Annotated in this window: 65 protein-coding genes (2 of these 65 cut by a window edge); 24 read left to right on the top strand and 41 right to left on the bottom strand. The window is 60.1% G+C overall.

The genetic code is table 11. The annotated features are described in order from the left end of the window. Positions 1 to 704: the 3' portion of a DEAD/DEAH box helicase gene (locus tag AKV04_RS02445; protein WP_054004884.1), read on the top strand. 952 nt of this gene lie to the left of the window's left edge; the window shows 704 of its 1656 coding nt (coding positions 953–1656); its start codon lies off the left edge, out of view; it ends in the stop codon at positions 702 to 704. Between the two features lie 71 nt (positions 705 to 775). On the opposite strand, the gene AKV04_RS02440 is transcribed toward AKV04_RS02445, so the two are convergent. From AKV04_RS02440 to AKV04_RS02315, 26 genes are all read right to left on the bottom strand, one after another. Then, positions 776 to 2452, bottom strand: coding sequence for a ribonuclease J (locus tag AKV04_RS02440; protein ID WP_054004883.1), 1677 nt, complete (start codon positions 2450 to 2452; stop codon positions 776 to 778). After that, positions 2449 to 3222: a type III pantothenate kinase gene (locus tag AKV04_RS02435; RefSeq protein ID WP_054004882.1), complete on the bottom strand. Its 774-nt coding sequence runs from the start codon at positions 3220 to 3222 to the stop codon at positions 2449 to 2451. Before AKV04_RS02435 ends, AKV04_RS02440 begins: the two co-directional genes overlap by 4 nt. A gap of 10 nt (positions 3223 to 3232) precedes the next feature. Next, entirely contained in the window at positions 3233 to 3991 is a 759-nt protein-coding gene (locus AKV04_RS02430) for a biotin--[acetyl-CoA-carboxylase] ligase (RefSeq protein WP_156317314.1), read from the bottom strand. Further along, positions 3981 to 5417: an NADH-quinone oxidoreductase subunit NuoN gene (nuoN, locus tag AKV04_RS02425; protein ID WP_054004880.1), complete on the bottom strand. Its 1437-nt coding sequence runs from the start codon at positions 5415 to 5417 to the stop codon at positions 3981 to 3983. The genes AKV04_RS02430 and nuoN overlap by 11 nt, the downstream gene beginning before the upstream one ends. 12 nt (positions 5418 to 5429) lie before the next feature. Beyond that, entirely contained in the window at positions 5430 to 6953 is a 1524-nt protein-coding gene (locus tag AKV04_RS02420) for an NADH-quinone oxidoreductase subunit M (protein ID WP_054004879.1), read from the bottom strand. 4 nt (positions 6954 to 6957) lie between these two features. After that, positions 6958 to 9069 (bottom strand): NADH-quinone oxidoreductase subunit L, encoded by a 2112-nt coding sequence (nuoL, locus tag AKV04_RS02415; RefSeq protein WP_235815512.1) that lies wholly within the window; start codon positions 9067 to 9069, stop codon positions 6958 to 6960. Positions 9070 to 9073: 4 nt separating this feature from the next. Continuing rightward, on the bottom strand, positions 9074 to 9379 hold the full coding sequence (nuoK, locus tag AKV04_RS02410; protein ID WP_054004878.1) for an NADH-quinone oxidoreductase subunit NuoK: 306 nt from the start codon (positions 9377 to 9379) through the stop codon (positions 9074 to 9076). Between the two features lie 108 nt (positions 9380 to 9487). Beyond that, on the bottom strand, positions 9488 to 10102 hold the full coding sequence (locus AKV04_RS02405; RefSeq protein WP_054004877.1) for an NADH-quinone oxidoreductase subunit J: 615 nt from the start codon (positions 10100 to 10102) through the stop codon (positions 9488 to 9490). After that, positions 10099 to 10509 (bottom strand): carboxymuconolactone decarboxylase family protein, encoded by a 411-nt coding sequence (locus tag AKV04_RS02400; protein ID WP_054004876.1) that lies wholly within the window; start codon positions 10507 to 10509, stop codon positions 10099 to 10101. The genes AKV04_RS02405 and AKV04_RS02400 overlap by 4 nt, the downstream gene beginning before the upstream one ends. A 5-nt stretch (positions 10510 to 10514) precedes the next feature. After that, the gene (gene nuoI, locus AKV04_RS02395; protein WP_054004936.1) at positions 10515 to 11018 is read right to left on the bottom strand and encodes an NADH-quinone oxidoreductase subunit NuoI; all 504 of its coding nucleotides are present in this window, start codon (positions 11016 to 11018) and stop codon (positions 10515 to 10517) included. A gap of 2 nt (positions 11019 to 11020) precedes the next feature. Beyond that, on the bottom strand, positions 11021 to 12058 hold the full coding sequence (nuoH, locus tag AKV04_RS02390; protein ID WP_054004875.1) for an NADH-quinone oxidoreductase subunit NuoH: 1038 nt from the start codon (positions 12056 to 12058) through the stop codon (positions 11021 to 11023). A gap of 43 nt (positions 12059 to 12101) precedes the next feature. Continuing rightward, entirely contained in the window at positions 12102 to 12503 is a 402-nt protein-coding gene (locus tag AKV04_RS02385; RefSeq protein WP_054004874.1) for a hypothetical protein, read from the bottom strand. Positions 12504 to 12506: 3 nt separating this feature from the next. Then, positions 12507 to 14516, bottom strand: coding sequence for an NADH-quinone oxidoreductase subunit NuoG (gene nuoG, locus AKV04_RS02380; protein WP_054004873.1), 2010 nt, complete (start codon positions 14514 to 14516; stop codon positions 12507 to 12509). 4 nt (positions 14517 to 14520) lie between these two features. Then, the gene (locus AKV04_RS02375) at positions 14521 to 15024 is read right to left on the bottom strand and encodes a DUF3291 domain-containing protein (protein WP_054004872.1); all 504 of its coding nucleotides are present in this window, start codon (positions 15022 to 15024) and stop codon (positions 14521 to 14523) included. Continuing rightward, positions 15021 to 15428, bottom strand: coding sequence for a DUF5333 domain-containing protein (locus tag AKV04_RS02370; protein ID WP_156317313.1), 408 nt, complete (start codon positions 15426 to 15428; stop codon positions 15021 to 15023). The genes AKV04_RS02375 and AKV04_RS02370 overlap by 4 nt, the downstream gene beginning before the upstream one ends. Before the next feature lie 107 nt (positions 15429 to 15535). Further along, positions 15536 to 15850: a hypothetical protein gene (locus AKV04_RS02365; RefSeq protein WP_054004870.1), complete on the bottom strand. Its 315-nt coding sequence runs from the start codon at positions 15848 to 15850 to the stop codon at positions 15536 to 15538. Next, positions 15850 to 16161 carry a hypothetical protein gene (locus AKV04_RS02360; protein ID WP_156317312.1) on the bottom strand — a complete coding sequence of 104 codons (312 nt, stop codon included), beginning with the start codon at positions 16159 to 16161 and terminating at the stop codon, positions 15850 to 15852. Before AKV04_RS02360 ends, AKV04_RS02365 begins: the two co-directional genes overlap by 1 nt. 3 nt (positions 16162 to 16164) lie before the next feature. Beyond that, entirely contained in the window at positions 16165 to 17460 is a 1296-nt protein-coding gene (nuoF, locus tag AKV04_RS02355; RefSeq protein WP_054004868.1) for an NADH-quinone oxidoreductase subunit NuoF, read from the bottom strand. 10 nt (positions 17461 to 17470) lie between these two features. Further along, the gene (locus AKV04_RS02350; protein ID WP_328287134.1) at positions 17471 to 17737 is read right to left on the bottom strand and encodes a DUF5337 domain-containing protein; all 267 of its coding nucleotides are present in this window, start codon (positions 17735 to 17737) and stop codon (positions 17471 to 17473) included. Next, a complete protein-coding gene (locus AKV04_RS02345; RefSeq protein ID WP_054004867.1) occupies positions 17691 to 17948 on the bottom strand; it encodes a hypothetical protein in 258 nt (85 codons plus the stop codon). The genes AKV04_RS02350 and AKV04_RS02345 overlap by 47 nt, the downstream gene beginning before the upstream one ends. A gap of 8 nt (positions 17949 to 17956) precedes the next feature. After that, positions 17957 to 19174, bottom strand: a complete 1218-nt coding sequence (locus AKV04_RS02340; protein ID WP_054004866.1) for an NADH-quinone oxidoreductase subunit E — start codon at positions 19172 to 19174, stop codon at positions 17957 to 17959. Continuing rightward, a complete protein-coding gene (locus AKV04_RS02335) occupies positions 19174 to 20412 on the bottom strand; it encodes an NADH-quinone oxidoreductase subunit D (protein ID WP_054004865.1) in 1239 nt (412 codons plus the stop codon). The genes AKV04_RS02340 and AKV04_RS02335 overlap by 1 nt, the downstream gene beginning before the upstream one ends. After that, positions 20409 to 21302: a sulfotransferase gene (locus tag AKV04_RS02330; protein ID WP_162232818.1), complete on the bottom strand. Its 894-nt coding sequence runs from the start codon at positions 21300 to 21302 to the stop codon at positions 20409 to 20411. The genes AKV04_RS02335 and AKV04_RS02330 overlap by 4 nt, the downstream gene beginning before the upstream one ends. Positions 21303 to 21306: 4 nt before the next feature. Next, a complete protein-coding gene (locus tag AKV04_RS02325) occupies positions 21307 to 21903 on the bottom strand; it encodes an NADH-quinone oxidoreductase subunit C (protein WP_054004863.1) in 597 nt (198 codons plus the stop codon). A 9-nt stretch (positions 21904 to 21912) separates the two neighbouring features. Continuing rightward, positions 21913 to 22446, bottom strand: a complete 534-nt coding sequence (locus AKV04_RS02320; RefSeq protein ID WP_202905545.1) for a NuoB/complex I 20 kDa subunit family protein — start codon at positions 22444 to 22446, stop codon at positions 21913 to 21915. Next, positions 22437 to 22802, bottom strand: a complete 366-nt coding sequence (locus tag AKV04_RS02315; protein ID WP_054004862.1) for an NADH-quinone oxidoreductase subunit A — start codon at positions 22800 to 22802, stop codon at positions 22437 to 22439. The genes AKV04_RS02320 and AKV04_RS02315 overlap by 10 nt, the downstream gene beginning before the upstream one ends. A gap of 258 nt (positions 22803 to 23060) precedes the next feature. Between AKV04_RS02315 and AKV04_RS02310 the strand changes: the two genes are divergently transcribed. After that, positions 23061 to 23516 (top strand): CreA family protein, encoded by a 456-nt coding sequence (locus tag AKV04_RS02310; RefSeq protein ID WP_054004861.1) that lies wholly within the window; start codon positions 23061 to 23063, stop codon positions 23514 to 23516. Here the strand turns inward: AKV04_RS02310 and AKV04_RS02305 are convergent. The 4 genes from AKV04_RS02305 to AKV04_RS02290 all read right to left on the bottom strand — a co-directional run bounded on the left by AKV04_RS02305 (position 23513) and on the right by AKV04_RS02290 (position 27839). Further along, positions 23513 to 24460, bottom strand: coding sequence for a hypothetical protein (locus tag AKV04_RS02305; RefSeq protein ID WP_054004860.1), 948 nt, complete (start codon positions 24458 to 24460; stop codon positions 23513 to 23515). The genes AKV04_RS02310 and AKV04_RS02305 overlap by 4 nt on opposite strands. A gap of 213 nt (positions 24461 to 24673) precedes the next feature. Then, positions 24674 to 25906: a DegT/DnrJ/EryC1/StrS family aminotransferase gene (locus AKV04_RS02300; protein ID WP_054004933.1), complete on the bottom strand. Its 1233-nt coding sequence runs from the start codon at positions 25904 to 25906 to the stop codon at positions 24674 to 24676. Continuing rightward, the gene (locus AKV04_RS02295) at positions 25906 to 27126 is read right to left on the bottom strand and encodes a TCR/Tet family MFS transporter (RefSeq protein ID WP_054004859.1); all 1221 of its coding nucleotides are present in this window, start codon (positions 27124 to 27126) and stop codon (positions 25906 to 25908) included. The genes AKV04_RS02300 and AKV04_RS02295 overlap by 1 nt, the downstream gene beginning before the upstream one ends. A 50-nt stretch (positions 27127 to 27176) precedes the next feature. Next, positions 27177 to 27839, bottom strand: coding sequence for an HAD hydrolase-like protein (locus tag AKV04_RS02290; protein ID WP_054004932.1), 663 nt, complete (start codon positions 27837 to 27839; stop codon positions 27177 to 27179). 82 nt (positions 27840 to 27921) lie between these two features. Between AKV04_RS02290 and glmU the strand changes: the two genes are divergently transcribed. Genes glmU through AKV04_RS02275 form a run of 3 tightly spaced genes read left to right on the top strand, consistent with a single transcriptional unit; the run spans position 27922 to position 31772 of the window. Beyond that, complete coding sequence (gene glmU, locus AKV04_RS02285) at positions 27922 to 29271, top strand: bifunctional UDP-N-acetylglucosamine diphosphorylase/glucosamine-1-phosphate N-acetyltransferase GlmU (RefSeq protein ID WP_054004858.1); 1350 nt, start codon at positions 27922 to 27924, stop codon at positions 29269 to 29271. Continuing rightward, positions 29272 to 31086, top strand: a complete 1815-nt coding sequence (gene glmS / locus AKV04_RS02280; RefSeq protein WP_054004857.1) for a glutamine--fructose-6-phosphate transaminase (isomerizing) — start codon at positions 29272 to 29274, stop codon at positions 31084 to 31086. Then, complete coding sequence (locus AKV04_RS02275) at positions 31083 to 31772, top strand: DNA alkylation repair protein (RefSeq protein ID WP_054004856.1); 690 nt, start codon at positions 31083 to 31085, stop codon at positions 31770 to 31772. The genes glmS and AKV04_RS02275 overlap by 4 nt, the downstream gene beginning before the upstream one ends. Positions 31773 to 31870: 98 nt before the next feature. Here the strand turns inward: AKV04_RS02275 and AKV04_RS02270 are convergent, their stop codons facing one another. Continuing rightward, positions 31871 to 32302, bottom strand: coding sequence for a hypothetical protein (locus AKV04_RS02270; RefSeq protein WP_082351489.1), 432 nt, complete (start codon positions 32300 to 32302; stop codon positions 31871 to 31873). A gap of 97 nt (positions 32303 to 32399) precedes the next feature. On the opposite strand from AKV04_RS02270, the gene moaA reads away from it, so the two are divergent. Next, the gene (gene moaA / locus AKV04_RS02265) at positions 32400 to 33398 is read left to right on the top strand and encodes a GTP 3',8-cyclase MoaA (protein WP_162232817.1); all 999 of its coding nucleotides are present in this window, start codon (positions 32400 to 32402) and stop codon (positions 33396 to 33398) included. A 48-nt stretch (positions 33399 to 33446) separates the two neighbouring features. Here the strand turns inward: moaA and AKV04_RS25975 are convergent, their stop codons facing one another. The 6 genes from AKV04_RS25975 to AKV04_RS02235 form a co-directional block, all read right to left on the bottom strand. After that, a complete protein-coding gene (locus tag AKV04_RS25975; RefSeq protein WP_156317310.1) occupies positions 33447 to 34496 on the bottom strand; it encodes a hypothetical protein in 1050 nt (349 codons plus the stop codon). Between the two features lie 132 nt (positions 34497 to 34628). Continuing rightward, entirely contained in the window at positions 34629 to 34982 is a 354-nt protein-coding gene (locus AKV04_RS02255) for a DUF1304 domain-containing protein (protein ID WP_054004853.1), read from the bottom strand. 161 nt (positions 34983 to 35143) lie between these two features. Further along, entirely contained in the window at positions 35144 to 36310 is a 1167-nt protein-coding gene (locus tag AKV04_RS02250; RefSeq protein ID WP_054004852.1) for a M20 aminoacylase family protein, read from the bottom strand. A gap of 54 nt (positions 36311 to 36364) precedes the next feature. Further along, on the bottom strand, positions 36365 to 37510 hold the full coding sequence (locus tag AKV04_RS02245; protein WP_054004851.1) for an amidohydrolase: 1146 nt from the start codon (positions 37508 to 37510) through the stop codon (positions 36365 to 36367). Between the two features lie 12 nt (positions 37511 to 37522). Then, positions 37523 to 38773: an Hsp70 family protein gene (locus AKV04_RS02240; RefSeq protein ID WP_054004850.1), complete on the bottom strand. Its 1251-nt coding sequence runs from the start codon at positions 38771 to 38773 to the stop codon at positions 37523 to 37525. 158 nt (positions 38774 to 38931) lie between these two features. Continuing rightward, entirely contained in the window at positions 38932 to 39546 is a 615-nt protein-coding gene (locus AKV04_RS02235; RefSeq protein WP_054004930.1) for a lytic transglycosylase domain-containing protein, read from the bottom strand. Between the two features lie 217 nt (positions 39547 to 39763). Between AKV04_RS02235 and ssb the strand changes: the two genes are divergently transcribed. From ssb to AKV04_RS02200, 7 genes are all read left to right on the top strand, one after another. Then, positions 39764 to 40324 carry a single-stranded DNA-binding protein gene (gene ssb, locus AKV04_RS02230; protein WP_054004849.1) on the top strand — a complete coding sequence of 187 codons (561 nt, stop codon included), beginning with the start codon at positions 39764 to 39766 and terminating at the stop codon, positions 40322 to 40324. A 49-nt stretch (positions 40325 to 40373) separates the two neighbouring features. Beyond that, positions 40374 to 41327, top strand: coding sequence for an acyltransferase family protein (locus AKV04_RS02225; protein ID WP_054004848.1), 954 nt, complete (start codon positions 40374 to 40376; stop codon positions 41325 to 41327). Between the two features lie 142 nt (positions 41328 to 41469). Further along, positions 41470 to 41832, top strand: a complete 363-nt coding sequence (locus tag AKV04_RS02220; RefSeq protein ID WP_054004847.1) for an SUF system Fe-S cluster assembly protein — start codon at positions 41470 to 41472, stop codon at positions 41830 to 41832. A 72-nt stretch (positions 41833 to 41904) separates the two neighbouring features. Continuing rightward, positions 41905 to 42255: a HesB/IscA family protein gene (locus AKV04_RS02215; protein ID WP_054004846.1), complete on the top strand. Its 351-nt coding sequence runs from the start codon at positions 41905 to 41907 to the stop codon at positions 42253 to 42255. A 232-nt stretch (positions 42256 to 42487) separates the two neighbouring features. After that, entirely contained in the window at positions 42488 to 43231 is a 744-nt protein-coding gene (tpiA, locus tag AKV04_RS02210; protein WP_054004845.1) for a triose-phosphate isomerase, read from the top strand. Between the two features lie 57 nt (positions 43232 to 43288). Then, the gene (locus tag AKV04_RS02205; RefSeq protein ID WP_054004844.1) at positions 43289 to 44215 is read left to right on the top strand and encodes an EamA family transporter; all 927 of its coding nucleotides are present in this window, start codon (positions 43289 to 43291) and stop codon (positions 44213 to 44215) included. Between the two features lie 11 nt (positions 44216 to 44226). Further along, positions 44227 to 45402, top strand: a complete 1176-nt coding sequence (locus AKV04_RS02200; RefSeq protein ID WP_054004929.1) for a cytochrome P450 — start codon at positions 44227 to 44229, stop codon at positions 45400 to 45402. A 194-nt stretch (positions 45403 to 45596) separates the two neighbouring features. On the opposite strand, the gene AKV04_RS02195 is transcribed toward AKV04_RS02200, so the two are convergent. Beyond that, complete coding sequence (locus AKV04_RS02195) at positions 45597 to 46058, bottom strand: Lrp/AsnC family transcriptional regulator (RefSeq protein ID WP_054004843.1); 462 nt, start codon at positions 46056 to 46058, stop codon at positions 45597 to 45599. A 235-nt stretch (positions 46059 to 46293) separates the two neighbouring features. Here AKV04_RS02195 and AKV04_RS02190 point away from each other — a divergent pair, with 235 nt between their 5' ends. The 7 genes from AKV04_RS02190 to AKV04_RS02160 all read left to right on the top strand — a co-directional run bounded on the left by AKV04_RS02190 (position 46294) and on the right by AKV04_RS02160 (position 51354). Continuing rightward, entirely contained in the window at positions 46294 to 46602 is a 309-nt protein-coding gene (locus AKV04_RS02190) for a DUF2849 domain-containing protein (protein ID WP_054004842.1), read from the top strand. Beyond that, positions 46595 to 48265, top strand: coding sequence for a nitrite/sulfite reductase (locus tag AKV04_RS02185; RefSeq protein WP_054004841.1), 1671 nt, complete (start codon positions 46595 to 46597; stop codon positions 48263 to 48265). The genes AKV04_RS02190 and AKV04_RS02185 overlap by 8 nt, the downstream gene beginning before the upstream one ends. Next, positions 48255 to 49004: a phosphoadenylyl-sulfate reductase gene (locus tag AKV04_RS02180; RefSeq protein ID WP_054004928.1), complete on the top strand. Its 750-nt coding sequence runs from the start codon at positions 48255 to 48257 to the stop codon at positions 49002 to 49004. The genes AKV04_RS02185 and AKV04_RS02180 overlap by 11 nt, the downstream gene beginning before the upstream one ends. Beyond that, complete coding sequence (locus AKV04_RS02175; protein ID WP_054004840.1) at positions 49001 to 49405, top strand: DUF934 domain-containing protein; 405 nt, start codon at positions 49001 to 49003, stop codon at positions 49403 to 49405. Before AKV04_RS02180 ends, AKV04_RS02175 begins: the two co-directional genes overlap by 4 nt. 117 nt (positions 49406 to 49522) lie before the next feature. Continuing rightward, a complete protein-coding gene (locus AKV04_RS02170) occupies positions 49523 to 50344 on the top strand; it encodes a ferredoxin--NADP reductase (RefSeq protein WP_054004839.1) in 822 nt (273 codons plus the stop codon). Positions 50345 to 50513: 169 nt separating this feature from the next. Further along, the gene (locus AKV04_RS02165) at positions 50514 to 50864 is read left to right on the top strand and encodes an MbcA/ParS/Xre antitoxin family protein (protein WP_054004927.1); all 351 of its coding nucleotides are present in this window, start codon (positions 50514 to 50516) and stop codon (positions 50862 to 50864) included. Next, a complete protein-coding gene (locus AKV04_RS02160) occupies positions 50857 to 51354 on the top strand; it encodes an RES family NAD+ phosphorylase (RefSeq protein ID WP_235815511.1) in 498 nt (165 codons plus the stop codon). The genes AKV04_RS02165 and AKV04_RS02160 overlap by 8 nt, the downstream gene beginning before the upstream one ends. Before the next feature lie 54 nt (positions 51355 to 51408). Here AKV04_RS02160 and AKV04_RS02155 read toward each other — a convergent pair whose 3' ends face one another. Then, the gene (locus AKV04_RS02155; protein WP_054004837.1) at positions 51409 to 51870 is read right to left on the bottom strand and encodes a hypothetical protein; all 462 of its coding nucleotides are present in this window, start codon (positions 51868 to 51870) and stop codon (positions 51409 to 51411) included. A gap of 158 nt (positions 51871 to 52028) precedes the next feature. Between AKV04_RS02155 and infC the strand changes: the two genes are divergently transcribed. The 4 genes from infC (at position 52029) to AKV04_RS02135 (ending at position 54137) form a co-directional block, all read left to right on the top strand. Next, positions 52029 to 52604 (top strand): translation initiation factor IF-3, encoded by a 576-nt coding sequence (infC, locus tag AKV04_RS02150; RefSeq protein ID WP_235815510.1) that lies wholly within the window; start codon positions 52029 to 52031, stop codon positions 52602 to 52604. 114 nt (positions 52605 to 52718) lie between these two features. Continuing rightward, positions 52719 to 53069: an ArsR/SmtB family transcription factor gene (locus AKV04_RS02145; RefSeq protein ID WP_054004836.1), complete on the top strand. Its 351-nt coding sequence runs from the start codon at positions 52719 to 52721 to the stop codon at positions 53067 to 53069. Then, on the top strand, positions 53062 to 53484 hold the full coding sequence (locus AKV04_RS02140; protein WP_054004835.1) for an SRPBCC family protein: 423 nt from the start codon (positions 53062 to 53064) through the stop codon (positions 53482 to 53484). The genes AKV04_RS02145 and AKV04_RS02140 overlap by 8 nt, the downstream gene beginning before the upstream one ends. Before the next feature lie 65 nt (positions 53485 to 53549). After that, positions 53550 to 54137, top strand: a complete 588-nt coding sequence (locus tag AKV04_RS02135; RefSeq protein ID WP_054004834.1) for a YdeI/OmpD-associated family protein — start codon at positions 53550 to 53552, stop codon at positions 54135 to 54137. A gap of 89 nt (positions 54138 to 54226) precedes the next feature. Here AKV04_RS02135 and AKV04_RS02130 read toward each other — a convergent pair whose 3' ends face one another. Both AKV04_RS02130 and AKV04_RS02125 read right to left on the bottom strand, forming a co-directional pair. Beyond that, positions 54227 to 54580: a cupredoxin domain-containing protein gene (locus AKV04_RS02130; protein ID WP_054004833.1), complete on the bottom strand. Its 354-nt coding sequence runs from the start codon at positions 54578 to 54580 to the stop codon at positions 54227 to 54229. Next, positions 54580 to 55037: the 3' portion of a DUF4142 domain-containing protein gene (locus AKV04_RS02125; protein WP_054004832.1), read on the bottom strand. The gene runs 70 nt beyond the window's last position; 458 of the gene's 528 nt are visible here — the last part of the coding sequence; the start codon falls outside the window, past its right edge; its stop codon occupies positions 54580 to 54582. The genes AKV04_RS02130 and AKV04_RS02125 overlap by 1 nt, the downstream gene beginning before the upstream one ends.

Genomic DNA, 55037 nt, shown 5'->3' with positions numbered 1-55037 from the left:
TCCCCGCCGTCAGCCATGTGTTCAACTTTGACGTGCCGTCGCATCCGGAAGATTACGTCCACCGCATTGGCCGCACCGGTCGGGCTGGGCGTTTGGGCAAAGCCTATTCGATCGCGGTGCCATCGGATGACAAATATATCAACGCGATTGAAGCGCTGGTGAAACAGCCGATTCCGCGTGGCGAAGTGCCAGAAGGTGCGCTGGAAGGCGCGTCGGATGCGCCTGAGCGCGCCCGCGAAGACCGGTCTTCCGCATCGCCACGCAGCCGCAGCGGTCGTGGTCCGCGCGAGCGTGGCTCGCGTGAGGACAAGCCAGTGGAAGCCGTTTCTGTTGCGGCACCGGTTGTGGAAGCGGCGGCTGAGCAACCTGTCCGCGTTGAACAAACCGCCCGCCCCGAGCGCACAGAGCGCCCGCGTCGCGAAGATGATCGCCGTTCCGAGCCGCGTGGCGAGCAACGCGCAGAAGGTCGCCCGGACAGCCGATTTTCCGAGGGCCGTTCTGAACAGCGCCACGAACCCCGCGCCGATACCCGCAATGAACCCCGCCGCGATGATCGTCGCGACTATCGTGGTGGCCGCGACAATGGCGAGCGTGTGGTGGGCATGGGTGATCATATGCCCGATTTCCTGCTGCGCAGCTTTGCGATCACCACCAGCACGGCGGATGAACCCGAAGACGCTCCGGCGACCGGCACCGAAGGCTAAGGCTTTCCCCACAATAAAAAAAAGGGCCTCGCAATCTGCGAGGCCCTTTGCATTTCAGCGCCTTACTGGCTTTATTCAGCGGCGAGACGGCTGACTACCACGATCACCTCGGGCTTTTTACCAATCTCTTCCATCGAGACTTGACGGACGATCTTGCGCAAAGCCTCGTCCATCTTGTCATCGTTCGACAGTAGCTTGCGGCCGGCGCCATCAAGGAATTCGGTCAGCTCGGTTTCCAGCACCTCCGCCAAGTTCCGCCCGCCTTTGCCAGTTTCCGGCAGGCCCATCAACTCGACCCAAGCCTCGCCCAAGGGTTGATCCTGCTCGTCCATGATCACCGTCACCATCGCGAGACCATTCAACGCCATGCGAATACGGTTGCGCACCACGCCGTCCAGCGCGCCGATCAACACGGAACCGTCTAGGTAGGTGCGGCCAGCCTCGATATGCTCGGCCAGTTTCGGCACATCGCCAGTAATGTCCATCATCATGCCGTTGGTGACGACCGCCGAGGCGATGCCAGCCTCAAGCCCAATGCGGGCATGTTCGCGCAGGTGGCGGTGCTCGCCATGCATCGGGATCAGCATATCGGGCAGGAACAAGCGATGCACATGCTCTAGGTCCGGGCGGTTGGCGTGGCCGGACACATGATAAAGACCGTTGTTATCATCAACGATATCTACGCCTTTTTCAGAAAGCGCGTTCACAATCGCATAGACGCCGCGTTCATTGCCGGGGATGATTTTGGAGGAGAACAGGAACGTATCTCCCTCTTTCAGCTCGATCCCCAGATACTTGCCACGGCTTAGCTGTGCCGAGGCCGCGCGGCGTTCGCCCTGTGATCCCGTCACGATCAGCATCAGGTTCTTGCGCGGCACTTCCAGCGCTTGTTCTGGCGTGATCACTGGCGGGAAGTCTTTCAGCACGCCAGATTCTTCCGCCGCCGACACCATCCGTTTCATCGCCCGGCCCAAAAGGCAGACCGAGCGATCCGCCATCCGGCCCGCTTCGGCCAAGGTTTTCAGGCGGGCGACGTTAGATGCAAACGTGGTCGCCACAACCATGCCGCCCGCCGATTTGATCAGCTCGGCAATCGGGGCTTTCAGCGTGCTTTCCGAGCGACCTTCATGCAGCGAAAATACGTTGGTGCTGTCGCACATCAGCGCCTTGATCGGGCGCTCGGCAGCAATCGCCTCCATCACCGCATCATCCCAGCCTTCGCCGACAATCGGCGTGGCATCGCGCTTGAAATCGCCGGAGTGGAAAATCCGACCCGCAGGCGTGTCGATCACAAGGCCACCGGATTCCGGGATCGAGTGTGCCACAGGCACGAACTGCACCTTGAACGGCCCAGCCTCAACCGTGTGTGGGCGCGATTCAACCGTGGTGATGGCATCTTTCGGCAGGCCATATTCTTCAAACTTCAGCCGCCCGATGGTGGCGGTAAATTTGCGCGCATAGATCGGTTTGCGCAATGACGGCCATAGATGCGCCAAAGCGCCGATATGGTCTTCATGCGCATGGGTGATGAAAATCGCCTCTAGCCGATCGAGTTTATCGGCCAGCCACGAGATATCCGGCATGATCAGATCGACGCCCGGCGAGGTATCCATATCCGAGAACGCCACGCCGAGATCGACCAAGATCAGCCGCTCGCGCCCCTTCGGGCCATAGCCGTAAACATAAGCGTTCATGCCGATTTCGCCGGCCCCGCCCAATGGTAGATAGATCAGCCGCTCACCGCTCATGCCGTTTCCTTGTTGTGGTTGTTGATGAGGACAAGGCCATGCATGGTCAGATCGTCCTCAACCTTGTGAAATAGCTCAGTTCCCTGAGCAAACAATGATGCCAGGCCGCCGGTGGCAATTACTTTCATCCCAAGATCACGCTCGCGGCGCACTTCCCGGACGATGCCTTCGATCAAGCCAATGTAGCCCCAATACACGCCCGACTGCATACAAGCCACCGTATTCGTGCCGATCACCCTTGCAGGCTTGGCGATGTCGATATGCGGCAGGGCGGCGGCGGCCATATGCAGCGCCTCAAGACTGAGGTTAACGCCGGGGGCGATGACGCCGCCGACGTAAGCGCCGTCGTGATCCACCACGTCGAAGGTGGTGGCGGTGCCGAAATCGACCACGATCAGATTGCCGCCGTGGCGATCAAAACCTGCCACCGTATTGACCAAACGGTCGGGGCCAACGGTCGTTCCCTGATCCACCCGAGGCGGCACCGGCAGGTTACATTCCGGCTTGCCCACCACCAGCGGGCGACAGTCGAAATAACGGCTGCACAGCACGCGCAGGTTAAACACCACGCGCGGCACCGTGCTGCTGATGATGGCCTCGGTGATCTGCGCTTCGGTTTTGGTCAGCATCAGCAGGCTGGAGAGCCAGACGAAATACTCATCCGCCGTGCGCTTGTGATCGGTGGCGATGCGCCAGGTGGTGATGAACTTTTCGCCGTTCCAGATGGAAAACACGGTGTTGGTGTTGCCGCAGTCGATAGCCAGAAGCATGGCGCGCCCCTTAGAAGAACACCTCTGCCGCAGGGATTGCGACAGGGCCGGAGGACATCCGCAGGATCAGATTTCCCGCAGGATCAATGGTCTCAAACACGCCCTCGCGGGTTTGGGTGCCGGTGCGGGCGCGGATGGTGTCACCAAGCCGCGCGGCATGGCTTAACCATTCCTGACGCAAGGCGGTGAAACCTTGGTTAACAAAAGCCGCCTCCCACGCCGCATAGGCCGGGGCGAGGGCATCAAGGAACGCCTCGGGCGTAATGCGCAGTCCGGTCTCATTCAGCAGGCTGACCGGGATCACCGCCCCCGGCTCCACCGCCGACACATCCGGCGCGCCAATCAGATTAACGCCGATGCCGATGGCGAGATCGAAGCCGCCGTGTTTGTTGGCAGAGCTTTCCAGCAAAATCCCCGCCACTTTGCCGCCGTTCAGCAGCACGTCATTCGGCCATTTCAGCGCGAAAGCGCCGGGCAGTCCAGTTATGGATACAAAGGCATCGCGCAGCGCGAGGCTGGCGGCAAAGCTGCGCAGGGCGATTCGCTCGGGCGGCTCACTCGGGTGCAGCAGGAGCGTTCCGTAGAAATTACCCCGTGGAGAGGCCCAAGGCCGCGCCCGCCTGCCCCGGCCAGCGGTTTGCTCCAGCCCCAAAAACCACGCAGGCCCCGGTATCTCCGGGGCCATGCGCAAGGCAAAAGCATTGGTGCTATCGACCGTTTGCAGGACGTGGCGCGCCACACTTGCGGGCCATGTCGGTTTAGCCGACAAGCGCTTGCGCCGCAGTCTGCGCCACCGCTTCAATGCCGAACAGGTTGACGACACCCAGCAGCATCACCGCCGCCACCGCCACCAGCATTAGCCATTGCACCGGGACCATCCGGCTGGAAGCACCCTCGGTGTCACGACCGAAATACATGAAGAACACGATCCGCAGGTAGTAGAACGCGCCGATCACTGAGGCCACCGCCCCCGCCAGCGCCAGCCATGTCATGCCCGCATCGACGGCAGCTTTCAGCACATAGAACTTCCCGAAAAAGCCCAGCATCGGCGGCACGCCCGCCAAACTGAACATCAGGATCAGCACGGCAAGCGCCTTCAAAGGCTCACGTTTTGAGAACATGTTCAGGCTGTCGATATCGCTGATCGACTTGCCGTCCTTCTCCAGCGACATGATGAAGGCGAAGGTACCGAGGTTCATGGTGACGTAAATCGCCATATAGATCAGCATGGCTTGGACGCCCTCAACGGTGCCAGCGGCCAGACCGACCAAGGCATAGCCCATATGCGCGATCGAAGAATAGGCCATCAGCCGCTTGATATCGCGCTGCCCGATGGCGGCAACAGCCCCAAGGAACATCGACAGCACGGCGAGCGCCGCCAGAACCTGCCCCCACTGCGCCGGGATGGCACCGAAAGCATCGAACACCACGCGGGCGATCATCGCCATCGCGGCGGCTTTCGGGGCGGTGGCGAAGAAGGCCGTCACGGGTGTGGGCGCACCTTCATAGACGTCCGGCGTCCACATATGGAACGGAGCCGCAGACACCTTGAACGCCATACCCGCAATCAGGAACACCAGACCGATCACCAGACCAAGTTGCACCTCTCCGCCCAAGGTGGAGAGAATGCCGCTGAACAAGGTGGTGCCTGCAAAGCCGTAGACCAGCGACGCCCCGTAGAGCAGCAAGCCCGAGGACAGCGAGCCGAGGACGAAATACTTCAACCCGGCTTCGGTCGATTTCGCATCATCGCGACGCATCGCAGCCACGACGTAAAGCGCCAAGGATTGCAGTTCCAGCCCCAGATACAGCAGCATCAGATCGCCCGCCGACACCATGAACATCATGCCGATCACCGCCAGCGCCACAAGGATCGGATATTCAAACCGCCCCATGTCGTTGCGCGCAAGGTAGTCTTGCGACATCAGCAGCACACCCGCCGCCGACAGCAGGATCACCACTTTGGCAAAGCGCGCGAAGGCGTCGTCAATGAACATGCCACCGAAGGCCACATTCGCGCCATCACCCGCAAAGCCGATATAGGCGGCCAGCGCCACGAACACCCCTGCGGTGGCCCAAGTCACAGCGCCTGTCAGCGCATCTTTGCTCGCGTAAACACAACCCAGCAGCGCTGCCATCGCGTAAAGCGCCAGCAAAACCTCGGGCAGGACGATATGAAAGTCTAAAGCGTTCATCTGGTCTGTCCCTTAGTTCGCAGCAAAGGCCGTCACGGCCGTTTGGTAGTTATCAACAAGCGCCTTCACCGATGGCCCGATGATATCGGTCACCAGCGCCGGATAGACGCCAAGCAGCAAGGTCATCACGATCAGCGGCGCGAAGATCGCGCGCTCACGGCGGCTCATGTCTTGGATGGTCGCGAGGGCTTCTTTCACCAGAGCACCGAAGGCGACGCGGCGATACAGGTAAAGCCCGTAAGCTGCCGAGAAGATCACGCCCGAAGTGGCGACGGCTGCAACCCAAGTGTTGACTTGGAAGATCCCGGCCAGCACGAGGAATTCGCCGACGAAACCGGAAGTGCCCGGAAGGCCGACATTGGCCATGGTGAAGAACATGAACACCAAAGCATAGGCGGGCATCCGGTTCACCAAGCCACCATAGGCGTCAATCTCGCGGGTGTGCATCCGGTCATAAATCACGCCAACACACAGGAACATCGCGCCCGAGATAAAGCCGTGGCTGATCATCTGGAAAATCGCGCCATCCACGCCTTGTTGGTTGGCCGTGAAAATCCCCATCGTCACATAGCCCATGTGCGCCACCGAGGAATAGGCGATCAGCTTTTTCATATCCGACTGCGCCAGCGCCACCAGCGAGGTATAGACGATGGCCGCCGCCGACATCCAGAACACCAGCCCCGACAGCACCTCTGACCCCACCGGGAACATCGGCAAGCTGAAGCGCAAAAAGCCGTAGCCGCCCATTTTCAACAGGATCGCCGCCAGCACCACAGAACCCGCCGTCGGGGCCTGAACGTGGGCATCGGGAAGCCAAGTATGCACCGGCCACATCGGCATTTTCACCGCAAAACTGGCGAAGAACGCAAGGAACAGCAGGGTTTGCAATCCGCCGGTAATACTCATCCCCAGCACCACCATCGGCGCAGAGTCGAACTTAAACGCCATCAGCGTCGGAATATCGGTGGTCTTCGCCGCCCAATACATCGCGATCATCGCAACCAGCATCAGCACCGAGCCGAGGAAGGTATAAAGGAAGAACTTGAACGCCGCATAAATGCGGTCCTTGCCGCCCCAGATGCCGATGATCAGGAACATCGGGATCAGACCGGCCTCGAAGAACAGATAGAACAGCACCAGATCGAGCGCCAAGAACACGCCGAGCATCAGCGTTTCCAAGAGCAGGAAGGCAATCATGTATTCCTTCACGCGGTCGGTCACCGACCAGCACGACAGAATGGTGATCGGCATCAGGAAGGTGGTCAGCATCACGAACAGGATCGAGATGCCATCGACGCCCAGCTTGTATTTCAGCCCGACGATCCAACTGGCCTCTTCGACAAACTGAAAGCCGGCGTTGCTGGCATCGAAGCCTTTCAGCACGAACAACGACACAATGAACGTCGCCGTAGTGGCGATCAATGCCAGCCATTTCGCGTTATTGGCGGTGGCCTCATTCGAGCCACGCAGGAACAGCGCCATGATGGCAGCGGCCACTGCGGGCAGGAAGATGATGATGGAAAGAAGGTAAGTCATGCTCTTAGTGCCCCACCGTAAGCGTCATCCAGGTCAACAGGGCAGCAATCCCCAGCACCATCGCGAAGGCATATGTAAAGACGTAGCCCGATTGCCAGCGCCCGGCGAGTTTGGTGAAGAACGGAATGATCCCCATCGCCACACCATTCAGCGCACCGTCAATCACCACACCGTCGCCCTTCTTCCACAGAAAATTGCCGAGCCAGAACGCGGGCTTCACGAAGATCACATTGTACAGCTCGTCAAAGTACCACTTGTTCAGCAGGAACAGATACAGAGGGCGCTGTTGTGCCGCGAGTTTGCCGGGCAATTCCGGGCTGCGGATGTAGAATTTCCACGCCAGCAGGAAGCCCAACACCATAGCGATGAAAGGCGAAACCTTGACCCAGTTCGGGGCCTCATGCGCGTGGTGCAGAACGTGGTTATCCGCGCCAAGATAGATCGCGCCTTTCGGAGCAATGCCCGGTTCCAGAGAAACGGAGGCAGCAGGCTCCGTGGTCGAAGCCACCTCGGCTGTCGCAGTCGCGTCAGCCACGGCTGCCGGGGCCTCTGCCGCCTCGGCCATCTCCTCATGCGCTGGTTCCATGTTGAACCACGCCCGCATCTTGGCCTCATCGCCGAAGAAGCTGTTGTACCAGACCATGCCAGCGAACACGGCACCCAAAGCCAGCAACCCCAACGGGATCAGCATCGTCGCCGGGCTTTCATGCGCATGATCATGGGCATGCGTGTCGCCCTTTGGCTTGCCGTAGAAGGTCATGAACATCAGCCGCCACGAGTAGAACGAGGTCATGAACGCCGCAATCACCAACAAAGTGAAGGCATAGTTCGAGCCAACCCAAGCGCTTTCAATCACTGCATCTTTCGACAGGAAACCAGCAAAACCGTAATGCGTCAGCGGAATCCCGACGCCAGTGATCGCCAAAGTGCCGATCATCATCGCCCAGAACGTCAGCGGGATCTTCTTCCTGAGGCCACCGTAATTGCGCATATCCTGCTCATGATGCATCGCGGTGATCACCGAGCCTGCGCCGAGGAACAGCATCGCTTTGAAGAACGCATGGGTGAACAGGTGGAACATCGCCACCGGATACATGCCAACGCCTGCGGCCACGAACATATAGCCCAGCTGCGAACAGGTCGAATAGGCGATCACCCGTTTGATGTCGTTCTGCACCAGACCCACCGTCGCCGCAAAGAACGCCGTGGTCGCCCCGATCACCACGATCATCGTCTTGGCATCCGGCGCGTATTCATACAAAGGCGACATCCGGCAGACCAGAAACACCCCCGCCGTCACCATGGTTGCTGCATGGATTAGCGCGGAAACCGGCGTCGGGCCTTCCATCGCGTCGGGCAACCAAGTGTGCAGGAACAGCTGCGCCGACTTACCACAAGCGCCGATGAACAAGAGCACACCGATCAGGTTGGCAGCATTCCAGTCGGTCCAGAGGAAATGCAGCTGCGTTTGTGCCAGTTGTGGCGCGGCTGCGAAAATCTCATCGAACTTGATGCTGTCGGTCAGGTAATACAGCGCGAAAATCCCCAGCGCGAAGCCGAAGTCGCCGACGCGGTTGACCACAAATGCCTTTATCGCGGCGGCATTGGCGCTTGGCTTGCGGTAGTAGAAACCGATCAAGAGGTACGAGGCAACGCCAACGCCCTCCCAGCCAAAGAACATCTGCACAAGGTTGTCCGAGGTGATCAGCGCCAGCATGGAAAAGGTAAAGAACGAGAGATAGGCAAAGAAGCGCGGGCGGTAGCTTTCACCCGGCGCCCAATTCTCATCATGCGCCATGTAGCCTTGCGAATAGAGATGCACGAGCGCGGACACCGAGTTCACCACCACCAGCATGATCGCCGACATCCGGTCCAGCCGGATGCCCCATTCGGTGGAAAGCGTGCCGCTTTCGATGAAGCGCAGCACGGTGATGTGCTGGGTATCACCCTGAAAGGTCAGGAAAATATACCACGACAGGATAGCGCCGACGAACAGCAGCAGTGTCGTCAGCCACGTCGCCGCCTTCTCGCCGATCAGCCGCCAGCCGAAACCGCAAAGGATTGCGCCCACCAAAGGTGCAAACAGAATAATCTGCGCGCTGAGTTGCATATCCATGATCTCAGCCCTTCATCACGTTAACATCTTCGACATCAATGGTGCCGCGGTTGCGGAAGAACACCACCAAGATCGCAAGGCCAATCGCAGCCTCTGCCGCCGCCACCGTCAGGATGAACATGGTGAACACCTGCCCGACCAGATCGCCAAGCTGCGACGAGAAGGCGACGAAGTTGATGTTGACCGCCAGCAGCATCAACTCGATCGACATCAGAATGACGATGACGTTCTTCCGGTTCAGAAAGATGCCAAAGATCCCGATGACGAACAAAGCCGCCGCCACAATCAGGTAATGTTCCAGTCCTACCATTTTCGTCCCTCCGGGTCGTTGCCCGTTACTCTCTTGGTGCAGGTTGCCCTGCGATAACTTCTCGAAATTCGCGCGAATTTCGTGCACGATTTCCGCGCAGAAATCGCTTTACAGCCCCTGCCCCGGTTTCGGGTCCATCAACTCCATCGCTTTCGCCGGGTCGCGCCACATCTGGTGCAGCACGTTCTGGCGTTTCACGTCCTTGCGGTGGCGCAGAGTCAAAAGGATCGCGCCGATCATCGCGACCAGCAAAACCAAAGCCGACAGTTGGAACAGAACCAAATATTTGTCATAGATCAGCAGGCCCAACGCGCGGGTGTTCTCCATCTGCGCAAGGTCCGGCGTGACCGCCGCGCGCAGACCCATCGCGCCATCGGCCTGCACCCAAGCGCCAACGCCCAGCACCAGTTGCATGATGATGATGACGCCGACCAGCAGGCCGAGAGGCATGTAGCGCGACATCTCGCCCTTCAACCCGGCAAAGTCGATGTCCAGCATCATCACCACGAACAGGAACAGCACCGCGACCGCGCCGACATAGACGATGATCAGCAGCATGGCGACGAATTCCGCGCCCAGCAGCACGAACAGCCCCGCCGAGGACAGGAAGGCCAAGATCAACCACAGCACCGAATGCACCGGATTTTTGCTGAGCGTCACCAGCAAACCCGCTGCAATGGTGACGGTGGAAAACGCGTAAAAGGCCAGATCTGCAACGCTCATGGCGCTTTCTCCTCGGTTTCAGCAAAGACCGCCTGAGCGGTTTCCAGTGCTTTTTGCATGGCGGGCACGCCGCCGAACATCGACATTTGCCAGATCACTTCGGCGATCTCGCGTTTGGTGGCCCCGGCGGCCAAAGCGTTCTTCACCGTCACCCGCATTTGCGGCTCACCGATTGGCCCCTGCACCGTCAAAGCGCCGATGGTGACCAGAAACCGGGTGCGGGCATCCAGACCCTCAGGGTTGAAGGTCTTGCCAAAGAACGCCTCCAGCATTTCCTTCGGCATCGCCGGGAACAGCTTTTCGAACGCCTTCACATCGACGCCCTCCAAACCCGGTGTGAAAGCCTGCGCCATCTTCTGGCCCTGCTCCATCATCTGCTTGAAGATCTGGTTGAATGCGTCTGTCATGCCATTCACCGGTACGGCGCGTCGAGTTCAAGATTGCGGGCAATCTCGGCTTCCCAACGTTCGCCATTCGCGAGCAGCTTATCTTTGTTGTAGAAAAGCTCCTCGCGGGTTTCGGTGGAAAATTCGAAATTCGGGCCTTCGACAATCGCATCCACCGGGCAGGCTTCCTGACAGAAACCGCAATAGATGCATTTGGTCATGTCGATGTCATAGCGCGTGGTGCGGCGCGAGCCATCTTCGCGCGGTTCCGCATCAATTGTGATCGCCTGCGCCGGGCAAATCGCCTCGCATAGCTTGCAGGCAATGCAACGTTCCTCGCCATTCGGATAGCGGCGCAACGCATGCTCACCGCGGAACCGGGGCGACAGCGGCCCCTTTTCATGCGGGTAATTCAGCGTGCTTTTCGGCGCGAAGAAATATTTGAAGCCAAGGCCAAAGCCCTTAATGAAGTCAAACAGCAGGAAATACTTCGCTGCGCGGCGGTAATCGGTTGTGCGTGCCGGACCCATGATCAGCCTCCCATCGTCCAGCGTGCCCAAAAGCCGCCGAACACTTCATATTTTGCCAAGAACGACACGATCACCACCCAGCCGAGCGACAGCGGCAGGAACACTTTCCAGCCAATCCGCATCAGCTGGTCATAGCGGTAGCGCGGCACGATCGCCTTCACCATGGCGAACATGAAGAAGAACACCCACATTTTGGCGACCATCCACCACCAGCCATCGGCGAGGCCGGGGATCGGCGACAGCCAGCCGCCGAAGAACAGCAAGGAGATCAGCGCGCACATCAGGAAGATCGCGATATATTCGCCGGCCATGAACAACAGATACGGGGTCGAGGAATATTCCACCATGAAGCCTGCAACGAGTTCGGATTCAGCCTCAGGCAAGTCGAACGGTGGGCGGTTGGTTTCGGCTAAGGCAGAGATGAAGAACAGCACCACCATTGGCAGATGCGGCAACCAATACCAGTTGAACAGGCCGAGATTGCCGGATTGGGCATGAACAATCGCCGAGAAGCTCATCGAACCGGTCGAAATGATGATGCCGATGATGATCAGGCCCAGCGAGACTTCATAAGAAATCATCTGTGCAGCCGAGCGCAAAGACCCTAGGAACGGATATTTCGAGTTCGACGCCCACCCGCCCATGATCACGCCGTAAACTTCCAGCGAGGACGCCGCGAACACGAACAGGATGGCCACGTTGATATCGGCCAGCACCCAGCCGCTATCAAACGGGATCACCGCCCACGCGAGGATCGCCAACACGAAACTCAGGATCGGGGCGAGGAAGAACACCGCGCGGTCAGCCCCTGCGGGGACCACGATTTCCTTCACCACATATTTCAGCGCATCCGCCACCGATTGCAGCAGGCCAAACGGCCCAACCACGTTCGGCCCCTTGCGCATCTGCACCGCCGCCCAGATTTTGCGGTCGCCGTAGACAAGGAACAGCAAGCTCAGCATCACAAAAGCAACGATGGCAAGGCTTTGCAGCGCGATCAACAGCGCGATTCCCAGCCCGGTTTGCAGAAAGTCAGCCATGATCCCTCACGTTCCCTTAACTTAAGCGGCCTTATCTTAGGCCTTAAACCGTCGGTATTCCCTGCGCACCACAATCGCGCACGGTCACTTCGGCATCTATCGTTTTCACACCGCGCGGCAGCGACGCCGAGATGGTGTAAACTGCATCCCCCCGCCAAACGCCAGCCTTTATCGCCACGTTCGTGCGCACATGACGCGCAAATCCAAAGCCCCGGATCAGCGCATATTGCGCCGCCGCACAGGCCGCATAAGCCGCCACATCTTTGTCATCCCGCGCGCCCGTCATCGCCACCCGGAAATTCACCAGATCGCCGTCGAGCAGGATCGTCTCAATCCCCTTATAGGCCGGGTTGAACGCGACATCGGCCTTAGGTTTCTCGCCTGCGCAAGCGAACAGACCGCCAAAGGCAGCCAATCCGATCAGAAGGGGGGCGAGAAGCCGCATGTCTTACTCCGCCGCCATCGGGGCTTTGGCGCGATCCGCTTCCATCGCCGCGAGTTCGCCCATCACTTTACTGGCGCGGGCAATCGGGTTGGTCAGATAGAAACCCTTGAACGCATTGCGGAACGTGGCCTTGCCCATATCGCGCAAAGCCACCGGCTGCCAGTCATTGCTAGGCACATGATCGACCATGCCGAGATGCGGATGCTGCGCGATAAGCGCGCGACGCAAAGCCGCAAGACTATCCCACGGCAGGGTCTTGCCGACTTCCGCCGAGAACGCCCGCAAGATCGCCCAGCCTTCTTTCGCCTCACCCGGAGCAAACCCCGCACGCTGCGCCAGTTGTGGCCGGCCTTCGGTGTTGACGAACAGCCCACTCTCTTCGGTGTAAGCCGCCGCCGGGAAGATAATATCGGCGCGGTTCGCACCCCGGTCGCCATGGCTGCCCTGATAGATCACGAACGGACCCGCCGCGATCTCAACTTCATCCGCGCCGAGGTTATAGATCACCTCAGCCCCATCCGTCGCAGCAGCCAGACCGCCCTCTGTCACGGCGCCGACATCCATCGCGCCGACGCGAGCCGCCGCGGTGTGCAAGACCAGCAACTTACCACCAGCGCCCTGCGCATAGGCCATCGCATGGGCCAGAACTGCTTCACCATCTGCCTCGTTCAGCGCCCCTTGGCCAACGATCACAATGGTATTCGGCTTCTCGGTCACTTTGCCAACCAGATCAGCCAAAGCGGCGCGATCCGTGCCCATATGCTTGTAATCATAGGTCAAATCGACCGCTTCGCCGATCAGCCCAACATTCGCGCCCGCCGACCACGCCTTGCGGATACGCGCGTTCAGAACCGGGGATTCAACGCGCGGATTGGTGCCAATCAGCAGGATCGACTTCGCGCTGTCGATATCCCCAATCGCTGCCGTGCCGACATAAGCCGAGCGATTGCCCATCGGCAACCGCGCGCCATCTGTGCGGGACTCGACCTTGCCACCCAGCGACTCGATCAAAGCCTTCAACGAATACGCCGCCTCAACCGAAGCCAGATCACCGACCAGACCAGCCACTTTTTTGCCCTTCACCGCTGCGGCGGCGAAAGCCAAAGCCTCACCCCAGCCCGCTTTGCGCAGACGACCGTTTTCACGGATGTAAGGCGTGTCCAGACGCTGACGGCGCAAGCCATCCCAGATGAAACGGGTCTTGTCCGATATCCATTCTTCATTCACGCCATCATGGTTGCGCGGCAGGATCCGCATCACTTCGCGGCCCTTGGTATCAACGCGGATGTTGCTGCCCAAAGCATCCATCACGTCGATGCTTTCGGTCTTGGTCAACTCCCACGGACGCGCGGTAAAGGCGTAAGGCTTTGATGTCAAAGCCCCCACCGGGCAAAGATCAATGATATTGCCTTGCAGGTTCGAATCCAGTGTGGCGTTCAGATACGAGGTGATCTCGGCATCCTCACCGCGCCCAGTCTGACCCATCTGCAAGATGCCCGCCACCTCCGAGGTAAACCGCACACAACGGGTGCAGGAAATGCACCGCGTCATCTTGGTTTCCACCAGCGGCCCAAGGTTCAAATCCTCAGACGCCCGTTTCGGCTCGCGGTAGCGGCTGAAATCGACGCCAAACGCCATCGCCTGATCTTGCAGATCACACTCGCCGCCCTGATCGCAGATCGGGCAATCGAGCGGGTGGTTGATCAGCAGAAATTCCATCACGCCCTCACGGGCTTTCTTCACCATCGGCGAAGTCGTCTTCACCAACGGGGCCTCACCATTCGGGCCGGGCCGCAGGTCGCGCACCTGCATCGCACAAGACGCCGCAGGTTTCGGCGGACCGCCGACGACCTCAACCAGACACATCCGGCAGTTGCCCGCAATCGTCAGCCGCTCGTGATAGCAGAACCGCGGAATGGCCACCCCTGCGACTTCCGCCGCCTGAATGATCGTCATCGCGCCATCGACTTCAACTTCGATCCCGTCGATGCTGATTTTCTTGAGGTTCGACATCCGCTTACTCCGCCGCCATTGGGGCACAGGACCGGATTTGCATCCCCTGCGCTTCTTTCAAATAAGACCAACCAAACGCCTGGTCCGTATCGCCGTTTGCTTGCACATCTGCAAGCCGCGCAAGGGCTTCTTCCAGCGAGGGTTTGTGCCCAACCGGCACCCACCACATCACGAAATGCATCTTGCCCAAAACCTCAAACCACTCGGCCCGGCGCTCGTAGAACACCCGATGCACGGTGCCAAACACGAAATTCTCCAGCGTTTCCGCCGTTTCCCAAACCGTCAGGTTTGAGACAAACTGCGGATCGCCGCCGATCTTGGCTTCGGTATTGCCGGTTCCCGGCTCGCCCGAACCTTCCATCATCCAAACGAACCCCGGCATGCGCTTGCCAAGCCCGTTCACCCGGTCCAAAGCGCCCATGAACTCCGCCACGCGCGGATCGTCGGTGGGGGCCAACAGGCGCCCCACGTTCAATTCGGCGAGATGATATCCGGGCATGTTGGTCATTTGTACGACCTCAGCAAACTGCCCGCGAGCGTGCCCTTGGCGATCTCATCGCGGCCAACTTTGCAGTAGCTTTCGACATCGCCATCAACCACGCCGGCCTGCTTAAGATAATCCGCCGCCAAGCCTTTGATGCGGGCCTTTTCGGTCTTATCCTTGCGGAAAGCTTCCACCTCGTCCTCGGTGTAGCCTTTGCCGCGCAGATAGGTCTTCAGCTCGTTCCACTTTGCCAGAACCGTGAACATTTTGGCGCTGATCGAGGGGCAGGTGTTGCGAATGGTGTCGCCAACCCGGACCGCCACCAAAGATTCGGTCACATGCGCATCTTTATTCAACGGCTCCAGCGCCAGCGCGGGGCTTGCCGCCATCACAGCAACCAGCGTCAAACTGCGGAAAATCTTCGTCATTTTGGCCTCCTTGGCATCAACTGCCCGGACCATATCCCGCGAAGCCCCTGATATCCCATGACAACACCGTGTCTTGTGCATGTTATCGCCCATCAAAGCCGCCCAGATCATGCGCAGCTCCCTTTGAACAGCCAAGCGCCGCCGGCGTAATGGCCGTAAGCCGCACGGTTCACCGATGCCCCACGCGAGGCACAAAACGCCTCTGCCGCGCGTTTCGCCTCAGCCCCTTCAAAATTGCCAAACCCGGCGCCATCCCGCGTCATCGCCAAAACCGCACCGCTTTCACTGGGCTGCAGATCAGCAATGTAAGACCGCCCCGCCAATTCCACCGCAACCGGGCCGCTTTCCGCCAAAGCCATCGGGCGCGCACCACTGACGCAAGCGCTCAGCCCCGCCATGCTGATCATCGCAAAGGCCCGCATCACTGGCAGCCCCCCGTAAAGATCAACTGGCCGTTGACCAGCTTGGATTTGGTGTTGCCCACCGCATAACCCTCGGAGGCACAAGCTTCCTTCACCAAGTCCCGGCCAATCTTGCGCTCATAAGACATCGAGCTGCCGTCGATCCGCCACACCCGCGCGTCGAACGGTCCAGCTTTACTCTCAGCCGTGATTTCTACCATATATTTGATGCCCTTATGCTCGGCAGGCACGTTCAACCCCGGATAAGCCTCGGCACCCGCATGAAGCGGAGCCAGAACCATCCCGAGTGCCAATGCCAAACCGAAACGCATCATCTACTCCGCCGCCATCGCGCCCATACGGCCAGTTTTTTTCGCTTTGATCCGGTCCTCGATTTCCTCGCGGAAGTGCCGCACCAGACCTTGGATCGGCCAAGCCGCCGCATCGCCCAAAGCGCAAATCGTGTGGCCTTCGACCTGTTTGGTCACCGACAACAGCATGTCGATTTCCTCAACCTCAGCCTCGCCGCGCACCAGACGGTCCATCACCCGCATCATCCAGCCAGTGCCTTCGCGGCAAGGCGTGCATTGGCCACAGCTCTCGTGCTTGTAGAACTTTGACAGCCGCCAGATCGCCTTGATCACGTCCGTCGATTGATCCATCACGATCACCGCCGCCGTGCCCAGACCGGACCTTTGCTCACGCAGCCAGTCGAAATCCATGATCGCATCTTCGCATTGCGCCGCATTCAGCATCGGCACCGAAGACCCGCCGGGGATCACCGCCTTGATGTTCTTCCAGCCGCCCCGAACGCCACCGCAATGCACATCCAACAACTCGCGCAGAGTGATCGACATCGCTTCTTCAACCACACAAGGGTTGTTCACATGGCCGGAAATCCCGAACAGCTTGGTCCCCGCATTATTAGGCCGACCAAAACCCGCAAACCAAGCCGCCCCGCGCCGCAAAATCGTCGGCACCACCGCGATGCTCTCCACGTTGTTCACCGTGGTCGGGCAGCCATACAGCCCCGAGCCTGCCGGGAACGGCGGCTTCATCCGCGGCATCCCCTTTTTGCCCTCAAGGCTTTCCAACAGAGCGGTTTCTTCACCGCAGATATAAGCGCCCGCGCCATGATGCAGGTAGCAATCAAAATCCCAACCGGATTTCGCGGCATTCTTGCCGAGCAGCCCAGCGTCATAGCATTCGTCCAAAGCCGCCTGCAAAGCCTCACGCTCGCGGATATATTCGCCGCGAATATAGATATAGCAGGCATTCGCCCCCATGGCGAACGAGGCAATCAAAGCGCCCTCAATCAGCGTATGCGGGTCATGCCGCATGATCTCGCGGTCTTTACAGGTGCCCGGCTCGGACTCATCGGCGTTGATCACCAGATAAGACGGCCGGCCATCCGATTGCTTCGGCATGAACGACCATTTCAGCCCGGTCGGAAAGCCTGCCCCACCGCGCCCGCGCAACCCCGAGGCCTTCATCTGCTCGACAATCGTATCCTTGCCGCGCGCAATAATCTCGGCCGTTCCATCCCAATGGCCGCGCGCCCGTGCGCCCGCTAAAGAACGGTCGTGCATCCCGTAAAGGTTGGTAAAGATGCGGTCCTTATCGTCGAGCATAGCTGCTTCCTTACGTGCGGCGCGCGCGCCAAATTTGATACGTCACGATCATCGCCCAGATGAACCCGGCCAAAGCCGCGAGATCGAGCAGAAACGTGTATTTCAGCGGCAAGCCCAGCTCCGCGCCAATCTGTTGACCCGCCATCCACAAGATCATCGTGCCCGCAATCACCAAAGCCACAACTCTGGTCTGCCGCGCCGATTTATCCTGAGGCCCCGGAGCCGCCATCTCAGTGCTGCCCATGCCCGTGATCGTGGCCGTGATCATCGCCGTCATGGCCATGCGCCTCGGTCAATTCCACACCGCCATTGCCCAGAAGCACGGCGTAAACCCCGAACACCACAAGGCCCACGATCACCGCCGCAAAGCCGCCAACCTCACCCAGCCAGCGCGCCAGCCCAACCGCCATCAAAGCGGCCAGAACAGCAACAAGCCAGCCGCCAGCCCAAGGCCCATCAACTGCATCGTGATCATGTGCGTGGTCCATTATAACCCTCAATACTCATTGGTCTTGGCGCGGATCAGGAAGGCTTCCAGCCCAATCTCACCGATCAACTTGGCCTGCGCCACCCATTTGTCGCGCGTCACACGGCCCCGAAAACCTTTGAGATTGCCATCCATCCACGCAATTTCCGCAGGCCCAAAGCTGGCGATCTGGTCAAAGTGGAAGATCCCCAAGCCATGGCACAGCTTTTCGATCACCGGGCCGATACCTTCGATTTTTTGCAGATTATCACCCAAACCGTTGCGCGGCGCCGCAAGCGCTACGGGCTGGCTTTGCGGCCCCGCTGCCGACACTTTCGCCTCTGGCGTCGCAAGCGGGGTGGCCTCTGGCGCGTTGCCCTCTGCCACCGGCTTTCCCTTCGCCATCGCTGGCGCTTCCTGCACAGTCACGCCGGTCTTATCCGCAACGGCTGCCGCACCGGGTTTCGGTTCAACGGCCACGCCAACCGCTGGCGTCACGGCCTCCGGCATCGCCGCCAGTTTTGGGTCAGCCGACACCGATTTTGCAATCCACGGTGTCAGCAACGGCACTTCGGTGCCATCAATCCGCTTCACCGTATCGCCAATATCCACCGCCGCCTGCACGCTTGCATTATAAGGCTTCCGCCCCGCTTCATGTGATTTCAACGAGGTCAGCCCCGACAAAGGCTCCGCCGCATAACGGCCATTCTGCGGCCCCGGCACCGGAACCTCACCTTTCGAGAACCGCCCGATCAACGCGCGCAGCTTGTCCGCCGTCAGATCCTCATAATAGTCCTTGCCGATCTGCGCCATCGGCGCATTGGTGCAAGCGCCCAGACATTCGACTTCTTCCCAGCTGAATTTGCCATCCGCCGACAAAGCATGCGCCTTATCCGCGACCAGTTCCTTACAAACCGCGATCAACTCCTCAGCCCCGCAAATCATACAGGACGTGGTGCCGCAAATCTGGATATGTGCAACGCTTCCAACAGGTTGCAGCTGGAACATGAAGTAAAACGTCGCCACTTCCAGCGCCCGGATATAAGCCATCCCCAGCTTATCCGCGACATGCTCAATCGCCGGACGGGTCAACCATCCCTCCTGTTCCTGAGCCCGCCACAACAGCGGAATGATCGCCGAGGCCTGACGCCCCTCAGGGTATTTCGCAATCTGCCCCTCGGCCCAAGCCAAATTGGCCGGGGTAAAAGCAAACGAAGCGGGTTGTTCTTTGTGCAGACGGCGAAGCATTAGCGGTCGACCTCCCCGAACACGATATCCATCGTGCCGATGATTGCAGAAACGTCGGCCAGTTGGTGGCCTTTGCAGATATAATCCATCGCCTGCAAATGCAGGAACCCCGGAGCGCGGATTTTGGCGCGGTAGGGTTTGTTCGACCCATCCGCCTTCAGATAAACGCCAAACTCACCCTTCGGCGCTTCAACCGCCGCGTAAACCTCTCCGGCGGGCACATGGAAGCCCTCGGTGTAAAGTTTAAAGTGGTGAATCAAAGCCTCCATCGAGGTTTTCATCTCACCGCGTTTCGGTGGCGACAGCTTGCCACGCGTCAGAACTTCGCCCGGCTCGGCCCGCAGCTTCACAATGCACTGCCGCATGATGTGCAGCGACTGAGTCATCTCCTCCATCCGGCACAGATAGCGATCATAGCAATCGCCGTTCTTGCCGACCGGGATTTTGAACTCAAACTCGTCATAACATTCATAGGGTTGCGAGCGCCGCAAATCCCACGCCAGACCCGATCCGCGCACCATCACGCCCGAGAATCCGTATTTCAGAATGTCGTCTTCCGTCACCACGCCAATATCGGCATTGCGTTGTTTGAAGATGCGGTTTTCGGTCAGAAGCCCGTGCAGGTCTTCCAGCACCTGCGGGAAGGTCTCGGTCCAAGCCTCAATATCATTGATCAGATCGGGCGTCAGATCCTGATGCACGCCACCGGGCCGGAAATAGGCCGCGTGCAGACGCGCGCCAGAAGCACGCTCGTAAAACACCATCAGTTTTTCGCGTTCTTCAAAGCCCCACAGCGGCGGCGTCAAAGCCCCCACGTCCATGGCTTGCGTCGTGGTGTTCAGCAAATGGTTCAGAATCCGGCCAATTTCCGAATACAAAACCCGGATCAGCGAGGCGCGGCGCGGCACGGCGGTGCCCGTCAGACGCTCAATCGCCAGACACCAGGCATGTTCCTGATTCATCGGCGCCACATAGTCGAGGCGGTCGAAATACGGCAGGTTTTGCAGATAGGTCCGGCTTTCCATCAGCTTTTCAGTGCCACGGTGCAGCAGACCAATATGCGGATCGCAGCGCTCGACAATCTCGCCGTCCAACTCCAGCACCAAACGCAAAACCCCATGCGCCGCAGGGTGTTGTGGGCCGAAGTTGATGTTGAAGTTGCGGATGCGCTGCTCACCGGGCAGGGTGTCAGTCGTGCCATCGTCATAGGTGTTCACGCGGATATCGCCGTCCATCATGCGAAGCCCTTTTCCATATTCTTAAGCCATGCCTGCGGCAAAGCCGGAAACATCGTAGCGACATATTCATATTGCGGTCTAAGCCACAGCAAAGCCCGCGTCCGCAAAGCCTCGGGCAGGGCCAGAGATTTGCCCTCATGCACCCAGCGACCCAGATCAGCCGCCACAGGCGTCAGCCCCAGATGCGCCGACAGCTTTGCGATCCCCGGCAGCGTCATCAACTCTTCCTGGAACAGCACCAGCAAAGATTTCACTGGCACCGCCCGCGTCAGCTTTTCCAAAATCGCGGCATAATCACCGCGCACCACAATGCCCTTGCCCTCGCCCGACAGATCGCCATCCAGAATTGCCGCCATCTGCGCTTCGGCGACCTGCGCAAAGCGGTCGGGTGCCGCGCGCGCAGCAATCATCCGGACGTGGCTCCAAAGTCGCGCCAACGGATCGCGGATCAGATAGACAAAACGCGTGTCCGCCGCCACCTGCGAAAGCCGCGTCAAATCCGCCTGCGACATCAGCCCATAGGCCGGGGTCACATCGCCCACCAGCCGCGCCTGCCCCGCATTTGCGGTCAGATACGCGCGATAAGCCGGCAGATCAATCGCCCGATGGGCCAAAACAGCCCGCCATTCGATCAGATCAGCCAAACGCTGCGCCACGATGGGCTTGCGCTCATCCGGCACCACGCCCAAACGTGCCTGCATTTCGGCAATCTTGCGATCCACCCCACGCAAAGCGCCGTCAAACTGTGCTGCACTCTTCAACGAGAAATAATGCAACTCTTTGATGCTGCGGAAATGACATTGCGGATGCTTAGACAGGTGATCGTAAAGCCAGGATGTCCCCGCTTTCGTCGCCCCCACGCAAAACAGCAATGTCGGATCTTTGCTCACCAGATCAGGCCTTTTTCTCATCACCCGGCAGGATGTACTTGGCACCCTCCCACGGCGACATGAAATCAAATTGACGGTATTCCTGCACCAGATTGACAGGCTCATAGACCACCCGCTTTTGCACCTCGTCGTAGCGCACTTCGGTATAGCCCGTGGTCGGGAAATCCTTACGCAAAGGATGACCGCGAAAGCCGTAATCGGTCAAAATACGCCGCAGATCGGGATGACCCGAGAACAAAATCCCGAACATATCGAACACTTCACGCTCAAACCAATTCGCAGACGGATGCACCAGATGGATCGACGGCACCATATCATCCTCGCTGACAGCCACCTTCAGCCGGATGCGGGCGTTGGTGTACATCGACAGGAAGTGATAGATCACGTCAAAGCGCTCCACCCGCTCGGGGTGATCCACCGCAGTGATATCGACAAGCGAGGAAAACTTGCAGGCCGGATCGACCGTCAGAAAGCCAATGAACGACACCAGCGCAGGCAGCGCCACTGTCACATTCAATTCACCAAACGCCAGTTCCGTGCCCAGCACCGCATCCGGGCGCTTTTCCGTCAGATAGGCGGCGAGTTCAACAAAATCAGCCATATCGCCCCCTTAACGCACAAGCGTGCCAGTGCGGCGGATTTTCCGCTGCAACTGCAAAATACCGTAAAGCAAAGCTTCCGCTGTCGGCGGGCAACCCGGCACATAGATATCGACCGGCACGATCCGATCACAGCCGCGCACCACCGAATAGGAATAGTGGTAATAGCCGCCGCCATTCGCACATGACCCCATCGAGATCACATAGCGCGGCTCTGGCATCTGATCGTAAACCTTGCGCAACGCCGGAGCCATCTTGTTGGTCAAGGTGCCTGCCACGATCATCAGATCAGACTGCCGCGGCGACGCGCGCGGCGCCGTGCCAAACCGCTCCAGATCATAGCGCGGCATCGAGGTGTGCATCATCTCCACAGCACAGCAGGCCAGACCAAAGGTCATCCAGTGCAGCGAGCCATTGCGCGCCCAGTTGATGATATCTTCCGTCGTGGTCAGCAGAAACCCCTTGTCCTGCAACTCGCGGTTCAGCGCTTGCGTGGCAACCTCCCGGTCCGGCCCCGCCGTATTCGCCCCGGTCATCACGCCCATTCCAGTGCCCCTTTTTTCCACTCATAGGCAAAGCCCACGGTCAGCACGCCCAGAAACACCATCATCGACCAGAACCCGACCATGCTGATCTGCCCAAACGCCACCGCCCATGGGAACAGGAACGCCACCTCAAGATCGAAGATGATGAACAGGATCGACACCAGATAGAACCGCACGTCAAACTTCATCCGCGCATCGTCAAAGGCGTTGAACCCGCATTCATAGGCCGAGACCTTTTCCGGGTCGGGATTGCGCACCGCGATCAAAGCGGCGGCGAGGATCAGCACAAGGCCAAGCCCGACAGCAATCGCAAGAAGAATAAGGATGGGCAGATACTCACGAAGAAGATGATCCACGCGAAGCGCTCCTTCAGCTGGCAAACCGCGTCGCAAGCGCTTTGGCTCCCGTCGCTCTTGCTGATCCGTTTACTCCGGCCCCTCGGCGGGGTCAACCAAAGCCCGCAGGAAAAGATGCCGCTTCGACCCGCTAACTCATTGGTTTTTGCGGTCTAATTCATGAGTATTTCACTAAGGAATTAGCGCTGCCACCCCCCTCTTGTGCAAGCGCAGCAAACTGCCCATCTAACAGGCAGAAATCGCTCGAAAGCCCTCCTCATGCGCCTGTTCGCCCTCCTCGCCCTCAGCCTGTTGCCGCTCACCGCCCACGCCGAAGAAATCGGCCGAGTCGGTGTCGATTGGGTTGGCAATGACATCATCATTGAGGCGATCCCCGACCCGAAAGTCCAAGGCGTCACCTGCCACATCAGCTATTTCGAACGCTCGATGTGGGACCGGCTTTCCAAAGGCAACTGGTTCGAAGACCCGTCGAACGCCTCCATCGCCTGTCGTCAAACCGGCCCGATCACCATTGGCGACATAGACACCTCCGAGTCTGGCGAGACCGTGTTCAGCGAAAGCCGCTCGTTGGTGTTCAAATCGCTGAACGTCACCCGCATCTTCGATCAGAAAAACCAAGTGCTGGTCTATCTGACCCATGCCACCGAACTCAGCGATGGTTCAGCGAAAATGTCGATCTCGACGGTGCCGCTGTATAACCCGGCGAAACCCTAAGCCAACGCCGCCGCCATCGTCAGCCCCGGCAGGGTGCCCGCATAGACCGATCCAGCCACCGGATTGCCCGGCGTACCGCCACCCGACAGCTGAAAAATCGCGCCATTCAGATAGCCCGTGGCCGTACCGTGTTGGGTCATCTTCTTGCGCAGATACATCTCATAGCCATTGTCGGTCGGATTGGCCTCTTCGGCAGCATAGGCGGCCCAGTCAGACTTGCTGTCCTTCGCCGCCCGGAACTTCTCAATCGGCAGAAAATCCCCGCCGCCCGCCGTCAAGGTCACCCGCGCATTGCATTGCGGCCCCTTGGAATCGTCATGATCCTTCATGCTCGACGCTTGGCAAATGTCGATCACCAACTGGCGTTCTGATCGCTCCCAGATCCAATCGACGATCTGAATATGCATGCCATTGGTCAGCATCAGCACCGATCCCACATCGACATCGGCCAGTTTGCCCACCGGCTTGAACTTGGCGGCATAATCCAGCGGCCTGCGCCCGACATAACCCGCCTCGATCCCCGCCGTCGCGAGATAAGTGCCGACAAAGCCAATACAATCCTGCCCCAGAACCGAGGCATCCAGCATCGCCTGCAAGTAGTCGGTCTGTTTGAAGAACGGCGCCAGCGTCGCATTCTTCGCCAATGGTGCCGCCAAGCGGTCGACCATGCTCAGCACGGTGACAAAATCATCCGGCATACCCTGCCCGGTGAACACCCGGCCGACGCCCTCGCCCGCCAAAGTGCTGCGATCCGCCGCCGTCCCCGCCGTGGCCAAAGCCTGCCGCAGCACCGAGGCCAAATTCGCCCCGCCAAACAACGTATTCGCCGAGACATAGCGGGTGATCGCCACCACCCCGCCGGGATAGCCAGTGTAGCCCGGCACCACCAAAGACCGCAGCCGATTGACATAATGAAACGGATAAAGCTGTGCCTGCAAGCCCATGACTGTCTCCAAAATTGGTTGGTCGTCTTAAATGCCAGCAGCCTACCACAGCCCCGCGGATTCCTCAAAGTCCGCGTCAAACGACCTGCGTAATCCCGCCAAGAGCGGCCAAACCCGCTAAATTGTACCTAAAATTATCATCCTCTGTGCTCAAATATCCCACAGGGGTCTGGGGATGTGAAACCCCCAGCGATCGGCACAGAAAACCACCCGTTACTGAATAATTGGCAGCACCACCGCCTCAGGCTCCGGCCCCTGCCCCACCACCAAGGCCTCTCCCTTGATGATCCGTGCAATCTGCGCACAATCCGCGACCGAAAACGTCAAAGGCACCCGCATATCCACCAGCCCCGCCAAAATCCGGTCGGTCTGCGGCAGGTTCTGCACCTCGGCATAGCCCCAATGCTGATAACGCGAGGTAAACGCCACCGGATCGGCGGCACCGAACCACTTCAACTCGACCCCACGCGCCAACACCCGGCCCAGAAGCGCACCCACCCGCGCTGCAGACCAATCCGGCAGCAGGAACTGGAACGACGACCCGACATAGGTTTCCTCCGCCGGACGCTCCACCAACCGTAACCCCGGCACCCCGCGCAACCCCGCCTCCAACGCCTGATAGCGCTCGCCCCACCGCGCCACACGGTCCGCCAGCAACCCCAACTGAGGCCGCAAAATCGCCGCCCGCAGATTGTCCATCCGGCCCGAGATGTTTGGGGTTTCCATCCGCACCGCCTCAAACGCCGCCGCACTCGGGGCCGCCCGATGCCGCCCATACAGCATATACGACCCCGACAGCAGCACCGCCCGCGCCATCACCGCCTCGTCATCCGAGATCAGAAAGCCGCCCTCGCCGGAATTGATATGCTTATAGGTCTGCATCGAATAGCAGCCGATCAACCCCGACCGCCCCGAGGCCACGCCGTTCCAAGCCGCCCCCATCGTATGCGCGCAATCCTCAATGATCAGCACACCCAGCCGCGCACATAACGCCACCAAAGCCTCCATATCGCACAGATGCCCGCGCATATGGCTCAGCATCAGCACCTTAGCCCCTGTAGCGCGCGCCTTCGCCTCCAGATCGCCAAAATCCAGCACCAGCTGTTCCGTCACCTCAACAAACACCGGACGCGCCCCGACACTCGCAATCGCCCCCGGCACCGGGGCCAAAGTAAACGCATTGGTCAACACAGGCTCGCCCGCCTGCACCCCCACCGCCCGCAAGGCACAGCCCAACGCATAACCGCCCGAAGCCACCGCAAGGCAGTATTTCGCCCCCATCAGGCCCGCGAATTCCTCCTCCAACAAAGCCGCCTCGGCGACCTCGCCCGCAGCCGTGTTATACCGATGCAACCGCCCATGCCGCAGCACCGCCACAGCCGCCTCGATCCCGGCTTCAGGAATAGGTTCCTGCTGCGTGAAACTGCCCTCAAACCGTTCCTCAATCACAAGCGTTTCTCCTCACCCGGCACGATCAGCACAAACATAACCAGCGTCAAAGCCATCCCCGCACCTGCGACAAAGAACGCCACATCCGGCGATTGCCAGCCGCCCGGAGCCATAAAATACCCGAAAATCTGGCTGAAAAACACCGTCCCCGCCAACATCGCCACGTTCATGATCGCCGAAATCCCGCCCTGCAACTCGCCCTGCGCATCATCCGGCACCCGATGCGTCATCATCGCCGTCAGCATCGGATGAATAAACCCCTCCGGCCCATGCACGATCATCAACAGCACCACCACCGTCAACGACCCCGCCAGCCCATAGCCCGAGGCCGCGATCAGCGCCGAGACCAACCCAATCAACGCCATATTGCGCTCGCCAAACCGCTTCACCCCCGGCCCGGTCAAGCCGCCCTGAAACCCCGCCATCACAATACCAAACACAGCGAGGCTCACCCCGACCATCGCCGAAGACCAGCCAAACTTTGCCATCCCCCAATAGGGCCAGATCGCCGGATAGACGCTGGTGAAAAAGAAGAACGAGAACATCACCGCGCACATCGGAATGACGCCGTGATAGCTGCGAAACACCTTGAATGCACCCAATGGGTTCGACCGCGCCAAACTAAAAGCGCGACGGTTCTGCGGGGCCAGAGTTTCCGGCAAAACGAACCAGCCGTAAATGAAATTCAACCCCGAAATCCCCGCCGCCACAAAGAATGGCACCCGCGGACCGAACTCGCCCAACACCCCGCCCAAAGCTGGCCCCAGCACAAAGCCCAACCCAAACGCCCCGCCCATCATGCCGAAATACTTCGCCCGCTCGGCAGGCTCGGTCACATCGGTGATAAACGCATTGGCAATCACCCAGCTTGAGCCACATACCCCCGCAATAACGCGCCCCACGAACAGCCAGATCAGCGTTGGCGCAAGCCCCTGCAACAGATTGTCCAGCCCAAGACCCGCAATCGCCAGCAACAACAGCGGGCGGCGCCCAAACCGATCCGACAGGTTACCCATCAGCGGGCTGAACGCGAACTGCGCCATCGAGAACGCGAAAAACATCCAGCCGCCAATGATCGAGGCCTCAGACAGACTGACCTGCCCGACCTGCTCGATCAGTTGCGGCAGCACCGGGATGATCAAGCCAAAGCCGATCATGTCCAACAGAACACACAGCAACACAAAGATTATCGCGTGGCGGGACGGTGCTTTTGTCATTGCCGCAACCTAAGTCGCCGCCTGAAAACTGTCAAACCACCCATAAACGGTCAAACCAGCACCCTTGCCACCAACTCCGGCAAATCTTCAAACCGATGCAGCAGCGCCTCTGGCTGCAGCCGAGACACCCCCGCCCCCTCCGGCCCAAACGTCACCAGCGCCACCGGCACCCCTGCCGCCAACCCAGTCAGCCGATCCGTCTCGGTATCGCCAATCAGCATCGAGTGCCCAATAGCCCCGCCAACCCGCCGCACCACCTCAACATAAGGCGCCGGATCAGGCTTGCGCACTGGCAGCGTATCCGCCCCGACCAGCGCCCCAAACAAATGCGAAACCCCCAAGCGCCGCACCAATTCCACCGCCAGCCCCTCGGGCTTATTGGTGCAAATCGCCGTGCGATACCCGGCACTCAACAAAGCCTCCACCGCCGCCACAGCCCCCGGATACATCCGTGTATGCACATCAATCCCATCGGCATAAGCTGCCAGCAGCACAGGATATTGCGCTGAGATATCCGTCTCAGAATACCGCAGCCCCAACCGCTCAAACCCCAACCGCAGCATCGCCCGCCCGCCATGAAACGCCACCAACACGTCGCGCTGATCCAGCACCAGACCATGCCCCAGCCGATCAAAGCAAACATTGGCGGCAGCCAGCAAATCCGCACTGGTATCCGCCAGCGTGCCATCGAGATCAAACACCACCGTTTTCATTCTGTAACCTTGCGTGAAGAACCACCCCTTGCGGCCCCGCCGATCCGGGGTAAAACGGGTGTAAAAGAAAAGGAAGTGGAAGATGTCGGTTTCATTCATCATATTGGCGGCAGGCATGGGAAGCCGGATGAACTCCGACACCCCGAAAGTGCTGCACCACATAGCCGCCGCCCCGCTATTGCACCACGCCCTGACCGCCGCCCGCAACCTAGAGCCATCGCGCATCGTCGTCGTCACCGGACATGAAGCCGCCCTCGTCACCAAATCCGCCGAAGCCTTCGATGTCTCGGTCCAATGCGTCGTGCAAGACCCGCAACTTGGCACCGCCCATGCCGTTGCCCAAGCAGCCCCCCTGCTGGCCGAGATGGGCGGCGAAGCTATCGTGCTTTACGGCGACACCCCGTTCATCCGCCCCGAAACCCTAGAGGCCATGCTGCACGCCCGCGCCCGCCATTCGGTGGTGGTTCTGGGCTTTGAAGCCAAAGACCCCGGCCTCTACGGTCGGCTGGTGACCTCTGGCGAGACCTTGGAAAAGATCGTCGAATACCAAGAGGCCACGGATGAAGAACGCAGCATAACCCTTTGTAACTCCGGTGTGATCTGCGCCTCTGCCAAAACCATGTTTGATCTGATCGCTCGCGTCGGCAACGGCAACGCTGCCGCCGAATACTACCTGACCGATATTGTCGAAATCGCCCACGCCGATGGCCTCTCCGCAGGCGTCGTCATCTGCGACGAATCCGAAACCTTGGGTGTGAACACCCGTGCGCAGCTGGCCGAGGCCGAAGCCGCCTTCCAATCCCGCGCCCGCAGCGATGCCTTGGAAAACGGCGTCACCCTCACCGCCCCCGAAACCGTGTTTTTTGCACTCGACACCCATATCGGCCGCGACGCCATCATCGGCCCCAACGTGATCTTTGGTCCTGCTGTCACCATCGAATCCGGCGCCGAGATCAAAGGCTTCTGCCACCTCGAAGGCTGCCACGTCAGCCGCGGTGCAACTGTCGGCCCGTTCGCAAGGCTCCGCCCTGGTGCCGAACTCGCCGAAGATGTCCATGTCGGCAACTTTGTTGAGATAAAAAACGCCATCCTCGACGAAGGCGTCAAAGTCGGCCACCTGACCTATATCGGTGACGCTGACATCGGCGAATTCACCAATATCGGCGCCGGCACCGTCACCTGCAATTACGACGGCGTGATGAAACACCGCACCAAAATCGGCAAACGCGCCTTCATCGGATCGGACACCATGCTGGTCGCCCCCGTCAGCATCGGCAACGACGCCCTCACCGCCTCAGGCTCGGTGATCACCGAAAACGTCCCCGATGCAGCCCTCGCCTTGGGTCGTGCCAAGCAGGTCAACAAACCGGGCCTCGCCATCAAACTGATGGCCCGCCTCAAATCCATCAAAGCCGCGAAAGGAAGCTCATAAATGTGTGGTATCGTTGGCGTTCTTGGCAATAACGAGGTTGCCCCCCTGCTGGTCGAATCCCTCAAACGCCTCGAATATCGCGGCTACGATTCTGCAGGCATCGCCACCGTCAACAATGGCAAGCTCGACCGCCGCCGCGCCGTCGGCAAGCTGGTCAACCTCTCCGACCTGCTGGTGCATGAACCCCTCGCGGGCAAGGCTGGCATCGGCCACACCCGTTGGGCGACGCATGGTGCGGCCACCACCACCAACGCCCATCCCCACCGCTCCGGCCCGGTCGCCGTGGTCCACAACGGCATTATCGAAAACTTCCGCGAACTGCGCACCGAACTGGCCGCCGCAGGCCTGACGCAAGAATCCGAGACCGACACCGAGACCGTCGCCCTTCTCGCACATCTGTACATCAGCCGTGGCGCCACCCCCGTAGAGGCCGCCCGCCAAACCCTGAAACGCCTGCACGGTGCCTTCGCTTTGTGCTTCCTGTTTGACGGCGAAGAAGACCTGATCATCGCCGCCCGCAAAGGCTCGCCGCTCGCCATCGGCCACGGTGATGGTGAGATGTTTGTCGGCTCCGACGCCATCGCTTTGGCTCCGATGACCGACCGCATCACCTATCTCGAAGAAGGCGACTGGGCGGTGATCACCCGCCAAGGTGCTGTGATCTATGACGAAATGGATCGCCTCGCCAACCGCGCTGAATCCCGCATCCAAGTCGACGCCACCCGCATCGAAAAGGCTGGCTACAAGCATTTCATGGCGAAGGAAATCGCCGAGCAACCCGTGGTGATCGCCGACGCCCTGCGCCGTTACGTTCAAAACGGCGCATTACAACTGCCCGCCGAGGTTGATTTCACCGCCGTGGACCGCATCACCATGGTCGCCTGCGGCACCGCCAGCTATGCCTGCCACGTCGCAAAATACTGGTTCGAGCAAATCGCAGACCTGCCTTGCGAGATCGACGTCGCCTCCGAATTCCGCTACCGCGAACCGCCGTTGTCGCCAACCTCATGGGCGCTGTTCGTCAGCCAATCCGGTGAGACCGCCGACACCCTCGCCGCCCTGCGCTATACCCGCGAGAAAGTCGCGAAAATCGTCGCCGTGGTCAACGTCCCCACCTCCTCGATCGCCCGCGAAGCTGATCTGGCTCTGCCGATCATGGCGGGGATCGAGATTGGCGTCGCCTCGACCAAAGCCTTCACCTGCCAGCTCACCACCCTCGCCCTGCTGGCGCTGAAAGCAGCCCAAGACCGGGGTCGCCTGACGCCCGAAGCCCTCAGTGCCCATCTAAATGATCTGGCAGCCCTCCCCGGCCTGATGAACCACGCCCTTGCCCTCAGCACCACAATCGCCGCCATCGCTGAAGAACTCTCCGAAGCCCAAGACGTGCTGTTCCTCGGCCGGGGTGCGATGTTCCCCCTCGCCCTCGAGGGCGCGCTAAAACTGAAAGAAATCAGCTATATCCACGCCGAAGGTTATGCATCAGGTGAACTAAAACACGGCCCGATCGCGCTGATCTCGCCGCAAGTTCCGGCGATCGTGCTCGCCCCCCGCGATCACCTGTTCGAGAAAACCGTCTCGAACATGCAAGAGGTCATGGCCCGCCACGGCAAAGTGCTGCTGATCTCTGACGCCCAAGGCATCACCGAGGCCGGTATGGATTGCTGGAAAACCATCACCATGCCCGAGGTGTCCGACGCCTTCGCCCCAATTCTCTACGCGATCCCAGCGCAACTTCTGGCCTACCACACCGCCATCGCCAAAGGCACCGATGTCGACCAACCCCGCAACCTCGCAAAATCGGTAACCGTCGAATGATCGCCTCCAGCTATATTGACCGGGCCCTCGCCCAACTCAACGCCCTCGCTGACCCACAAAAAGCCATTGAGGCGCAAGCCTATCACAAAGCCGACCGCCCCTATCTCGGCCTGAAAGTGCCGCAGATTGAGGAACTCACCACCGTCTGGCGCGCTGAATCCAGCCTTGAAGACCGCATCCAACTGGCGAGCGATCTGTGGGACAGCAACATCCACGAGGCTCGCGTCGCTGCCGCCAAACTGCTGACCCAAGCCCGTATCAAACCCGATGAAGCCGCGTGGGATCTGATCTGCCAATGGGTGCCGCAGTTTGACGCTTGGGCCATCGCCGATCACGTCTGTATCGCCGCCCAAAAGCGCATCACCGCCGACCCATCCCGCATCGACACGGTCGAGACTTGGACCACCTCCGAGAACATGTGGACCCGCCGCGCCGCTTTGGTCGCCACCCTGCCGTTTACCAAGCAAAACTTCCCGAAAGAGTTTGAGCTGGACATCCGCGACCGCGTGCTCGGCTGGGCCGCCGTCTACATCGACGACAAAGACTGGTTTATCCAGAAAGCCGTCGCTTGGTGGTTGCGCGATCTGTCAAAACATGACCCCGCCCGCACCGCCGCGTTCCTCGATCAGCACGGCGAACGCATGAAAAGCTTCGCCCGCAAAGAAGCTGCGCAATATCTGGGCTGACCGCTTCAGGTCGCCCTCTCTGCGCAAATATCCTCAGGGGTGAGCCGCGCCGAGGGGCAGAGTGCCCCTGCCTTCGCCTCACTCTGCGCACCTTCGCCTCACTCCGCGTAGATCGTAACCTCAGGCAGATCGGTCAACCCCAGCCCCAAAGCCCGGAACGCCGCCAGCGACAACGATGCAGCCCCGCTTCCCGGCAACAAATCCACCGCCACCGAAGCGCCGCTTTCCGTCACCACCCGCCCCTTGCCCTTGGCCACCACCAGCGGTGATTTCACCCAAAGCCCCTGCTCAGCCGGGCTGCCCAAAGCCACCACGGCGGACCCCAAAGCCCGCGCGCCGCCCGCAGGCTTCGCCGCAACCGCCGCCGCCCGCTCGGCCGCCGTGGTCTGATCCAGCGCCGCCGCCGCAACACCCGCGCCAATGACCGGGCGCTGCATCGGTGCCACCGCCGCATCCGGCTTGGATGGTTTCATCATCGCGCAGCCGGAAAGCCCCAGCGCCACGCTCATCAGGATCAAGCTCTTATACATCATAGCTTCAGGATACCGTGGCGGCTCCCGGCGCGCAACTGTCGCATTCCACCTTGCCGCCCGCCGCCCGCGCGCCTATTTTAGCAACATGTCAGAGATGCCCCTCATCGACCCCTTCGCCCGCGCAATCTCCTACCTGCGCGTTTCGGTCACCGACCGCTGCGATTTCCGCTGCGCCTATTGCATGACCGAGCATATGACCTTCCTGCCGAAAGCCGAGCTGCTGACGCTGGAAGAACTCGACCGTCTCTGCTCCAACTTCATCGCCCTTGGCGTCGAAAAACTCCGCATCACCGGCGGCGAACCCTTGGTGCGCAAAGGCATCATGACGTTTTTTGAGGCGATGTCGCGCCACCTGCAAACTGGCGCGCTGAAAGAACTCACCCTCACCACCAACGGCTCGCAACTGCGCAAATATGCCCAAGACCTCGCCGCCTGCGGTGTCAAACGCATCAACGTCTCGCTCGACACCCTTGATGAGAAAAAATTTGCCGAAATCACCCGCTGGGGCCGCTTGGCCCAAGTGCTGGATGGTATCGAGGCCGCGAAAGACGCAGGCCTGCAAGTCAAGATCAACGCCGTCGCCCTGAAGGGCTTCAACGAGGATGAACTGTTCCGCCTAACCACTTGGTGCGCCGCTGAAAATCACGATCTCACCTTCATCGAAGTCATGCCAATGGGCGACATGGGCGAGGCCCAACGCATCGACCAATACTGGCCGCTGAAAGATCTGCGCGCAGAACTCGCCACCCGCTACACCCTGCAAGACCTCCCCGACCGCACCGGCGGGCCCGCCCGCTACGTCCGCCTGATGGAAACCGGCCAACGCGTAGGCTTCATCACGCCACTGACGCATAACTTCTGCGAAAGCTGCAACCGCGTCCGCCTGACCTGCACCGGCGAGCTTTACATGTGCCTCGGCCAAGAAGACATGGCCGACCTCCGCGCGCCCCTCCGCGCCAGCCCCGAGGATGCCCCCCTGCGCGCAGCCATCCGCAGCGCGATCAGCCACAAGCCGAAAGGTCATGATTTCGACTACACGCGGCAAGGGGTCAAAGGCCAGATGACCCGGCATATGAGCCATACGGGGGGGTAGGCGCGCACCGTTACGCGTCGAGCCCGCTCAATCCGCAGAAACAAACCGTCACTTTGCACGGCAGTTCTTAGTGTCAAAAACCGATGCCGCATCGAATTTGATCAACCGCGAATTTTCGGGGATGCCGTCCACATAATCCGTGATTAAGGCACTCTTATCAATGTCTGGAACATCTTCATTCACTGTGATCATGGCAACGCGGATTTTTTGGTTGGCATCTTTCGACAAATACAATCCGCTCGCGCGCAATTCCTTTGGAAGCAGAAAACTTTCGGCTGATCCGATTTGAGAATTTTGAACAATCGTAAACCTTGTATGGCTTCCATTTTTAGAAAAATCCGCTGATCTGATAATAACCGTGTCAATATCAGGATTGGAACTCACTCCGGAAACATTTTCGAGTTTCAATCGACCAATCGCGGCTGGCTTTACTTCCAGTGATTGATCCCGAATATGCCCCTCAGCCAGCATAGAGTTATTTTGTAGATCTCTATAGGGCGAGGAACCCGCCTCACTTGCTGTCAGCGTGTCATACGAAAAGGACACGCCAAGAAAGCGATCCTCGTCAATTTGCGCCAAACGGCTAATGGTTGAGAATGCAGAACCATAAAAAACTGAAACCATTCCATCGCGGTAGGATGACAAACGCCGCGTAGGGACAGGATTTCCAGACGCACCTGCAAAGACTTGCCCAGAAAAGAACAAAATTTCGGACGCATGTTTACCCGACATAATCGCTGGAACACCGATGTATTGATCGCTTGAGAACAATCTGCTGCAAGAAATCTCGGACCCCGTCATGTTCAATTCTAAAAGGCTGAATCTACGAATCGGAGACAATACGTCCTCAACAAACAGCAATCTTGAACTATTCACAATAACGGGACCAGAAAGCCTTTGTGTGCTTTTAACCTTTACGAGGGCTTGTCCGTCCGCTGTGCCAAAAAACAGATTGGCACCCTTTGATAGATCTTCGACAATAGCGAAATGATCGCTTGTCAGGTAGCTGTTATACACATCCAGTTTATGCTTTGATCTCCCATGCCCCGACAAAACCTGAAAGCCGAGCAGTAGCAAAATCAGCCAGAACAAAACCATCACGCCCGATCTGACGTATCTCCCTAAAAAAGATTGCGTAGAATCGTACATACTCGCCCTATTCCCGATCTATAAAGCTATCTTATTCCACGCCAAATTGCTCTTTTCAAAATACTCCCGCCGGAGGCCCCCTCAAGCCCCCAGCAAAACCGCGCCAATCGCCAGCGCACTCGGCAATGCCTGCACAAACAAAATCCGCCGCGACACCGTCGCAGCACCATAAATCCCGGCGATCAAAACGCAGCCCAAGAAAAACAACGCCACCCCGCGCCCTTCCGCCCCAAGCCACAAAGCCCAAACCAACCCCGCCGCCAGAAACCCGTTATATAAACCCTGATTGCCCGCCAAAACCTTGGTCGCCGCCGCAAACTCCGCCGAAGTGCCAAACACCGTCCGCGTTCGTGGTGCTTGCCACAGGAACATCTCCAGCACCAAAATATAGCCATGCAGCGCTGCAATCAGCCCCACCAACACCGAAGCAATCATCCCAAGACCCTTTCACATTGGCGATAAATATCCCCGCCGGAGGCTCCCCCGACGCAACCTTCGCCCAGATGTCAGAACCGCCGCCAGCCCACCCGCCGCCCCAAACTGCCCCCCGATGGCGGTGGGGTGGGCGAGTGGGTGCCGCCTGGGGGGGCAGTCCCTTACGCCGCTGGCATCCGTGCTTCCACCATCCCGGCGTACCAGCTTGACCCAAACGGGATCGCATTATCATCAAAATTATACGCCGGATGATGCACCATCGCGGTGTCACCATTGCCGAGGAAAATATAAGCCCCCGGCCGCTCCAGCAGCATGAAGCTGAAATCCTCGGCCCCCATCAAGGGTGCCGTGTCGGTATCGACCTGCCCCGACACCGCCCGCGCCACCTCCGCTGCAAACCCCGTATTCTCGATCGCATTCACCGTCACCGGATAGCCACGCGTATACTCGACAACAGCCACCGCCCCCAAGGCCTGCGCTGTGCCCTCCGCAATCGCCTTCACCCGGCCTTCAACATAATCCTGCACGCCGAAATCCATCGTCCGCACCGTGCCCTTCATCTTCACCACCTGAGGGATCACATTATGCGCCGTCGAATCCGTCGCCACCGTGCAAACCGACACCACCACCTGCTTCAACGGGTCCACCCCGCGCGAGGCTATCGTCTGCAAAGCCACGATGATATGTGCGGCGACCACCGTGGTATCAATGCAGTCGTGCGGCTTCGCGGCATGACCACCCTTGCCCGTCACCGTGATTTCAAACTGATCCGCCGCCGCCATCATCGCCCCCGGCCGGATCGCAAAATGCCCGACCGGAATCCCCGGCATATTGTGCATGCCGTAAACCTCTTGGATGCCCCAACGGTCCATCATGCCCTCGGCACACATCTCACGCCCACCGCCGCCGCCTTCTTCCGCCGGCTGAAAAATCAACACCGCCGTGCCGTCAAAATTCCGCGTCTCCGCCAGATATTTTGCCGCCCCCAGCAGCATCGAGGTATGGCCGTCATGCCCGCAAGCATGCATCTTCCCCGGCACTTTTGAGGCATAAGCCACCCCGGTCTGCTCAATGATCGGCAAAGCGTCCATATCCGCCCGCAAGCCAATCACCCGCCCCGCAGTATCAGTTTTGCCTTTGATAACAACCACAACGCCCGTGCGCCCAATGCCCTCGGTCACCTCATCGCAGCCAAATTCGCGGCACAACTCCGCCACTCGGCCCGCCGTCCGATGCACCTCAAAAAGCAACTCGGGGTTCTCATGGAAATCCTGCCGCCATCCGGCGATCTCGGGCAGCATCTCGGCAAATCGGTTCTTCACGGGCATAATGGCTCTCCTTTTGCGTGCAGCCTGAGCCAATCCCGCCCGCGCCGCAACCCCTCAGCCGCGCGCTTCGACCATCCCCGCAAGCCACGCCGTCCCATAAGGCAGGCCCGCATCGTTGAACGCATAACCCGGATGATGCAGCAAAGGCCCCGCGCCATTGCCGACAAACATGAACGCCCCCGGCACAAGGTTGAGAAACTCCGAGAAATCCTCCGACACCATCATCGGCGCAACATCCGCCTCCACCGTGTCCGAAATCCCCCGCGCCACCGCCAAAGCATATTTCGCACAAGCCGCATCATTCACCGTCGCAGGCGCATCGCGCAGATACTCGACCGAGGCCACCCCGCCATGCGCGAGCGCAATCCCCGTCACCACCGCGCGCAACCGATCCTCCAGCAGATCCTGCACCGCCACTTCAAAGCTGCGCACCGTCCCGGTCAGCACCACCCGCCCCGGCACAACACAAGCCCCCGCCCCCTCACTCGCCACCGTGGAGACCGACAACACCGCAGGCTTCAACGGATCGACATTGCGCGAAACCACCGTCTGCAGCGCCACCAGCACGTGCCCCGCAATCATCACCGGATCCAAAGCCAAATGAGGTTGCGCCGCATGGCCACCCCGCCCCGAAATCACAATCTCAAACATATCCGCCGCCGCCATAATCGGCCCCGAGCGGCTGGCATAGGCTCCCAAAGCCAGCCCCGGCATATTGTGCAAAGCGTAAATCTCATCAATGGGATAACGCTCCAGCAAGCCATCGGCAATCATCGCTTTAGCCCCGCCGCCTGCTTCCTCACCCGGTTGAAAAATCAACACCGCTTGCCCCGAGAAATCCCGCGACGCTGCCAGATATTTCGCCGCCGCCAGCAGCATCGCCGTATGCCCATCGTGGCCACACGCGTGCATCACCCCCGGCACAGTGCTGGCAAATGCCACCCCCGAGGCTTCCAAAATCGGCAAAGCATCCATATCCGCCCGCAGCCCAATCCGCCGCCCCGAAGCCCGCCCGTTGATCACCGCCACAACCCCAGTGCCGCCAACGCCCGCCTCAACCACATCGCAACCAAAGCCGCGCAGTAACTCCGCCACCCGCGCCGCCGTGCGATGTTCGGCAAAACTCAACTCAGGATGCGCATGAAAATCGCGCCGCCACGCCACCGCTTCCGGCAAAAACGCTTCAATCGCCGCGATCATGCTTCACCCCATTTAGGAAAACTTCCGCCGCGCATCCAGCGCCAGCCCCGTCCCGACCGAACCAAGCATATCCCCGGTAGCAATCGCAACCCCCGGCAGCGCCGCCTGCACGCAAGCCCGCAAAATCGGCAAACCAGACGATCCCCCGGTCATAAACACCGTGCCAATATCGCCGACGCCAACACCGGCCTGCGCCAGCACCGCCCCCAACCGCTCGGAAATCCGCTCCACCAGCGGCAAAACCGCCGCCTCAAAGCCCTCACGCCGCAGCATCGGGTTCGGCCCCCCGGTCAGCGCAGAAATCTGCAACCGCACAACCTCTTGATCCGACAGCGCGATTTTCGCCGCCTCCACCGCCATCGCCACCGCATGGCCTTGGCGTTCTGCGATCACCTTCATCAACCGATCCAGCAATTCCGGCCGATCAATCTCGCGCCGAAACGCCTTCAAATCCGCCAGACAGCGCTGCGTATACAGCATGTTGATGCGGTGCCACGTCGCCAGATCGAGGAAATAATGGTTCGGCATCAACCCCTTGCCGTGCTTGGTCGTGGCCTTATAGCCCAAGTGCGGCATCACTTCGGCAAGGCTGAGAAAGCGGTCAAAATCGGTTCCGCCGACGCGAATACCGTCATTGGCAAGAATGTCCCCAGCCCGATCCGCCGCCCGCGCCCGCTCCGGCGATACCCGCACGATGGAAAAGTCCGACGTACCGCCGCCTATATCGACGATCAGCACAAGTTCTTCGCGCGCAATGCCCTGCTCATACTGCAACGCCGCCGCAATCGGCTCATATTGAAACGACACTTCCCGAAAGCCCAAGCCCCGCGCGATTTCCTCCAGCGCAGTCTGCGCCTTGGCATCGCCCGCGGTATCACCATCGACAAAATGCACCGGACGCCCCAGCACCACCCGGTCCGCGCCCGGCGCATGGACCCGAAGAACCTCGACCATATGCCGCATAAACCGCGTCAGAACTTCACGGAACGACACCGCGCGCGACCCAACTGCCGTGCGCTCGTCAATCATCCCCGAGCCGAGCGTGCTTTTCAGCCCCCGCATCAGCCGCCCCTCATCACCGCGAAGGTAAGCCGCAATCGCCGCGCGGCCAAATTCGGGCGCACCGCCATCCTGCTCCCAAAACACCGCCGAGGGCAAAGTCACCGCCTGATCTTCCAAAGCGATCAGCCAAGCCCGGTCAGTATCCGCCAGCGATACCGTCGAGTTCGAGGTGCCAAAGTCGATCCCACAAAACAGCGTCATAGCAGCCCCCGCGTTTCAGCAAAACGCGCGGTGTAACGATGCAGGCAGCCGATGTAAAGCCGCGCTAAAATGTTAATGAAACATGAACGGGGCAGGTATAACCCATTGATTTTATATAAATCAAAGCCCTGTCCACGCGTGGACGACCTGTAAAACCCTTAGCCCAAAATCGCCAAAACGTAATTCTGGGTCTCATCATACGGCGGCACCCCGCCGTGCTTTTCTACCGCCATCGGCCCGGCATTATAAGCGGCCAAAGCCAGCTTCCAGGTCCCGAAGCGATCATACATCATCCGCAGATACCGTGCGCCGCCCTCAAGGTTCTCACCCGGATCGTTGATATCCACCCCCAACCGATCCGCCGTCCCCGGCATCAGCTGCGCGAGGCCAGTGGCGCCCTTGATCGAAACAGCCCCGGTGTTCCAGCCGCTTTCCTGCTGCACCAGCCGCAAGAACACATCCTCCGGCACGCCATGCTTGCGGGCGGCGGCCTTGGCGACCTCCAGATACTCACCCTTATACTTGCCAGCAAAGCGTCGCACCGGCGCATCCGAGCCGCCCGCATCCGCCTTGTTATAATTCGGCTTCAGCCGGTCCGAGCCCTCATATTCGACAGCCAACCGCCCATCCAGTAGCGCCATCTGCGATTTCAGCATCGAAGCGCGGTTTTTCTTGCCGCCCAGCTTCAACGCCTCCGCCTGCGCCATCATAGGGGCAGTCAGTGCCAGCCCTGCGGCCATCATGATCGTCAACACCATCGGCGAAAATCGCATGGAGACCCTGTCTTCAACCCAGACCAAAACTGGCGGCACTATACCAAAGTTTGCACCAAGTTCCAGCGCCGTGATCAGACCCAGCCGGACCACTTCGGCAAAACCTTGCCATCCGCGCCGCCGCTGCCCGGTTGCGGGGCCAGATGGGGCAGTCTATAGAAATTATTAACCACCTGTCGCGATGCTGGCGGGGATGTACGGAATCAGGGAGACTAAGATGGCAGGCTCGGTCAACAAGGTGATCATCGTCGGAAATCTGGGCCGCGACCCGGAAGTGCGCAACTTCCCGAACGGCGGCAAAGTGGTGAACCTGCGCATCGCCACCTCGGAGACTTGGCGCGACAAGCAAAGCGGCGAGCGTAAAGAGCGCACCGAATGGCATTCGGTCGCGATTTTCAATGAGAATCTCGGCAAAATTGCCGAACAATATCTCAAAAAAGGCTCGACGGTTTACATCGAAGGCCAGTTGGAGACCCGCAAATGGCAGGACCAATCCGGCGCAGACCGATATACCACCGAAATCGTGCTGCGGCAGTTCCGGGGCGAGTTGACCCTGCTTGGCGGTCGTGATGGCGGCGGTTCGGGCGGTGGCGGCGACGATGATCGCGGCCGCTATGAAGATCAGGGCGGCGGCTCGGGTGGTGGTGCTTCTGGCGGCGGTTACAGCCGGGGTGGATCGAGCGGCGGCGGCTATGGCGGCGGCTCGTCCTCGGGCGGTGGTTCTGGCAGTGGTTCGGGTGGTGGGCGCTCGGATATTGACGACGAAATCCCGTTCTAAACATAACGCCACGTTCTCAGTTTAACTCTCAGTAAGGCCAGATCCCCTGATGTCCAGCGCGGACCGCAGTCGCGCCATTGATGCGTTGAAGCTTGCTCTGGCTTTCATGGTCGTCGGCATTCACGCCAACCCGTTCGCCCCGCTGGGACGAACGGCGATTCTTTTGACCGGAGACGGGTTGTTCCGGCTGGGCGTGCCGATCTTTCTGCTGTTCAACGGCTATTTCCTGCAAGCTGCGGTCGAGCGGGCGCGCGGCTGGGCCTATGTCCGGCGCGCGGGCCAGCTTTATGCGTTGTGGATGCTGCTGTATCTGCCGATCTATTGGCCGATGCTTCTGGCCCATTCGCCACTGCAAAACCTGCGCAGCGCGCTGTTTGGCTATTGGCATCTGTGGTATCTGGCCGGAATGGTGATGGCGGCGGCGCTGATCGTGGGGGTTGCGGCATGGTCAAGTCGGGTGCTGGCTTGGTTGGCCGCCCTGACTTTCTTTGCCGGCATTGCCGTCACCTATGGCATCGCTTGGAATCTGATCGCGCCCAACAAGCTGATCTTTTCTGATCCGCTGCTGGCCAATCGCAATCCTTTGCTGCTGTGTTTGCCCTTCATGCTGGTGGGGTTCTTGATCCGGCGCGAGGGCATCGCGGCCCGCCTGCGCGTCGGTTGGCTGCAACTGGCTGCGGGCATCGGCGTGGCGCTGGTGCTGGTCGAATCGCTGGCTCTGGCGCGGTTTGCCCCAAAGGGCGTCGGGCATGATACGCTGCTCGCACTTGGCCTTGCGGCCCCGGCGCTGATGTTGCTGGCGCTGAAAGGCTCCACCCTGGTGGCCGACCGCCGCTTGGGGGATTATGCCTCGGGGATTTACTTCATCCACGTCGCGTTTTGCGCGGTGCTGTTTCGCTACAGCGCGCTGCCCCGGCCTGCGATCTATCTGCTGGCGGTTGCGGGCTCGATCCTGCTGACATGGGCGATCCGGCGCGCCGGGTTGGCGCGCCGGCTACTTTAGGTCTCGGTTGAGCCTAGGATTTGACGCAAGATCTGGCGCAAGATTTGACACGCAAACCCGCAAGTTCGAAAACCGCTTCGCCGCACTGGACCTTTGCTGCTCATTCCCTATATAATTACTCAACTAACCGCGTGAGAATGTGATGACCCAGCTGCAAGACCAGATCGAGGGTGCCCCCCTGATCCGCCCCTCCTCGACCGAACACGCGCTCTATGAGCAGATCGTAGAGGCTTGCCGCACGGTCTATGACCCGGAAATTCCGGTGAATATCTATGATCTGGGTCTGGTCTATACCATTGAAATCAGCCCGGAAAACGCGGTTGAAATCCTGATGACTCTGACCGCACCCGGCTGCCCGGTGGCGGGCGAGATGCCGGGTTGGGTGCAAGATGCAGTCGAACCCGTCGCCGGGGTGAAAGAGGTCAAGGTTGGCATGACCTTTGATCCGCCTTGGGGGATGGAGATGATGTCAGACGAGGCGCGACTGGAATTAGGCTTCATGTAACGCCACGCTATGGCCTTGTCGGATGACCCCGGCGATCTTATCTTTGGCGCTAGAGCGTAAAGGACCACCCCCATGTTTGGCATCCCCGGCAAAGCCGCCGTCACCCTGACCCCGATCGCCGCCAAGCAAATTGCGCGGCTGATGGCAAAGCAAGGCTCGCAAGGCCTGCGCATCGGCATCAAGAAGGGGGGCTGCGCGGGCATGGAATACACTATGGATTATGTGGCGGAAGCCAATCCGATGGACGAAGTGGTCGAGCAAGACGGAGCTAGGGTACTGATCGCGCCGATGGCGCAGATGTTCCTGTTCGGCACCGAGATTGATTACGAGATGGATCTGCTGCAAGCGGGCTTCAAGTTCAACAATCCCAACGTGGCTGAAGCTTGTGGCTGCGGCGAAAGTATCAAGTTCAAAGACGCCTGATCCGTTGCGGTTGTTCTGCTGACAGCACTCGGCCTGATCCCCGTGATCTGATCGCGCGGCTGCCGCCGCAAGACCCTTGAGCGCTTACGCGCGGTGGGCGCGGGATACAGGGTTCGGGCTGGCTTTGGCCGCTGGGTTGCGATCAGAATGAGTATTTTCAAAAGAGCAAATGCAAGGGCTTTCCCTTGGCGCTGCGCTTCGCTAACCCTTTGGCGAACATTGGGGGGATGCGATGAAGAAGCTGGCCGCAGGCAATTGGAAAATGAATGGCAACCGGGCGGCTTTGGCCGAGGTCGCTGCCCTTCTGGCCGCACATCCCGCGCCCGCCTGTGAGATGCTGCTTTGCCCGCCCACGACGCTGCTTTCTCAGATGGCGGCTTTGGCTGCTGGATCGGCGCTGCAGGTCGGTGGTCAGGATTGCCATCCGAAAGCCTCGGGAGCCCATACCGGCGATATTTCTGCCGTGATGCTGGCCGATGCGGGCGCAAGTCATGTGATCTTGGGCCATTCCGAGCGCCGCGCAGATCATGGCGAAAGCGATGCTTTGGTGTTGGCGAAAACTGAGGCCGCCATCGCGGCAGGTCTGATCGCTGTGGTGTGTCTGGGCGAGACCGAAGCGCAGCGGGATGCGGGCGACACCCTTGCGGTGATCGGCGCGCAACTGGATGGTTCGGTGCCGGCAACCGCCACCTCCGCAAACCTCGTGCTGGCTTACGAGCCCGTTTGGGCCATCGGCACCGGCCGCACCCCCACTTTAGCACAAATCGCCGAGGTTCACGCCTTCCTGCGCGCGCGCCTGACCGCGCATATCGGTGCAGAGGCCGCGAAAACTCGCTTGCTCTACGGCGGCTCGGTCAAGCCCTCCAATGCAGCCGAAATCTTCGCGGTGCCGGATGTCGATGGCGCTTTGGTTGGCGGGGCCAGTCTGAAAGCCGCTGATTTCGGCGCGATTGTCGCCGCCCTCGCCGCAGCTTGACCTGCGCGCGTCGCGGACGGATCAGCCCGGACGGGCGCGCCCTGTTAGACCCATGCTATGAGCGCACAAGCCAACATCCCCGCCACCCCTGTCCCCAGCCTGCTGGGCGCAAACCTGATCTGCATGGCTTCGATGCTGATCTGGGCCGCAGGCCTGCCTGCCGCCGATTTCATCATCCCGCTGCTGCCTGCTGATCAGTTGAGCGCATTGCGGATGGCGCTCGCTGCCCTGGCCCTTTTACCGGTCTGGGCGCTGATGGAGGGGCCGGGGGCATTCCGGCGCGCCAACTGGCTGAAAGGCATCGCCGTCGGCAGCCTGATCGGGCTTGGCGCATGGTTATTGATCCAGGGCCAAGCCCGTGGTGGCGCTGTCACAGCGGCCGTGATCTCGGCCACCCTGCCGATGGTCGGCATCGCGCTGGAGGTTGTGCTGGATGGCCGCAAACTGAGCTTCGCGCTGGTGCTGGGTCTGTTGCTGTCGCTGGCTGGGGGGATGATGGCGCTGGATTTCAAAGCGGGTGGCATGTCCATGGGTTTGGGCGCGCTTTTGTGCTTCTGCTCGGTGCTGTCTTTCACCTTGGGCTCCCGCCTGACCGTCACCGCCTTCCCCGGCCTCTCGCCGATCGGCCGCACCGCGCTGACGATTTCCGGTGCAGCCATCGCGGTGTCCACTGTCGCGGCTTTGGGCGTCGCCTTTGGCACCCCGCCGCCCGATTTCAGCGCTTGGGGCTGGAAAGAAACACTTGCGCTGCTGGCCTTTTCGGTCGGATCACTTGGGATCAGCCAGCTGATGTGGATTATGTCGGTGGAGAAACTCGGCATCGGCCTGTCCGGTCTGCATATCAACGCGGCCCCGTTCTACGTCATGATCATCCTGTTCCTCTTGGGCGGGCGCTGGGATTGGGGCCAAGCCGCCGCCGCTTGCCTTGTCGCCATCGGCGTGCTGATCGCCCAAGGTATCATTCCGCTGGGACGGAGGGTTTGAAAATGGCTGGCATAAAAACCCTACACCAATCGCCGCTTGACCCCGCTTTCGTGCAAAACCCCTATCCGTTCTACGAACAAGCCCGCGCGGCAGGCCCGTTCTTCCACTGGGCCGAATACGACATGGCCTGCACCGGCAATGCCGCAGCCTGCAGTGCGATCTTCCGCGACCGTCGCTTTGGCCGCGAGGCACCAGTTGAACTTGCCCCGAAAATCCCCGATCACCTGAAGCCGTTCTACGCGGTCGAAGCCCATTCGATGCTGGAACTGGAACCGCCCCGCCACACCCGCCTGCGGGGCCTCGTGTTGCGCGCCTTCACCTCGCGCCGTATCGCAGCTTTGCAGCCCGAGATTGAAACCCTCACCCATCAGCTGATCGATGCCTTCCCGAAAGGCCCATTCGATCTGCTGGCACATTTCGGCCAAAAACTGCCGGTTATCATCATCGCTCGCCTGCTGGGTGTGCCGGAATCCATGTCAGACGATCTGCTGAAATGGTCCAACGCGATGGTCGGCATGTATATGGCAGGCCGTGACCGCGCCCGCGAAGACCGCGCGATTGCCGCAACCGAGGCCTTCGTCGCCTTCATGCGAGGCTATGTCGAAGCCCGCCGCCAAGACCCGCGCGACGATCTGATTACGTCACTGATCGCCGCCGAGGAAGCCGGTGAGAAACTGACCACAGATGAGCTGATCACCACCTGCATCCTGCTGTTGAACGCAGGCCACGAGGCCACCGTCCACACCATCGGCAATGGCGTGAAAACCCTGCTGCAAACCGGCAACACCGTCACTGCAGCCAATGCAGACACCTGCATCGAGGAAATCCTGCGCTTCGATCCCGCGCTGCATATGTTCACCCGCTGGGCCTATGAAGATATCGAGGTGATGGGCCATACGTTCCATCGCGGCGACCAGGTGGCGCTTTTGCTGGCGGCAGCCAACCGCGACCCCGGCCTCTGGGAAAAACCCGGCCAGTTCCAACCCAATCGCCCTGTCAGGCCGCATGTCAGCTTCGGCGCAGGCCTGCATTTCTGCGTCGGCGCGCCGCTGGCCCGGCTGGAGTTGCAAATCGCTTTGCCGATTCTGTTCCAACGCCTGCCGAAACTGCGGTTGGTCGAGGCCCCGGTTTACGGCGATGTCTACCACTTCCATGGGCTGACCAAGCTGATGGTGCAGGCAGATTAGTGCTGCCCATTGACCCGCCCCCCGCATATCCCACCCCGCCCCGGACTTGATCCGGGGCATCTGCGCTTCAGGGATAAGGTGAGGCCCCGGATCAAGTCCGGGGCGGCGTAGAGGATCAGATGGCCCTGTCATCACAACGGGCGGAAAGGCGCAAAACGCCCCGTGAAATTCGACTTTTTTGAATTTCGCCTTGGCTATAGCGGCAACACCGTTGTCGCCTTGATTTCTTCCATGCTCAAAAGTGCTGTCACGTTATAAATCTTCACTTCCGAAATCAGCGCCTGATAAAACGTGTCATAGGCCCGCGCGTTCTTCACTCGCACCTTCAGGATATAGTCGATATCGCCCGCCAAACGGTGCGCCTCCAGCACCTCGGGGCGGCTTCGCAAAACCTGCAAAAACTTGCGCTGCCAGTCGGCTTCATGTTCCGAGGTGCGGATCAGTACGAAGAAACACGCCTCCAACCCCAAGCTTTCGGCATCCAGCAGGGCCGTCTGTTTCAGGATCACCCCCTGCTCACGCATCCGCCGGATACGGTTCCACACCGGGGTCTTTGAGCTGCCCACCTTGCGGGCGATTTCATCCAACGACTGCTCGGCATCCTCTTGCAACTCTGCAAGAATTTTCCGATCCAACTCATCCAACTGGGCCGCCATTCGCCAGACACCTTGCTTTGCGGAAATTCATTCCATTCCGCCCGAGTATCGGAACATTCTTCCTTATCCGCAAGGGGGACTGGCGAAAACAGGGGAAAATATCCTATATTGGATGGGTAAAACAACGCGATCACGCCACGACCTGCCCAACTGCTCTTGCAGGACGTCGCGCGATCCACTACCGCCTCGCGGCGACCGACACCGCCACACCGACCACTCCCAAAGGGACACAAGCATGAGCCGCCAGTTTATCCCGAAAGTCGTCACCGCCAATGATCTGCGGGAAGGCGACGTGGTCTATCTCACCGCCGATGACCGTTGGTCGCGCCAGCATCATGAGGCCGAGTTGATCGAGGACGAAGCCCACGCGCAAATCCGCCTGCTGTTTGGGGCCGCCCAACGGAATGTGATCGTCGGCGCGTATTTGGCCGATGCCAAGGCTGGCCCAAACGGCCCCGAGCCTGTGCATTTCCGCGAGGCTTTCCGCACCCGTGGCCCCTCCAACTATGCCCACGGCAAGCAAGTGGATCTGTACCATGTATAACTATTCCGACTTCGACGAATCCTTCGTCCGCGCCCGCGTCGCGCAGTTTTCTGATCAAGTGACCCGCCGTCTGGATGGCAGCCTGACAGAGGATGAATTCCGACCACTGCGCCTGATGAACGGGCTTTATCTGCAACTGCACGCCTACATGCTGCGCGTCGCCATCCCCTATGGCACGCTCAATCCCAATCAAATGCGCCAACTCGCGCTGATCGCTGATACATGGGACAAAGGCTACGGTCATTTCACCACCCGGCAGAACATCCAGTTCAACTGGCCGAAACTGCCCGACGTGCCCGCGATCCTTAGCGCCCTGGCCGATGTCGAAATGCACGCGATCCAGACCTCTGGCAACTGCGTGCGCAACGTCACCGCCGACCATTTTGCGGGTGCCGCCGCGGATGAGATCGAAGACCCCCGCCCCTACGCCGAATTGCTCCGCCAGTGGTCCACCGACCACCCGGAATTCCAATTCCTGCCGCGCAAGTTCAAGATCGCCATCACCGGCAGCCCGAACGACCGCGCCGTCACCAAAGCCCATGACATTGGCCTGCGCATGGTCCGCAATGCCGCTGGCGAGCCCGGCTTTGAAGTCATGGTCGGCGGCGGTCTTGGCCGCACTCCGATGATCGCCTTCACCGTGCGCGATTTCCTGCCCGTCGCCGACCTGCTGCCCTATGTCGAGGCCGTGCTGTCGGTCTACAACGTGCTGGGCCGCCGCGATAACAAATACAAAGCCCGCATTAAGATCACCGTGCATGAGACTGGCCGGGAAGAGATTTCCCGGATGATCGAAGAACGCTTCCTGGAAACCCGCCTGCAATTTGGCGGTGCCGACCAAGTCCTGCTCGATGACATCCGCGCCGCCTTCGCCCCCCCGGCCTTCCGCAATGCGCCCACCGATGGCTATGACGCCTTCTACAAAGCCGATCCGTCGTTCCGCGCTTGGGTCGATACCAACCTCGCGCAACACCGTAACGACCAATACGCGATCGTCACCATTTCGGTGAAAGCCCACGGCGAAACCCCCGGCGATGCCACCAGCGTTCAGATGCGCGTCATGGCCGACCTTGCCGAGAAATACGGCCACAACGACCTGCGCATCAGCCATGAGCAGAACGTCATCCTGCCGCATGTGCATAAATCCGACCTGCCAGCGGTGCATGCCGCCCTTGTCCACGCGGGGCTCGGAACTGCCAATATTGGCCTGATCAGCGATATCATTGCCTGCCCCGGCATGGATTATTGCGCCCTTGCCACTGCGCGCTCGATCCCGGTCGCGCAAGAAATCGCGCTGCGGTTTGAGGAGTTGAAGCTGGAGCATGACGTCGGCCCGCTGAAGATCAAAATCTCCGGCTGCATCAACGCCTGCGGCCACCACCATGTCGGCCATATCGGCATCTTGGGGCTGGACCGTGCGGGCGTCGAAAACTACCAGATCACTCTGGGTGGTGACGGCACCGAGACCGCCAGCATTGGCGAGAAAACCGGCCCCGGTTTCGCCTATGACGAAATCGTCCCCGCCATCGAGCGTATCATCCGCGCCTACCTTGAAATCCGCGAGGATGCCTCGGAAACCTTCCTGCAAACCTACCGTCGCGTCGGCTTCGCCCCGTTCAAATCAGCGCTCTATGACGTTGAAGGCGGTCGTGATGCCGCGTGATTTCCCCGCAGGCTCGGTCGCCGAGCGTGTCACAGCGCTGAACGCCCGCTACAAACACCATGCCGCGACTTCGGTGTTGGAACACGCACTGAAGGATGATGATCTGGGGCAAGTCGCACTTGTGTCATCGTTCGGCGCGGAATCGGTGGTACTGCTGCACCTCGTCTCGGTGATCGCCCCGGAAACCCCGGTGCTGTTCATCGACACCCGGATGTTGTTTCAGGAAACCCTCGACTACCAGCGCGAGCTGGCCGAGAAACTCCACCTTTGCGACGTGCGCACCATCCGCGCCGCCCAGCCCCGTGTGGCGTTTGAAGACCCCGACAACACGCTGCACCAGTTCAACACCGACGCCTGCTGCGGCGTGCGCAAGGTCGAACCCTTGGAACGCGCCCTCACGCCGTTTGACGGATGGATCACCGGGCGCAAACGCTTCCAAGGCTCGACCCGGCAAGCGGTGGAGTTCTTTGAAGCCGAGGGCGACACCCGCATCAAGGTCAATCCCCTCGCCCATTGGGGCCGCGACGATCTGGAAGAATACATCGTCAACAACCGCCTGCCGCGCCACCCGCTGGTCGCCCAAGGCTACCCCAGCATCGGCTGCGCACCTTGCACCAGCAAAGTCGCCCCCGGCGAAGACCCCCGTTCAGGCCGCTGGCGCGGTCAGGGCAAAACCGAATGCGGCATCCATTTTATCAATGGCAAAGCCGTGCCGATCAGAAAGGATACCGCCGCATGAGCGTCCTCGTCACCGATCAGGGTTTTTCGCCCGCCCCCGAAGTCTCCGCCGTGGCCTTGGCCGACATCGCCAGCCACCAAGGCACGGTGGACCTGCTGCACACCGACGCGCCCGAGGCTTTGTTGCCCTACTTGGCCGATCTGACCCTGATCCGCATCGCCTTCCCGGCGTTCAGCGATGGTCGCGCTTTCACCATCGGCCACCGCCTGCGCGCGCTTGGTTACAAGGGCCACCTGCGCGCCATGGGTCCGGTGATCGCCGATCAATACCCGATGGCACGGCGCACCGGCTTTGACGATGTGGAAATCCCTGACGAGATGGCCGCCCGCCAGCCCGAAGCGCAGTGGAAGTCCCGCGCCAACTGGAAGGCGCACGACTATCAATCGCGCCTGCGCGCTTAAGTCCAATTCCCCCGCCCCCGGTATCGGTTCTACAATAATGCCGACCCATGCAGGTTTTTGTTTACGCAGGCCTGAAATATTTGTATGTATACGAACGAAATAACCGAGAGAACCCGCATGTCCTCCTCCGCCGAAGCAACCGTCGCAGTCGCCAAACCACACCTGCCCGATGCGCAAACCGTCACAGCGGTGAAGCATTGGACCGATCGGTTGTTTTCCTTCCGCGTCAGCCGCCCGAAAACCCTGCGCTTTCGCTCGGGCGAGTTTGTGATGATCGGCCTGATGGGCGACACTGGCAAGCCGCTGCTGCGCGCCTATTCCATCGCCTCCCCGGCGTGGGATGAGGAATTGGAATTCTACTCGATCAAGGTCCCCGAAGGCCCACTGACCTCCAAACTCCAGCACATCCAAGTCGGCGATGAGATCATCCTGCGCCCGAAGCCCGTCGGCACGCTCGTGCATGACGCGCTGTTGCCCGGCAAACGCCTCTGGCTTCTGTCCACCGGCACTGGCTTTGCCCCCTTTGCAAGCCTTCTGCGCGAACCGGAAACCTATGAGAAATACGACCAAGTCATCATGATGCACACCTGCCGCGAGGTCGCCGAACTGGCCTACGGCCAAGCCCTCGTCGAAAGCCTCGCCGAAGACCCGCTGATCGGCGAGTTGGTTGCGGGCAAGCTGCTCTACTACCCCACCACCACCCGCGAGCCGTTCCACCACATGGGCCGCGTCACCGATAACCTCGCCTCCGGCAAAGTCTTTGCCGACCTCGGCCTGCCGCAAATGAACCCGGAAGAAGACCGCGCCATGGTCTGCGGCAGCCTTGCGTTCAACGTCGATGTCAAAGCCATCCTCGAAGGCTTCGGGCTGCATGAAGGCGCAAACTCTGACCCGAAGCAATTCGTGGTCGAAAAAGCCTTCGTTGGCGACGGGATCTGACCTCAAGCCGTTTCATCTTGGTCTAAATATCCCCGCCGGAGGCTCCTTTGGCTCATGGAGGATGCCTCCGGCGGGGATATTTCGGCCAAGATGAAAGCCCAAGAGCCCGCACCCTTTGACTTTCCACGCCGATTGACATATATATCAGTCAATCCGTATGGAGATCGCCATGAACATCCTCGCCTTTGCCGATCATTCCCTGTTCCAGCCCCGGCTGCTGGCCGAAGAATGGTTGACCACCCAAGATGAAATCGCCCGCACCGCTGGCCTTGGCCGCGACGCGATTGCGCGGAAAGATCGTCTGGCTTCGGCGAAAACCCAGACCCGGTTGCGCGAGATGGTGGAAATCATCAACCGCCTGACGCCACGTTTTGGCTCGGGGCTGGTGGCCTATGCCTGGTTCCGCTCGGAACCGCTGCCCGGCTTTGGCGGCCTGACCCCAGCGCGGCTGGTGCAGGACGGCAAAGCTGAAGCGGTGATGGAGTATATCGACGCCGTGGATGCGGGCGGCTTTGCCTGATCCCTCCACCATCTATCAAGGCCCGCTCTACCGCGCCCTCAACCCGATCTGGGCGCGCGATCCCTTGTCAGGTGAAGGCGCAAAACGCCACGGCGGCCGCTTCAACGCCAAAGGTCGCGCCGCCCTTTATACTGCGATGACGGTGATGGGCGCTGTGGCCGAGGCCAACCAAATCGGCCGCCCGTTTGAGCCGGTCACTTTGGTCAGCTACGACGCCGATCTTGTGCAGATCTTCGACAGTCTGAACCCGGCGCATCTGGCGGCCCATGGCATCGCCGCCGCCGATCTTGCCGCCGATGACTGGCGCTTGCAGATGATCCAGCATGGCAGCTCGACAGCGCAAGACCTGACCGAAGCCCTGATCAGCGCGGGCTATCACGGCCTGATCGCGCCGTCTTTCGCCAAAGGCGGCCCGCAAAACGCGCGCAATCTGGTGCTGTGGCAGTGGCCCAATCTGAAACTGATAGACACCGAACACCGATTGCAATGAAAAAAGCCGCGCCAGGTTTCCCCGGCGCGGCCCAATCTTCGCCCTTAGGCAAAATTACATGCCCAGTGCGGTTTTCACAGCAGCCAGAGCCTCAGCCACTTTGGTCGGATCAGCAGCAGCTGCATCAACGCCAGCCTTCAGCGTGGTTTTCAGCGCAGCGTCCAGTGCCGAAGCGTCAATCAAAGCATTGACCTTCGCCGCGTCAAAGTTTGCCGGATCCAGAGCCGCCGCTGCGTCGGTTGCAGCCGGAGCGGTTGCAGCCGGTGCCGTTTCCGTGGTCGCCGGAGCGGTTTCGGTTGCGGCCGGAGCAGTTGCAGCCGCAGCAGCCGCGTCATCAGCGGCCTTTTTGGTCGCCGCAGCCGCTTCTTCAGCTGCCTTAGCAGCCGCTTCTTCAGCCGCTTTGGCATCAGCCGCAGCCGTCGCTGCCGCTTCCTGAGCAGGCTTATAGCTGAACTGGTAATAGCCAGCACCCGCCAAAGCGATCAGCACGATGCCGATAAGGACGTTCTTGTTCATGTTCATTCTCCCAATACCGAGTACCCTTCGGTTACCCCGGCTATGACAGAATCGGCAGCAAAAGGAAAGACCTACGCAGCACCCGCTGCCCCCTGCAGCCAAACCAAGCGCAAATCATGCGGCTTTTCAGGTTGAAGCTTGGGCGTCACACGACTATCTTGCGCCAGCTAATAACCATTCAAAGGACCACCACCATAGCCCGCAGACCTCACAATGCCCCGCCGCAACGCGAAACCGGCCCGCGCATCAACGATCGCATCCGGTCGCCCGAGATTCGCCTGATTGGCGCAGATGGGGAAAATGTCGGCGTCGTCACCCCCGCACGCGCGATGCAGATGGCCGAGGAAGCCGGGCTCGATCTGGTGGAAATCTCGCCGAATGCCGAGCCTCCGGTGTGCAAAATCATGGATTTCGGCAAGTTCAAGTATGAACAGCAGAAACGTGAGGCCGAAGCCCGCAAGAAACAGCACATTATCGAGATCAAAGAGATCAAATTCCGCCCCGGCACCGACACGCATGACTATGACGTGAAGATGCGTTCGGTGCTGAAATTCCTCGAAGAAGGCGACAAGGTGAAAGTCACCCTGCGCTTCCGTGGTCGGGAAATGGCGCACCAAGAGCTTGGCCTGGAACTGCTGCACCGAGTCGCCGCCGATGTCGGTGAGGCCGGTAAAATCGAATCGATGCCGCGCCTTGAAGGCCGTCAAATGGTGATGATGGTGACGCCGAAATAAGGCGTCCCACCAAACATGCGGAATTTGGGGGCCACTGGCCCCCTTTTTCATGTGCAAGTCGCATCATTCTACTTTTTGGTTGACTGATACCCCGCAATGATCTAATTCATCCATATGGTTGAACAACAAACCCCCGCCGAAGACCCGCTCACCGAAATCCTCAAAGCCGCCAGCGATCCGACCCGCCGCGGCATCCTGACCCTGCTCGCCCAAGCTGGCCCCACCCGCGTCACCGAAATCGCCGCGCGCTTTGACATCAGCCTCAACGCCGTCTCCAAACACATCAAAGTACTGGAGCAAGCCGGACTCGTTTCCCGCCGCACCCTGTGGCGCGAGCATCTGATCGAGGTGCAGATGCAACCGCTGGTCCTCATCGACCAATGGTTCGCCGCTCTACGCTCGATCTGGGCGCTGCGCCTCGAAAAACTCGATGACCTACTCACCAAGGAGCAGACCGATGACTGAACTTTCCCTCACCGTATCCCGCCTGATCGCAGCCCCGCCCGAGCGTGTGTTCGCAGCATGGCTCGACCCCAAAATGCTGCTGAAATTCATGACCTCCGGTGAAGGTGTCAGCGTTGCCCATGCCGAAACCGACCCCCGCATTGGTGGCCGCTATGCCATCACCATGAAGGTCGAAGACCGCGAAATCCCGCACGGTGGCACCTATCTGGAAATCACCCCGCACAGCCGCCTCGGCTTCACCTGGGAATCGCCGCACGCCGCCGAGGGCAGCACCATCAGCATCGACTTCACCCCGCAAGACGGCGGCACTTTTGTCACCCTGACGCAACTGCGCTTCAAGTCCGAGGACAGCCGAGACGGACACGCGCGCGGCTGGACCAGCATCCTGAATGCGCTGCAAACCACCCTCGCCTGACGCGCCGATAGACAGACAACATCGCCTGCGCTACCCCTATGCGATCCGATGCAAAGGCGCAGGCGATGACCCACCCCGACCCCAAAACAGAGGCCTTCTTCGAAGACGCCCCAATCTGGCAAGCCGAGTTACGCGCGCTGCGCGCCATCCTGCTCAACTGCGACCTGACCGAAATCTTCAAATGGCGCGGCCCGTGTTATTGCTTTGAAGGCGGCAATGTCGCCACCCTCTGGGGCTTCAAAGACGCCTGCGTGCTGGGATATTTCAAAGGCGTCTTGCTGCCCGACCCCGCAGGTATCCTCATGCCCCCCGGCGAAAACTCGCGTGCCGTGCGGATGGTGAAATTCACTGCTCTGGCGCAAATCACCGCCGCCACCGCGACGCTGACCGCCTATACCGAGGCCGCCATCGCGCTAGAGAAATCCGGCGCGAAAGTCACCTTCGCCAAGGATGATCTGCCCTACCCCGAAGAACTGATCACCGCCCTCGACGACAACCCCGATCTGGCGCTGGCCTTCGATGCGCTGACGCCGGGGCGCAGGCGCGGCTATCTCTTGCATTTCAACCAACCAAAGACCTCCGCCACCAAAATGGCGCGGATCACCAAACACACGCCCCGCATCCTTGAGGGCAAAGGCATGAATGATCGCTAGAGCGACCCGGCGCGCTGACCAAAACCCTCGCGGGGCGCACCACACCGGCGCACCCCGCTTGCTGTGTCGACAAACCGACGCCAGCGGGCCTAGCTGACAATCACCAACATGCCCTTCATCTGCGGATGGTATTTGCACACATACGCCCCCGCCATCTCGGCCGTGATCACCAGCGACTCGGCATCCCCCTTCTTCAGCACCCCGGTACTCCAGCCAGCCTTGGCCGAAGTCGCGGTATGGTTGACCAAATCGAGGTTCTTCCAGGACACACTGTCGCCCACCTTCAGCTCCACCGTCGGCGGGTCAAACTTCATATCCTTGATGCTGACATGATGCTCTGTGGTGCCATCTGGTTTCACATGGCCGAACAGCGGAGCGGCCCCCGTGACAGCAAGCGCTGCCGCAGAATAAGACAACGCCGCGCGTCTGCTGAGGGTGTGCATCACTTCAGACCTTTCACCATCATCTCTGCATGGGCTTCATGCTCTTTGAAGATGCCAAGCCCGGCCTCGAACAGTGCCTTCACATCGGCATTTTCGATGTTCGGGATGAAGGAATTCGCCACCAGATCAATCACCGCCTTGTGGTAGCCCAGCTCATTCTCGGCATAGCTTTTGTCAAAATCAGCCCCGCGCAACGCCGCCATTTCGGTGATCTTCGCCTCGGCCCCGCTTTGCAGGCTCTGGCTGAGGAAATTGTCCTGCGGCTGCGCGTTCAGCTTGGCCAGCAGCGCCAATGCCTGATCATTCACCGCCGTATGGTCGCGGATCATGGTTTCGGCGAATTGCTGGATCTCGGGGTTGCTGGAAATCGCCAGCGCAAGATGCGCGTAGCGAATGTCGATGCTGTCGGCGGTATAGGCCACATGCGCGATTTCCAGATCGTTCAGATCAGCCGGGG

It is taken from the genome of Cypionkella psychrotolerans (assembly GCF_001294535.1).
Classification (GTDB): domain Bacteria; phylum Pseudomonadota; class Alphaproteobacteria; order Rhodobacterales; family Rhodobacteraceae; genus Cypionkella; species Cypionkella psychrotolerans.
Note: the sequence above shows the minus strand (reverse complement) of the source record. Positions and strands in the feature narration are given on the sequence as shown.

Excerpts from the sequence above, each read along its gene's own strand:
- AKV04_RS02440 (WP_054004883.1), bottom strand. The coding sequence starts at position 2,452 with ATGAGCGGTGAGCGGCTGATCTATCTACCATTGGGCGGGGCCGGCGAA.
- AKV04_RS02435 (WP_054004882.1), bottom strand. The coding sequence starts at position 3,222 with ATGCTTCTGGCTATCGACTGCGGCAACACCAACACCGTGTTTTCCATC.
- nuoN (WP_054004880.1), bottom strand. The coding sequence starts at position 5,417 with ATGAACGCTTTAGACTTTCATATCGTCCTGCCCGAGGTTTTGCTGGCG.
- AKV04_RS02420 (WP_054004879.1), bottom strand. The coding sequence starts at position 6,953 with ATGACTTACCTTCTTTCCATCATCATCTTCCTGCCCGCAGTGGCCGCT.
- nuoL (WP_235815512.1), bottom strand. The coding sequence starts at position 9,069 with ATGGATATGCAACTCAGCGCGCAGATTATTCTGTTTGCACCTTTGGTG.
- nuoK (WP_054004878.1), bottom strand. The coding sequence starts at position 9,379 with ATGGTAGGACTGGAACATTACCTGATTGTGGCGGCGGCTTTGTTCGTC.
- AKV04_RS02405 (WP_054004877.1), bottom strand. The coding sequence starts at position 10,102 with ATGAGCGTTGCAGATCTGGCCTTTTACGCGTTTTCCACCGTCACCATT.
- AKV04_RS02400 (WP_054004876.1), bottom strand. The coding sequence starts at position 10,509 with ATGACAGACGCATTCAACCAGATCTTCAAGCAGATGATGGAGCAGGGC.
- nuoI (WP_054004936.1), bottom strand. The coding sequence starts at position 11,018 with ATGGGTCCGGCACGCACAACCGATTACCGCCGCGCAGCGAAGTATTTC.
- nuoH (WP_054004875.1), bottom strand. The coding sequence starts at position 12,058 with ATGGCTGACTTTCTGCAAACCGGGCTGGGAATCGCGCTGTTGATCGCG.
- AKV04_RS02385 (WP_054004874.1), bottom strand. The coding sequence starts at position 12,503 with ATGCGGCTTCTCGCCCCCCTTCTGATCGGATTGGCTGCCTTTGGCGGT.
- nuoG (WP_054004873.1), bottom strand. The coding sequence starts at position 14,516 with ATGTCGAACCTCAAGAAAATCAGCATCGACGGGATCGAAGTTGAAGTC.
- AKV04_RS02375 (WP_054004872.1), bottom strand. The coding sequence starts at position 15,024 with ATGACCAACATGCCCGGATATCATCTCGCCGAATTGAACGTGGGGCGC.
- AKV04_RS02370 (WP_156317313.1), bottom strand. The coding sequence starts at position 15,428 with ATGACGAAGATTTTCCGCAGTTTGACGCTGGTTGCTGTGATGGCGGCA.
- AKV04_RS02365 (WP_054004870.1), bottom strand. The coding sequence starts at position 15,850 with ATGCGGGCCTTTGCGATGATCAGCATGGCGGGGCTGAGCGCTTGCGTC.
- AKV04_RS02360 (WP_156317312.1), bottom strand. The coding sequence starts at position 16,161 with ATGCGTTTCGGTTTGGCATTGGCACTCGGGATGGTTCTGGCTCCGCTT.
- nuoF (WP_054004868.1), bottom strand. The coding sequence starts at position 17,460 with ATGCTCGACGATAAGGACCGCATCTTTACCAACCTTTACGGGATGCAC.
- AKV04_RS02350 (WP_328287134.1), bottom strand. The coding sequence starts at position 17,737 with ATGACGGCGATGATCACGGCCACGATCACGGGCATGGGCAGCACTGAG.
- AKV04_RS02345 (WP_054004867.1), bottom strand. The coding sequence starts at position 17,948 with ATGGACCACGCACATGATCACGATGCAGTTGATGGGCCTTGGGCTGGC.
- AKV04_RS02340 (WP_054004866.1), bottom strand. The coding sequence starts at position 19,174 with ATGCTTCGCCGTCTGCACAAAGAACAACCCGCTTCGTTTGCTTTTACC.
- AKV04_RS02335 (WP_054004865.1), bottom strand. The coding sequence starts at position 20,412 with ATGATGGACGGCGATATCCGCGTGAACACCTATGACGATGGCACGACT.
- AKV04_RS02325 (WP_054004863.1), bottom strand. The coding sequence starts at position 21,903 with ATGGCTGATTTTGTTGAACTCGCCGCCTATCTGACGGAAAAGCGCCCG.
- AKV04_RS02320 (WP_202905545.1), bottom strand. The coding sequence starts at position 22,446 with ATGGGCGTGATGACCGGGGCGAATACGGCGGGGCCGGACCGGGAGGTT.
- AKV04_RS02310 (WP_054004861.1), top strand. The coding sequence starts at position 23,061 with ATGCGCCTGTTCGCCCTCCTCGCCCTCAGCCTGTTGCCGCTCACCGCC.
- AKV04_RS02305 (WP_054004860.1), bottom strand. The coding sequence starts at position 24,460 with ATGGGCTTGCAGGCACAGCTTTATCCGTTTCATTATGTCAATCGGCTG.
- AKV04_RS02295 (WP_054004859.1), bottom strand. The coding sequence starts at position 27,126 with ATGACAAAAGCACCGTCCCGCCACGCGATAATCTTTGTGTTGCTGTGT.
- AKV04_RS02290 (WP_054004932.1), bottom strand. The coding sequence starts at position 27,839 with ATGAAAACGGTGGTGTTTGATCTCGATGGCACGCTGGCGGATACCAGT.
- glmU (WP_054004858.1), top strand. The coding sequence starts at position 27,922 with ATGTCGGTTTCATTCATCATATTGGCGGCAGGCATGGGAAGCCGGATG.
- glmS (WP_054004857.1), top strand. The coding sequence starts at position 29,272 with ATGTGTGGTATCGTTGGCGTTCTTGGCAATAACGAGGTTGCCCCCCTG.
- AKV04_RS02275 (WP_054004856.1), top strand. The coding sequence starts at position 31,083 with ATGATCGCCTCCAGCTATATTGACCGGGCCCTCGCCCAACTCAACGCC.
- AKV04_RS02270 (WP_082351489.1), bottom strand. The coding sequence starts at position 32,302 with ATGTATAAGAGCTTGATCCTGATGAGCGTGGCGCTGGGGCTTTCCGGC.
- moaA (WP_162232817.1), top strand. The coding sequence starts at position 32,400 with ATGCCCCTCATCGACCCCTTCGCCCGCGCAATCTCCTACCTGCGCGTT.
- AKV04_RS25975 (WP_156317310.1), bottom strand. The coding sequence starts at position 34,496 with ATGGTTTTGTTCTGGCTGATTTTGCTACTGCTCGGCTTTCAGGTTTTG.
- AKV04_RS02255 (WP_054004853.1), bottom strand. The coding sequence starts at position 34,982 with ATGATTGCTTCGGTGTTGGTGGGGCTGATTGCAGCGCTGCATGGCTAT.
- AKV04_RS02250 (WP_054004852.1), bottom strand. The coding sequence starts at position 36,310 with ATGCCCGTGAAGAACCGATTTGCCGAGATGCTGCCCGAGATCGCCGGA.
- AKV04_RS02245 (WP_054004851.1), bottom strand. The coding sequence starts at position 37,510 with ATGATCGCGGCGATTGAAGCGTTTTTGCCGGAAGCGGTGGCGTGGCGG.
- AKV04_RS02240 (WP_054004850.1), bottom strand. The coding sequence starts at position 38,773 with ATGACGCTGTTTTGTGGGATCGACTTTGGCACCTCGAACTCGACGGTA.
- AKV04_RS02235 (WP_054004930.1), bottom strand. The coding sequence starts at position 39,546 with ATGCGATTTTCGCCGATGGTGTTGACGATCATGATGGCCGCAGGGCTG.
- ssb (WP_054004849.1), top strand. The coding sequence starts at position 39,764 with ATGGCAGGCTCGGTCAACAAGGTGATCATCGTCGGAAATCTGGGCCGC.
- AKV04_RS02225 (WP_054004848.1), top strand. The coding sequence starts at position 40,374 with ATGTCCAGCGCGGACCGCAGTCGCGCCATTGATGCGTTGAAGCTTGCT.
- AKV04_RS02220 (WP_054004847.1), top strand. The coding sequence starts at position 41,470 with ATGACCCAGCTGCAAGACCAGATCGAGGGTGCCCCCCTGATCCGCCCC.
- AKV04_RS02215 (WP_054004846.1), top strand. The coding sequence starts at position 41,905 with ATGTTTGGCATCCCCGGCAAAGCCGCCGTCACCCTGACCCCGATCGCC.
- tpiA (WP_054004845.1), top strand. The coding sequence starts at position 42,488 with ATGAAGAAGCTGGCCGCAGGCAATTGGAAAATGAATGGCAACCGGGCG.
- AKV04_RS02205 (WP_054004844.1), top strand. The coding sequence starts at position 43,289 with ATGAGCGCACAAGCCAACATCCCCGCCACCCCTGTCCCCAGCCTGCTG.
- AKV04_RS02195 (WP_054004843.1), bottom strand. The coding sequence starts at position 46,058 with ATGGCGGCCCAGTTGGATGAGTTGGATCGGAAAATTCTTGCAGAGTTG.
- AKV04_RS02190 (WP_054004842.1), top strand. The coding sequence starts at position 46,294 with ATGAGCCGCCAGTTTATCCCGAAAGTCGTCACCGCCAATGATCTGCGG.
- AKV04_RS02185 (WP_054004841.1), top strand. The coding sequence starts at position 46,595 with ATGTATAACTATTCCGACTTCGACGAATCCTTCGTCCGCGCCCGCGTC.
- AKV04_RS02180 (WP_054004928.1), top strand. The coding sequence starts at position 48,255 with ATGCCGCGTGATTTCCCCGCAGGCTCGGTCGCCGAGCGTGTCACAGCG.
- AKV04_RS02175 (WP_054004840.1), top strand. The coding sequence starts at position 49,001 with ATGAGCGTCCTCGTCACCGATCAGGGTTTTTCGCCCGCCCCCGAAGTC.
- AKV04_RS02170 (WP_054004839.1), top strand. The coding sequence starts at position 49,523 with ATGTCCTCCTCCGCCGAAGCAACCGTCGCAGTCGCCAAACCACACCTG.
- AKV04_RS02165 (WP_054004927.1), top strand. The coding sequence starts at position 50,514 with ATGAACATCCTCGCCTTTGCCGATCATTCCCTGTTCCAGCCCCGGCTG.
- AKV04_RS02155 (WP_054004837.1), bottom strand. The coding sequence starts at position 51,870 with ATGAACAAGAACGTCCTTATCGGCATCGTGCTGATCGCTTTGGCGGGT.
- AKV04_RS02145 (WP_054004836.1), top strand. The coding sequence starts at position 52,719 with ATGGTTGAACAACAAACCCCCGCCGAAGACCCGCTCACCGAAATCCTC.
- AKV04_RS02140 (WP_054004835.1), top strand. The coding sequence starts at position 53,062 with ATGACTGAACTTTCCCTCACCGTATCCCGCCTGATCGCAGCCCCGCCC.
- AKV04_RS02135 (WP_054004834.1), top strand. The coding sequence starts at position 53,550 with ATGACCCACCCCGACCCCAAAACAGAGGCCTTCTTCGAAGACGCCCCA.
- AKV04_RS02130 (WP_054004833.1), bottom strand. The coding sequence starts at position 54,580 with ATGCACACCCTCAGCAGACGCGCGGCGTTGTCTTATTCTGCGGCAGCG.